Consider the following 57,671-nt stretch of genomic DNA (forward strand, 5'->3'; position numbering starts at 1 on the left):
CAACCACTTCAGAAAATGCAAACACCGCATATTCTATATTGCCATCGTGGAATAAAATCCCTAATGCTGATTATTACGAAATATTATATAACAATATGGTATACAGTAATATAAAAGATACCTCTTTCTTGTTTGAAGGATTGGCTCCTGAAACGAAATATGATTTCAAATTAAGAGCTGTAAATAAAACCAATACTTCTGATTGGGTTTCTTTTTCGTCTGGAACCAATAAAAATCCTTACGAATTTGCAATTAAAGGCATAAAAGCCACAGCCACAATTCCAAGTCAGGAAGGAGAAGAGATAGAAAATCTTTTTGATCAGGATGTGAGCACGGGCTGGCATTCGGACTATGAAAAAAGCAAAGTCCCTTTTGAAATAATTTTAGATTTAGGCTCTATTAATACCATAAGCAAATTGGAATATATTCCTAGAAACAGTGGCTACAACGGAATATTTATGAATGGTAAAATTTCGTATAGTGATAATAAAAAAGATTGGACAGAACTTGGCTCTTTTACGTGGGATAGAAATAATAAAAGTAAATCTTTAGATTTCACCAAACATCCTACTACACGATTTATGAAGATTGAAGTCAGCAATGCTTTCAAAAACTTTGGCAGTGGAAATGAATTATATGTATTCAAAGTTCCAGGGTCTTCAAGTTTGCTTCCAGGCGATATCAACAATGATCAGAAGATTGATATGAATGACTTTACTTCATATATGAATTATACAGGTTTGAGAAAAGGAGATTCTGATTTTGAAGGGTATATTAGCAATGGAGATATAAATAAAAACGGTTTCATTGATGCATTGGATATTTCTAACGTAGCTGTAAAGATAGATGGAGGAGTAAGCGATGAAGAATTGAAACCACTGCAAGGCAGCATTACAGTCTCTGCTTCAAAAAAGCAATATGCTAAGAATGATATTGTTGAAGTAGTAGTAAAAGGTAGTAATCTGCAATCGGTAAATGCATTGAGTTTTGCTATTCCATATAATCAAGAAGAATTGGAATATATAGGAATTACCCCATTAAATATCGGACAAATGGAAAACCTGACTTATGATAGACTGCATACCAACAAGGAGAAGATATTATATCCTACGCTGGTTAATGTAGGACAAAAACGTCCTTTAGAAGGCACAGCGGATTTATTTATTATCAAATTTAAAGCAAAACGAAACGGATCATTTAATATAAAAGCTACTAACGGATTGCTGGTTGATAAAACACTGAATTCTATTGACTTTTAATGACAAAGTTGTTTAAAAGCAAAAAGAAAGAATTTACATTTTTTTGACATTAATCTCACGAAATGAGTAAGTTAAAAAATCAAGGCTTGGATTTTATAATCTGAGCCTTTTTTCAAAAATAAATGTAAGCTGGTTGAGAATACATCTGTTTTTTAGCTTTTGTTTGTGTTTTTATGAAATAATTTTTGATAAAAAACTTAATTCAAATCAATTATAAGGAATTCCTGATAATTAAATCAGAAGCATTTTCGATTCTTTCTTGTTTGGCATTAAGAATCATCTCTGCCAAGATCTTTCCCATTTGCCAAAAATCCGTAGAAATCGTAGTAATGCCATTTTCTACAATCCCTTTAAGAGGCGTTTCGTTGTAGGAGATAATTCCGAAATCCTTTTTAATCTTTAGCTTCTGCTTTTTAGATTGCTTAATAACGTTTACCAAGTGTTTATCATCAGGAATTATGAATACGTCTCCATTCAGTATTTCCTCATCGGTAAAATTACTGATAATGATATGTTTCTTTTTATACTGCTCACAAAAACTGGTAAATCCTTCTACCATACCTATTGGTTCTTTTTTTCCCGGGAAAATAAGAATCAATCTTTGGTAGGCTTCAAGCAAAGTTTTTGCTTTTGATAAACCATTATACATGTCTTTTGCGAAATTCTGGTGTACTGATGAATATTCTCTTAAATGTAAACTGGTTTGGTCTAATATATAAACGTCCTTCTTTGGAAGCTTCTTAATAATGCAAGCTGTATCATTCATATTACCTGGCATTATTATGTATTTTGTGTAGTTTCCATTATTTTCTTCAATTAACTTTTTGAAGACATCTATATTGAAATAGTGGAAAAAAACATGGATATTAGATCTTTGTTGCAGCTCTTCCAAAAATGAATTATAAAGGGTTTCCTTGAAAGCATTCAGCTCATCAAATAATAGAAAAATTCGCTCTTCAAAATCCCAATCGGTACTTTTTATATAATATCCCTTACCCAAAATGGCATTTACAATTCCTCTTTTTTTCAGTGTTTCGTAGGCATATAGGACAGTGTCTCTGGAAATACCAAACTCCATACACACCTTATTGATGGAAGGTAGTTTGTCATTTTTTTTTAACAGTTGCTGAGCAAGAGCTTGTTCAATGGAATTAATAATCTGCTGGTATTTAGGAACAACCGAATCGGGGATTATTTTTATAAGCTTCATAATATTTCCAATTTTTTAAAACTAGTAGTAAATATACAAAAACTGGTAGGAACAAGTATGGAAGTGTTTGTTAAATTTATACATTTGATAATATAAGGTTTCTTTTTGTGTTATTTTGTTGCGAAAAATTCGATTTTGTTCTAAATGATCTATCGGAAGTGATAAACTATTGAATACTCTAGAGTGCATAAAAATGCTAAAAAGTATAGAAATCTATGAAAAATTTACTATAAAAATTTTTAAGCGTGGGAAAACTATCGACATTTGATTTGGCTATATTTCTAATTTATTTTTTGGTTGTAACAGGATACGGCTTATGGATATACAAGCGAAAAAAATCAAAAACTACAGGAAGTAAAGATTATTTCCTTGCAGAAGGCTCACTTACATGGTGGGCAATTGGAGCGAGTTTGATTGCATCTAATATTTCGGCAGAACAATTCATTGGGATGAGTGGGGAAGGTTTCTTCATAGGAGTAGCTGTTGCCGTGTACGAATGGCTGGCTGCAATTGCACTTATCATTATTGCAGTGTGGTTTATTCCTATTTATCTCAAAAATAAGATTTATACGATGCCCCAGTTTTTGGAAACACGATATAATAAGTCTGTTTCTCTTATTATGGCTGTTTTTTGGCTATTTTTATATGTAATTGTTAATCTTACTTCCATTCTTTATTTAGGAGCTGTAGCTATTGATTCATTGCTTGGTGGAGGTCATCTGCATATCATTATGATTGCACTTTTACTAATGGCTTTGTTTATTGGATTGGGAGGAATGAAAGTCATTGGCTACACGGATGTTATTCAGGTAACAGTTCTTATTATTGGTGGTTTTGCTACAGTTTATATGGCATTACAGGTTGTGGATCAAAGGATTAACGGTGCTGCTGTTGGAAATGCCTTAACGGGTTTAAATACCCTTTTGAAAGAAGCTCCGGGACATTTCAAACTCATTCTGGATAAACCACAAATTACAACAACTTCTTTATCAATGCCAGAAAATTTAGCAGTACAGAAATATGTCGTTTTGCCAGGTTTAGCAATGTATTTTGCTGGACAATGGATTGTACAGCTTAATTATTGGGGATGTAACCAATACATTACTCAAAGAGCATTAGGAGCAGACTTGAAAACAGCAAGAACAGGAATTTTATTTGCTGGATTTTTAAAACTTTTTATGCCTGTAATTGTTGTGCTTCCTGGGATTGCAGCTTACGTACTCTATACAAAAGGTCATTTGTCAAATTTTAATGGGGTAAAAGATAGTGCCTATTCTGCAATGCTGGGGTTGCTTCCATCTGGACTTAAAGGTCTTGCAGTTGCTGCTTTAACAGCTGCAATTGTAGCATCACTTGCTGGAAAAGTAAATAGTATATCCACAATTTTTACTTTAGATATTTATAAAAAATATTTAAAAACCAACACCTCTGAAATACAAATGGTAAGAACAGGACGTTGGGCAATTATAGTGGCGATGTTGATTGCTTTGGTATTTACATGGACAGATATTTTGGGAATCGGTGGAGAAGGTGGTTTCACATTTATACAAAAATATACGGGTTTTATTAGTCCGGGTGTATTTGCTATGTTTATTTTAGGGATGTTTTGGAAAAGAACTACCGGAACTGCTGCTATAGTTGGAGTTATTCTTGGTTTTTTATTATCTATATTTTTTAACAGCTTTGCCGTTGAGCTATTTGGAAAAGAAACATGGATTTATACAGCATTCACTTATGAAAAATTAGAAAACGGTGTGGTGAAAACGATTACAGAGATTCCTTTCCTTATCAATATGGGGTGGTCATTTTTCATTACTGCAGCTGTAATGGTTCTCTTAAGTGTTTTAGAACCAAAAGTAAATCCAAAAGCTTTTATTGCAGACAAACATATGTTCAATGTGGACAATAGAACATTATTCCTGATCGTCATTATTGTATTACTTCTAACTGCTATTTATGTTCGTTTCTGGTAATAGAAATAATTTTGAGTGTTGCATTTGAGAAAAATGAGAAATGGTGTTTTTTTACAAAAATTTATTCCATACACCCATTATTTGTGGAAGCTTGTTTGTTATTTTTTTTAGCAGTTGTTGGGTAAGAGCTTATTAAAATATTTCCAAATTTTTAAACTGGTGGTAAATCTATAAAAACCGGTAGGAACTAGTGTGATAGTATCGAGTAATTTTATAAATTTATTTTACTAACTAAACTAGATTTATAATACATACTATGAAGCTTATTAAAAATATAACTTTAGCCTTGTGCTTAGTAGGGGTAAATTTGATAAATGCGCAGCAGAAACCTATTAAATATGAATCTTTCAAAATCGAAAAAGGAGAATTTAAATTTAACGGACAGGCAGTTAAATTGCATTCAGGTGAGATTCATTATGCTAGGATTCCTCATGAGTATTGGAGACATCGCTTAAAAATGGTTAAAGCGATGGGACTAAATACAATAGCTACTTATGTATTTTGGAATTATCACGAAATAGCTCCTGGAAAATGGGATTTTCAAACCGGGAACCGAAACTTACCTGAATTCTTAAAAATAGCAAAAGAAGAAGGCTTAATGGTCATTCTTCGTCCGGGACCTTATGTATGCGCAGAATGGGAATTCGGTGGTTATCCTTGGTTTTTGCAAAACGATAAGGATATGAAAATCAGAGAATACAATACTCCTTTTTTAAATTCAACAAAAGCATATTTCACAGAGCTTTACAAAGTGGTAAAACCTTATCTGATTGTTAATGGAGGCCCTATTGTTATGGTGCAGGGAGAAAATGAATTTGGATCTTTTGTTGCTCAACGAGAAGACATTAAGCTGGAAGATCATAAAAAATACAGTTCATCCGTATTTGATCAATTAAAAGAAGTTGGTTTCAAAGGAATGGAGTTTTTTACTTCAGATGGAGACTGGTTATTTGAAGGAGGCGCTTTGCCTGGCGCTTTGCCAACTGCAAATGGAGACGAAGATCCAGAAAATATTAAGAAAGAAGTCAAGAAATTTCATAATGATGAAGGTCCTTTTATGGTAGCAGAATACTATCCAGGGTGGTTAGATCATTGGGCAGAACCTTTCCCTCGTAAAGCTGCGGAAAGAGTAAAAAGCCACATTGAAAAATTCATGAATAATGATATTTCTTTTAATATTTACATGGTGCATGGAGGAACTAACTTTGGGTTTACCTCTGGAGCTAATTATGATAAAACTCATGATATACAGCCGAGTATGACCAGTTATGATTATGATGCTCCCATTACTGAAGCAGGTTGGGAAACCGAAAAGTATTTGAAATTAAGAGAATTATTAAAAACTTCCTCTACACCTCCTATTCCTGCAAAAATTCCAGTCATTCAAATTCAGGGTATTAAATTGTCTCAGGCAATTGATTTAGAAAATGTAAAAAATAATGTAAAACCTGTAATTAATGACAATCCTTTAACTTTTGAGCAATTAAATCAAGGGCATGGCTATGTTTGGTACAGCAAAAACTTTAATCAGCCAATTAAAGGAACTTTAAAACTTGATGGATTAAGAGATTATGCGATTGTTTATGTGAATGGAGAAAAAGTTGGAGAGCTTAATCGTTACTATAAAAAATATGAATGTGAAGTTAATATACCCTTCAATGGAAAATTAGACATTCTGGTAGAAAACATGGGAAGAATTAACTATGGAGCTGCTATTAATAAGAATACAAAAGGAATTATTTCTCCTGTATTTATTAATGACCGAAAAATCACTGGAGATTGGGAAATGTATGGGCTTCCTTTTGAAAAGGCTCCAGTAATTGATGCAAAACAAAAATCTGATTTAAAAGAGAACAGACCAACCATATACAAAGGAAGTTTTAATGTATCCAAAGTGGGAGATACTTTCTTAGATATGCGACCTTTTGGGAAGGGAATTGTATTTGTTAACGGTATTAATTTAGGAAGATATTGGTCAGTAGGGCCGCAACAGACATTATATTTACCAGGGTGTTATTTAAAAAAGGATAATAATGAGATTATTATTTTTGAACAGAAAAATAATAAAATTAATAAAGAATTAAACACATTATCCGAACCTATTTTGGACAAATTAATCCCTGAAAACGGGTCAAACTGATATAAATAATAAACTCAATATGAGTAATTCATTTAACAGCAAAGATCATCCACATAGAAGATATAATCCTTTATTGGATGAATGGGTTTTAGTATCACCGCAAAGAGCAAAACGGCCATGGCAAGGACAACAGGAAGAACCATTACCAAGCGTTCAAAATCAATATGACCCCGAATGCTATTTATGCCCGGGAAATTCAAGAATTAACGGAGTCCAAAACCCTCAGTATGAAGGTGTATATGTATTCGATAATGATTTTGGATCTTTATTAAGCGAAGGAGTATCCTTCAATGAAACCGAGGATGAATTATTTAAAATTGAACCTGAAAGAGGAATTAACCGGGTAATTTGCTTTTCACACGACCATTCATTGACTCTTCCTGAGATGACTGTGGAGGCAATTACAAACGTGGTGTCTACTTGGAAAGAAGAATATCAGAATCTGGGAGAACTGGATTACATTAATCATGTTCAGATTTTTGAAAATAAAGGAGCAATTATGGGATGTAGTAATCCTCATCCTCATGGGCAGATTTGGGCGCAGTCATCCATTCCTTCTCAGGTAGCTAGGACCCAGCAAAATTTGAAGAACTATCATGACAAAAACGGAACAACGCTTCTGTCTGATTATCTTCAAAGAGAAATAGAAATTAATGAGCGGATTATATTAGAAAATAAGGCTTTTATGGCTTTGGTTCCATTCTGGGCAACCTGGCCATTTGAAACAATAATTATAAGTAAAAAGCCTTTAAAAAGCCTATTGGATTTTTCACATGAAGATCAGGCTTTATTGGCCCAGATGTTGAAAGATTTAACTACGAAATACGATAATATTTTCTCCACTTCTTTTCCTTATTCTGCAGGAATACATCAGGCTCCTACAGATTCAGAGTCCCACGAAGAATGGCATTTTCATATGCATTTTTATCCCCCTTTGCTTCGCTCAGCTAGCGTGAAAAAATTTATGGTGGGATACGAAATGTTAGCAGAAGCCCAAAGAGATATTACTCCGGAACAAAGCGCAGAAATTCTTAAAAAAAGTTCAACAATTCATTATAATAATAAATAAAATAGCTCTTAATAAAAATAGGCTGTTTTATAAATTAGATACAAATAAATGTCAAATATTAAATATATTGATTCTTTAATTAAAGAGGGTGAAGTCCCTTTTTTTAGAGAATTATATGGACGAAATTCAGAATTATTACATCAGCAGGCAATCCGATATACCAAAACATTAACTCGTTTCAAAGAAGTTTTTGGTGATAAAGAGGTTTCTGTATTCAGCTCACCGGGACGAACCGAAATAGGGGGCAATCATACAGACCATAATCATGGTCGCGTATTAGCGGGCGCAGTAAATTTAGATAATATTGCCATTGCTGCTAAAAATAATTCAAATATAATTCGCATTAAATCGTCAGGTTATCAAACATTTGAAGTAGATTTAACTCATCTTATACCCAATGAAAATGAATTTTCAACTCCAAACGCTCTTGTCCGTGGGATTAATGCCCGATTAAATGAATTGGGATATGAAATAGGAGGATTTGATGCCGTAATTGACGGATGCGTTCCTAAAGGTTCTGGATTAAGTTCGTCAGCATCATTTGAAGTATTAATAGGAGTAATCGTTAGTCATTTATTTAATGAAGGTAAATTAGATCCTATATTAAATGCTCGTATAGGACAATATGCAGAAAATGTTTTCTTTGGAAAACCTTGTGGATTAATGGATCAGGTAGCTTGTTCGGTAGGAGGATTGGTAAGCATTGATTTTGCTGATGTAGAGAATCCTATTGTTAAGAAAGTAGATTTTGATTTTGAATCTACTGGTTTTTCTTTAGTCATTACAGATACTAGAGGGGATCATACCAATTTGAATCATGAATATGCTGTTTTACCTAAAGAGATGAAAGACGTTGCTGCCCATTTAGGATGTAACGTACTGAGAGAAACTACTTTGGAAAAAGTAATGGATGTTGCACCTTCTATTCGTCAGAAAGTGGGAGATCGGGCTATTTTAAGAGCAATTCATTTTGAATGCGAAAATGACCGGGTAGTAGATGAAGTATCGGCATTAGAGAAGAAGGATTTTAAAAAATTTTTGCAATTGGTAATAGATTCAGGACACAGTTCGTATATGTATAATCAAAATGTTTATGTATCAAGTAACATAAAAGAACAAGCAGTTTCATTGGGATTGGCGTATAGCGAAGTCATATTAAAAGGTGCTGGAGCCTGGCGTGTGCATGGGGGAGGATTTGCAGGAACGATACAAGCCTTTGTTCCTGAGGATTTGCTTGAAAGATATATTACAACTTTAAATCATTTATTTGGTGCAGGTTCTTGTCATGCTTTATTTATTCGACAAAAAGGAGCTGTTAAATTAGACTTTTAAAATAATGGGTGTCATCAATGAAGTGGCTTTTAATACAGTTCACAACAATCAAAAAGTGCAATTATTTACTTTGAAAAATAAGAATGGGATGATTGTACAAATCACTAATTATGGTGCAATCATAGTTAGTATTAATGTTAAAGATAAAGATGGGAAATTGGCAGATGTGGTGCAGGGGTATGATACAGCACAAGAATATATTGATAATAATGAGTCTTATCAAGGAGCTATTTGTGGTAGATATGCTAATCGTATTAAAAAAGGAAAATTTACATTAAACAGAAAAGAATACGCATTAACAGTTAATGATGGAGGCAATCATTTGCATGGTGGTTCGATTGGTTTTGATAAAAAAATATGGGATGTTAAAGAGTCTTCTGCCTCGAAAGTGACTTTTCAATACACTTCTCCTGACGGGGAAGAGGGGTATCCGGGTACAGTAACTGTAACAGTAACCTATTCTATTAGTGAAAAGAATGAATTGCGATTAGATTGTTCAGGGACAACAGATCAGGAAACTATACTCAATCTGGTGAACCATTCTTATTTTAATTTGGCAGGAGAAGGTAGTGGAACAATATATAATCATCAATTGCAGATGGAGGCTGATTTTTATACGCCTCTTACAAAAACTAATGAACCTACAGGTGAGATTTTAACTGTAAAAAATACCCCGTTTGATTTTACTTCCTTAATAGGTATTGGAGATAGAATTGATTCTGGTCACGATCAGCTTGCTATTGGGAATGGATATGATCATAATTTTGTTTTAAAACACCGTATGCATAGTTTAGAGTTAGCCGCTACCGCTATAGAGCCGCAATCGGGTAGAAAAATGGAAGTATTTACCACTATGCCGGGCTTACAATTTTATACTGCCAATTGGATAAATAATGAAAAAGGAAAAGAGAATCACATATACCAGGAAAGAGAGGCATTTTGTTTAGAAACGCAAAATTTCCCCGATGCAATTAATCAATCTCATTTTCCATCACCAATCCTAACTCCTAAAAATGTATATGAACATTCAACTATTTACAAATTCTCAATTATTGACAGTAAAATTAGATTTGATAGTCAAAAATAATTGGTTAAATTTTGAGGAACTTATTAGCTTCATACAGACACTTTCCTTTGACATATGATCAAAAAAATAACCCTTCAAATTGTAAAATTTGAAGGGTTTGTTAGAAATTGTTTAATTTCTAGTGGTTTCTCCAGGAATCGAACCAGGGACACATGGATTTTCAATCCATTGCTCTACCAACTGAGCTAAGAAACCATTTATGTTTTCGTTTATTACTTCGTTGTTTTAAAGTGATGCAAAAGTATAACATTTTATAATACCGCGCAAGTTTTTTCATTTATTTTTTTGAAAGAATATGTTGGTATAGCTTGTTTTTGGTTTCAATGATCTGTTCATCAGTATTTTGATGGGTCTTAATTTTTTTTTCATTTTTTCCAGAATATTATTTTTAGCAGTTTCCTGTCAGTGTATTTTCAATGCTGAAATTGTTTTTTGTTCTGATAGTACTGTCCTTATCTGTTCTTGAAAGAAAATAATTTCCCATTATTTCTCTGTTTTATAGAATATTAAACAAGTAATTAAATTACTTTGAATATAAATAGCTGTAAATGTCAAACACTTGATTTATAGTGTATAAATTGCCTAACAAGCGTTAGTCGTACTATTACGACATTTTTTAAAATTTAATCATAAATTAAATTTGTTTTTTATAAATACATCTATATTTGGTGATATAGAAAACAAAAATCACAAAAATAATAACGATCAAAATTTACAATCATGGCAGAAAGAAATTCAAGAGGAATTTTAAAATTCAACAACGGTGAAGGGCAAAAGCTATTAAAACTGAACTACAGCGTATCAAGAGCTACTGACGTATCAGGACGTGTAGCATCAGATCCTTCTAATGCTCTTATCAAAATCACGGTGGAAGCTACTGATAAATCAGATATCCTGGAAAGTTTACTGAACGGAAAGTACAAGCCTACAGTAGGAGAGATTACTTTCAATAAATCTCACGAAGAAGGAACCTTGACAACATTGAAATGGACAAACGGTTACGTAATTCAGCACGAAGTAGATTTCGATGCAGTAGATGAAAATAGCATGTACATCAGCTTTGTGGTAAGTGCAGAACAGATTGACCTGGGGAATTCTTCTTATTTCGGAGCATGGCCTTCTTAAATCTATTCAGAATTTAAATATCAGGCAGAATGGTACACCCGGTTCAAGGGCTGCTGTTCTGCCTTTTTTAACCTTATAGCACAACTGTTTATTTATAATAAAGTTCTGAAAAAAAACACCTAATCACTATGAAAAAAAGCACCTCGAATTCCGATAAGATTTCTGAGAATCATATTCCCGGGATCAACCGTGTGGTAAAACTGGATATTGTGATTGAAGGTAAAATCATCAAACACTTCAAGCATTTTCGTCTGCAGCAAAGTGTAAGACGTCATCATAATTTTGAACTTATTCTGGCCCATGATTCACTTGGGGAAGCTCAAAACCATACCCTGGAACAAGCCCGCCAGTTTTTGGGGAAAAGAATTACCATCGTTTTCAAATACAAAGATTACGAAAGCGAAAGCCCGGAAAGAACCTTTGTAGGGGTTATCACCAAAGCCGCATTCAGCCAGGAAAAAATGAGTCTTGGAAATATTGTACTTCGGGGGCAGAGCCCAACCATCCTGATGGATGCAGCTCCCCATACCCAGAGTTTTGGTGGAGATCAGGCTGTGAATACCGGAATCATTGCCAACAAAATATTTAAAGAAGCGCTGGGATCAGAGAAATTTGATTTCAGAGTAGATACTCAGAATAAAAGCTATATCAATTATAGTTCACAATATAACGAAACCCATTACAACTATCTTGCAAGAACTGCAGAAGCTTATGGAGAACAGTTTTATTACGATGGTGAAGTTCTTCATTTCGGGAAACTTCCCCCTTCAGAAAAACCAATTCGCCTCGTATACGGAAACAATGCCAGCGATGTACAGGTAGAACTGAATGCGGTACATACCAATCCTCAGTTTTTTGGGTATAACAGCAGCAGCCATACTAAAATGGAAGGCTCTGAAAATAATATCAGACATTTGGGAGAAATACCCTCAAAAGCATATGAACTCAACAACAGTATCTTTAAAACGCCATCTCTGTCGCCCGTACCCATCAATGCCAATATGTTTATGGATGTAAGCGATTCCCAGAAAAGTGCTGCCGGAAGCGCTGCCGTGGAAGTATTTACTGTTGCTGGAAATACGACAGTTCCGTTTCTATATCCCGGATGCCTTGCTGACATTGAAATGCGTAAGCCGGATACCAGTCAAACGTCCTACTTTACAAAACTCACCATCACTGAAGTGAATCACGAAGTCAATGCCAGAGGATATTACAACGGTAGTTTTGAAGCCATTGCTGAAGGAACAGGCTTTATGCCGAAACCAGATTTTATATTACCTAAAGCCGAACCGCAGGTTGCCACCGTTATTTCCAATACAGATCCGCTTAATCAGGGAAGAATACAGGTAAGATTCGATTGGCAGAAAAATCCGGATACCACTCATTTTATCAGAATGATGAGCCCCGATGCCGGAGGAACAGATATGATCACTCAAAACAGAGGTTTTGTAGCAGTACCGGAAGTAGGAGATCAGGTAATGGTCGGTTTTGAATATCATCACCCGGATTTTCCATTTGCCATGGGAGGAATGTTTCACGGACAGGTTGCATTGGGAGGCAGTATTAATAATCATCTTAAATCTATTCAGACAAGAAGCGGAAACAAAGTAATCTTTAACGATCAGGAAGGAAGTATTTTCATTGAAGATCCAAGTGGTAATACTTACCTCATGGATGGAAAAGGCAATATTGTAGTGAATGCTCCCAAAAATATCACCTTTACTGCAGGAGAAAATGTACAGATCAGCGCAGGGAAAAATATCATCGCTTCTGCTCAGAGGAATGTAAATATCATGGCTGGGGAAGATATCACGGAAACAGCCAATGATGATTATAACCTTACAGCAAGCAATATTATTGAAACGGCTGAAGCCGGCAGAAAATCTACAGCTAAAAATATTACGGAAAATATGGAAGCTGGCTCTTACATCAGTACAAAAGATGCCATTAATGTAGAAAGTGCCAAGGAAGTCCTTATCAATAGTGGTAAACAGGTAAAAATGCAGTAATATGGCGGGCGAAGGCGGAAATATCGTACGGAATGTCTTTGGGAAATCCTACAAAGAGGCAGAACAGATCATGAAAGATGCTTCCAAGGGTACTTTGGATTTTAAATCTCCACAGGAAAATACCTTTTATGGAAAAAAGGGAGGGAAGAAATTTGATGAATATCAGGCGAAAAAAGAAACTCTTCCAGTGAGAGTTTTAAAAGTAAAATGTTATGAAGATTTTGCATGTACAAAAGAAGTAACGGTTATAGAAAAAGAAAGAAAATATTTTTATAAAGTAACCCAATATAATAGAACTCCTACTAAAGCAGAAGTGAAAAATCTTAAATGGGCAATACAATATGATGATGGAAGTATTTCGAATGCTATGCAAGTAACTGGAGAAGAGAAGATTTCTTTTTTTGTTTCTGATAATAGTCAGGTAATGAGAGTTCGTGTATTTGCCTTTTTTAAAACACCAAATAAAAACGCAAGTATAGAAGTATTTACAAAACATATAGAATTAGAAATTACAGATAAATCAGTTGGGTATTCCATAATGAGATTGTTTGATGTAGCAGATGACTTTACAACGACAATGTTAAAAGATAAGTTTCCTGCTTGTATTGTTAATGTTTATAGTGTAACAATAAAATACTATGAGGGAAATGAAGTTGTAGAACATGGGAGTTTTGGTGTTACCAGGGATGGATGGCAAAAAATTGATGAGAAAGATGGAAAATATTTTATGATAAACAGAGCCTTTGAACCTAAAGAAAGTAATCAAAACACTTATAAAGTTGCTCATAGTTTTGTTCCATCTCAATATAAAGGATTAATGAAAATAGATGCTTTTGAATTACATTCTTTTGCAGGAAAAGCAAATTTACCTGCAGAACCAATTTATACAAATTATAAATTGGATAATAAAACACCTATTACTCATAGTAGAAATAAAATAGATGAGGTTACGAATGTAAATATTCATATTGGAGGACATTATACTAGAGGGCGGACAATGAAAAGGCCAGTAGAAGTTCAATATTCTTCTCCTACAACAGGAATACCTACAGGAACAAGTTATAAGATCGAGGAGGTCGGAATCCATTGGCTTGGAGGGTCATTGGGATGTTTTGCTTTTGTTGAACCAGAAGATATAAAACCCGATATAAAATCGGCATTTGCAGCTCATAATAATAATGAATATAGTAAGCACACATCAAATCGACCTTGGCAAAATATAGTTGATAAAATACATAAATTAGAAGCTGAATATAAAGCTCAGATAATAGTTAAAGTTGTTAAGCGAAGTAATTATAAAAAAGTAATTCCTGATTTCGATCCAAAAAGCATTTTATGGGAATAATAAATAATAAATCTAAAATAGCTATAGGTATAATAATATCTTTAGGAGTTGTTTTTCTAATAAGGGCATATGTTATCTATTCCTTTTACAAAAATGATGAATTGTACGGAGATGGTATTCCTGATAGTACTAAGTATGACAGAGAATTTTTGTCAACAGTGTTATATTCTGTTTTGATAATGATTTTTCTGTCTGGTATTAGTATTCTGATATTTAGAAGAAAACAGAAATGAATTCAATTTAAGTATTGGATAATTATTAGATGAATAAAAAATCTCATATTGCTTATCAATAAAACCATAGTATGAGGCCTTCTACATTAATTTTTATAACTATAACCTTAATAATCTGCAATAAAAGTGACAATTTGGGTGGTTATAGAGAAAATTATAGATAAGCATTTTGATTTCTAAAAGTAGGTAACAGTAAAATTAATGAAGAAATATTTTATTCCAAAATGAAGAAAAGAATCATAAATGCAGGAGGATTTATAGGAATATTATTCTCAATATGGGACTCAATGGTTGATAATGCTGATACAGCTTCATTAGAAGACCATTTAAGTGTTGGATTTGTTTTCAGCTCGGTTTTTAGTTTGAAAACATTGATTTATTTGTCGATTGGTATGTTCTCCGGATGGATAATCAATTTTATGATCAATAAAATCAGCGAACTGCATAGAGAGTGGAATGACTTTTAAATTACAGAAAATAATAAAACCAATATGGTAGAAACGAGAGTAAAACCTTTTCAGAGATATACATCAGGAATCCACCATTATCAGGTGGAAAATGCTCTTGAAATACAGTTTGGAGAAGCAAAAGGGTTTTATTCATCTTTTAAAATTGTGCTGCAGGAAAAAGTAAATGAAGATCACACCAAAAACTGGCTGATAGAAAAGGCAGAAGATTCCTCTTTTCCATCTGAAAATAAATTCATGGAAATTCTGCATGTGTTGGAACAAAGCTCTTATCCGCTGGAAATAAAAGTGGATGAAAAAGGAAGCTTTCTAAGTGCTGCAGATCATCAGAAAAATATAGAAAACTGGAAGCTCAAAACAGCAGGACTTCAGGAAAAATACCAGAATGTGGATGTTTTCAGAAATCAATATCTGTCAGCATATGAAGATGAAGCTGGTTTTTATAAAAATAAACTTAAAGAACCCTTTTGGAATCTTTTGCTCTTTGCTCCGTATTATGTTGATAACGGTGGAAAAAATGAAGAATCCATCATGTGGAATATCAAAGGAATCGGAGATGTAGAATGCTTAGGAATTATCATTGCAGAACAGAGAGAATATGGTTTTGATGCCCTTTTTACTTCTGAAATTAAAGTTCCGGAAATAATACAAAAGGAATTAGATAAAAAATATCTGTATCAGGCGGGACAGTATAAGGTAAAATTACAAATAGAAATGGAATACAACTCCCATAAAAAGCAGTATTCCAAAAAGAAAGCTGACTTTATATTGTCAGATGGAGAAAAAACAGTATACCGGGAAACGATTACAATGACTTAATCTTTATGAACAAATGACATGGCGGATAAAGGATACATCATTATAGAAGGAGCTACAGCATACTGCAGCAGCTCTGTAACCAACAATTCCAATGGAACAGCCGTTCCGATGGAAGTGAAAAGCCAGAAAAAAAAGCTGGGCAAAAACAAATATTTTGCACAGAATAAACCTGTAGCAACATATCTTGATGACAAAGCTGAAAGCTTCGGAGGAGGAAACGGATTCGGAAACTGTAAAGGTTCAGATGGCAAAACTTATCCTTGCAAAGGCAAATGCAATATCAAATATAGAGACTATTATGAAAACGTAGAATTCAACAAGAGTATGAAAATCCTGTTGGATGCTTCTACCGGAAACTGCCCTGGATATGGTGTTCCTGGAACCATTGCTTTTGCAACGACGGGCCAGGCTAATAATGTTTCGCAAATAGAAGTGAAAGAAGCCGACGAGTTTTCCGTAGCCAACATTTCTCCGCAATGGCCCTCATCTTCTGCTTCTGAGGCAAATATAGCAGTGTCATCAATTTCAATGGTAAGACCAATACCAACAGATAAACTAAGTAGCACTTACTATTATATTAAAGGAATGAATGGCCCGCTTCTTCCTATTATGAACCCTTTTGGCGGGGATAATCTGGATTTGAAAGCTCAGTTCAAAGGGGATGAGAAAAAGATTATCTGGGCACTTTTCAAAGGAGAAGGAACGAAAGATAAAATAAAAACATTTATTGGATTGGGGAGCAATTTCAGCCAGTCCATGAGTAAAATATTCGACGGGCTTACTGAAGGAAAGTACAGACTGGAAGCTTATGGTAAAAAAGCTGGTGATGCCAAATGTTCTATTAACGTAGAGGTCATACAGGATTTTGTCAAGAAAATTGTCAGTCCCGGTTCTTCAACGTTGATCAATATTCCTTTACCCTTATCTATTGAGCGTAAACTCAACAGTACGACGGATCAGACAAAAATACTGAACAGAGGATTCTTTATGCCTGTAAATACCGTTCACTGGATCGTAAAACAAGGAACGGCAGTCTTGTATAACAGTTCTTCCGGAGCCTCATCTTCTCATCTTGTTTCTGTAACAGGCGCAGGCGATCGTGTGATTCTTATTTTTAAAAATGCAGGTAAATATACTGTAGAAGCTTTTACAGATCCTACAGATCCCAAACCGCAGTCTGTAGAAATTCAAATCGAAAACAGTCTTGGAGTAATGGGGGTTAAGGGAGAACCCGGTCTGGTGAGATTCAGTGATACCATTAAAGTGCAGGCTTCAAAGTTTAATGTCAATTATATGCCTTCCGGTACTTCCGTGTACTGGTATCTTAAAAAAGAAGGTATTGGAAGAGTGGCTTTATTTGAAAATTCACCTTCCTTCAGGACAGGGATAATCAATAAAAAAGTTGCTGAATTGCTTTATAATGATGCAAAATTAGCCAGTAATCAGTATTTCGGTAAATATATACTTGAAGCCTACGCTAATCCGCTGGGAACTGGAAAACAGCCTGGCTTTTCCGGATCAGATTGCTTTAACTTTGAAGTCATTCAAAATATCATTGATAAATTTACCCTTCCGGCTGCCAATATTCCGAAAGGAACAAAAATAAAATATACAGCAACAGCAAGAATCGCTGCATTGGCAGGCAATGAAGCTATAAAAATAGAAGTTCCGGATAAAGTGACCAATAACGGAGACGGAACCATTACATTTAATGATCTCGGAGAATACACGATTTCCGTATATTTAACAGGTGATTATACCGACGGGAAGAAAATAGAAGCTAAAGTAAAAGTCTCAGAACCTGCCGTAAAAAGAGCACTTTGGGCTTATGGAACCGGAGTAAAACGTACCGAAACCGGATTTGGAGAAGAAACCTACGGATTTATTGAAATTGATGGACTTCAGAATCAGGCTTTAAAAGTAAAAGTATGGGTAAAAGGAGAAGGCGATGATTTCTATAAAGAGAAAGACAAATACATGCTGGAGGAGAAAACAGTCACGTTGAACAATGAAGGCAAAGCGTCCTTCCTTATTACTACCAATGACGATTACAAGAAAAAATTACTGGCTGCTATTCCAAAAACAACAGAGAATCCTAATCCGTCCTACCGTATTGTGTTTACAGTAGAGCTTCAGGCAAGCTCATCTGGAGATATCGTACTTCCGGGGAATATTACCATTCAGGGAACGCGTCCTGTAGTTGTAGACAATACCACAACTTGTCTTGAAGTTTTAGATGCTAATGAAGAATTGGTGATCACTTCCGAACAGAAAATTGTCTCCATTATGTTTTCTACCGAAGATGGTAAAGACATTCAGCGGATGCAGACCTTCTATGGTAAAACTCATAAACTTTGGGTACATACCGTGAATATGACAGAGGAAGTTTTGAAGATTGACGTTCTTAAGGAGATCCCTAAAGAAGGACTGAACGAACAAGATCATATCACGTATACCCACGAAAGCAAACAGAGCTACAACGAAGAAAAAACAGGAAAAGACGGCTTACTTGAAGTTTCGTTTACAGCAAAGGAAGAATGGAAAAACCCACCGAAAAACTTTGATTACTATATAGCACAGGTTTCCCGTCAGGTTCAGGATCCTGCTGATCCCAAAAAGAAAGTCTGGAAAATAGAAAAAAGCCAGTTGACCATCAACAATACACTTCCTGCCGATCTTGTCAGAACAGAAGATATGGAGAAATTGGGGATTAAAGCTTATAAAAAAGACGGAACTCCCTTCACAAAAGAAGAAATGCTGGAACTTAGAAAGCAATTTATCTTCTATGAAAGTGGCTGCCTGAAAGTATCTCAAAAAGAAACACCCGAAGCTATTGATAATGATGTAATGCCTGTTGTTGTGGAAATGGCGGAGGTGAAGAGGGATGGAGGTGAATGTCCACGATGCAAAGCAGAGATTACTTTGGAAGAATTAAAGCAAGTTTTTTTTAATGGAAATAAATCTTTAATAGAAAAATGTCTGCCTTATATTAATACGTATTTTGAGAAATTTAATATAAATACTTGCAGACGTAAGGCTCATTTCTTTTCACAAGTGAGGACAGAAACAGATTTAGTAAATTTAACTGAAGATTTGCGTTATAGTTATAATACATTATTTAATAGTGATTTAGCATATTATAAAGGTAATACTGAAAGATGTAAACAAGATGCTTTAAATGATAGATCAATAGGAATTAATGCATATGGAACTAGATTGGGAAACAGAGTAGGAACGGATGATGGATTTGATTTAAGAGGAAGAGGGTTTATAATGGTAACAGGGAGAGATAATTATAAAGGATTTCAAAGATTTTACAATGCACATAGGGCTAGCCTTGGATTATCTGAAATAAAATTTGTAACATTAGACACAGATTTTACAGAGGAACATCCTGAAAAGTTAGCGGAAGAGCAATATGCTGTTTTATCAGGAATTAGTTTCTGGATTACCAAAGGACTTAATGAAATTGTAAGTAATGGGACTGATGAATTAAAAACCATAAATGATCTTGTAGATGTTATCAATAGTAAAACAAGTTCACGCGATAAAAGAAGAGCTTCTTATCAGGGAGGAAAATATATTTATAAAAAGAAAGAGGGTAATTACATTACCGGAACAAAAGCTATTTTTAAAGTAGATCAATGTGGCAAAAGAAAAGATACAGGAATGGCTCTTGCTGGTAAGGCTCCGTGGATGCCTTTTGCTTTCCCAGAAATTGGGCAGAAAGCTATTGCTGGTTCAGAAAATAACCCTAGAATTAGTGAGTACTTTAATGAATCTTCTAATGGAAAAGGTCTTAATGAGGGAACCAATTGGTGTGGTGCTTTTGTAAGTTGGGTTTTTGCACAGTCAGGATATTCTCCACCTCCTTTGTCTTGTAGAGCTGCTATGTGGCAGTTCTGGAAACAACTAGATAAGAGTAAACCTATTTATGGGGCGGCAGCCGTAATTGATTGGGGTGAAAATGAATCAGCAAGTGCTGATGGGAAAAATGTAGGAGGAGATGGGCATATTACTTTTGTAATAGGAAAAACAGAAGATGGTAAACACTATTATTGTTTAGGTGGAAATCAAGGAGGAGTAAAAGGAGCGAGAACTGTAAAAATATCAAAATATTCAGTTGATGATATTGATTGGTTTGTTATCCCTCCAACTTATATCCCAACAGAAGATGAATATAATTTAAAGGTTATGACTAGTGAAGCAGATGTTGATTCTCAGTCAAGCACAAGAAGTAATTAAATATTAATATATTATGAAAAATATTCTATTAATAGGGATTGTATTAATGATGAATAAATGTAACTCTCAGAAACCAACTAATAATATGTCAAATACACATTATATAAAGCAAGATTCAGATTCTTATATTCCTGTATTAAAATCACAATTAGCAGCTGGTGCAAGTGGAGAGAAAAATGAAACTGATTATCCCACATATAAGTTTACATTGAAAGATTTAGAAAGTACAGAATCTATTATAGCAAAAGAATTAGAAGATAATGGGTATAAAAAACCAGGTACAGAAGAATTCATCAATAAAATTAATACGATCTTCAAAAGGGTAATTGATCCTAAATCAGAATCTAAGTACTTACATATCAATTTTGAAGATAAATGTTCTAAAGACTTAAAACTGTATAAAAATTCAAACAGTATTGATGTAAATCCATACAGTACTTATGTTTTTAAGAATGGGCTTTTCATTTCAGATTTATACAGTATTCCTGAAATAATGGATTATACTAAAAATTCTGAATTATCTCAGTTTGAAAATGATGCTGAGAATAATAATCATATAAAAGATATAAAAATATATTATTGGAAAGATATAGCTGAGTTAAAAAATATAAGAAAACAAAATATTAAGACAATTGTTGCCAGAAATATGTATTTCTTCAATAATAATAAATCCTACATAACATGGTTAGTACAAAATGATCAAATTTTTATTAAAAATCTTATTAAATTTTTTGGATATGATGGAGAATCAAAATTTAATGAATATGTTATTAATAATCTGAATTTAAATTCCTTAAATAATGGACATGAACTTTTGAGTTATATTGTTTCTAAAGATTGTGAAGGGCAATTAGATATAAGAACCTCATTTCTTAATTCCTATGAATCTATTTATAATAATTCGAAAAATGTAAATGATATATTGATATTAAAATATGTAAGCTCAAAACTTATAAATAATGAATCTAAAAATAGTTTTAATGATAAAGAGAGAATGAAGATTTTGGCGGCTATAGCCAATATTTTTGATCCAATATTTAAAAAGTCTCATCACGATGGCCAAAACTGGGGAGAAGTGACAATATTAGCTGATTACAGAGATTTTATAGGTGAAGAAGACTGGAATAAAGTTAAAAATGAATATAAAATAAATAATTATTATAATTTACCGAATTTAAAATCAATGATCGAATATGCAGATTTATTTGATAGTGTTGGCGCTCCGGATTAAATTCATAATTAAAAAGAAGTATATCTCAAAATATGCTTCTTTTTATTTCTTAAACACAAATTTAATGTGATGAAAATTTTAAATGTTTTGATGGCGTCTCTACTATTCACGAGTGTTAATAATAAGGGGCAAGAAAAAAAAGATATTTATTCTATTATTGACAGAAAATATCAGAGTGATAGTATTGTAGAAAGTGTCTTAAAAAAACAACTTAAACAAGGATCAACTTACACTATTGATGAGGCTGGTGCTGGATTGCAAAAAATCCAATTTGAAACTAAGGAGTTGGAAGCTGCAGCAATTGTGGCTGGTGAATTGTTAATGTCAAATGGCTTTAACACTTTGGGCGCTGAAGATTTTAATAAAAAAATCAAAAATATTTTTGGAAGAATTATCGACTCACATTCTCAATCAAATTTTTTATATGTCAATTTTTTTGATAAATGTGACAGAAAACCAGCCATGTATCATAATAATGAAATAGATTATGAAGGACTGTTCATAGATAAGCAAAGAAAAATAATTACAGACTTCTATTATATACCTGAACTTGTTAATCATCAAAAAGAGTATTCTCAATTAAATGATGTGGAAAATATCATTATAATAAGAAAATCAAGTATAGACAATTTAGATATTGAAATACCACATTGGAAAGATATTGCCAATTTAAATGAAACTCGGAAAAAGAATATTCAGACAATTATAGCCAGAAACATGTATTTATTCAATGATAATAAACTTTACGCAGAATGGCTGGTAGACAATGATAAAAGATTTGTCCAGTTGCTAGTGAAAAATTTTGGTTTTACTAAGGAATTGAAGTTCAATGATCTTACGATGAATGAGTATCTGAACAATTATCAAACCTCTTCCGACATCGGTGATATTATTTTTGTTAAAAACTGTAAAGGAGAATTAGGAATAAGAACCGAACTTTTAAAGTATATAAAAGAGCATACAAAATCAGATGAAAACAGACTTCTGAATGCTTTAGAAAACTTTGGGTATGCATTGAAGGATAATACCAATTTTACAGCAGATGAAAAATATAAAATACTTGCATACATAGGCAATACAGTTGATCCTTTTTATTTGAATTTTGCTGGGGTTAATTCAGGAAACGCGGTATGGAATGCTGAAAGTATACTTTATAATAGCATTGTAAATGATAAAAATATTATTTCGGTATTTAAACAAAATAATTATTATGGACTTCCTGATTTAAAAGATAGTTTGGCAAGAGTTCAGGCAATTATGGAACATGATTCAGAATAATAAAAAGCCAGCTATTAAGTAAAGTAGCTGGCTTTTATTTTAAATCATAATTTTATGGAAGTGTTGAAAAATTGATGTTCGGTGCCTGTGCAGGAGCTGTAACAGTAAACTGTGACCCGGGAGCAACAGTTGTATTAAAGAATCCACCATTCTGCAAAAAGAAAGCATTGCCATTTGACCCTCCCATAGCATCTATTCTTTGTTTTGCATTATAAGTGTTATCTACGCTGAACTTTGCGCCGGAAATAGCTGCCCAGTTCCCGTCTGAAGTTCTTACCCATTGATTTTTGAATTCTGCTTTTCTGCCCTGATATCCATTTTCCGGATTAAAGCTTTCAACGAAACTATAAAAGCTTTTAAGGTAGGTGCTGGTCTGAGGTCTTTTCCAGCTGGCTATCAATTTCCATGTTGTAGTATCCGGAGATAAAAACCAGGCTGTAAAATCTGTTTTTCCGGTTCCATCAGGTTCACCTTTTAACAAGAATTTATAGGTTTGTCCTGCGACCCAGTTGTATTTATAATAGCTTTGTCCACCGGAACCCTCATTGCCGAATTCGCCGATTGTTACTCCGGAACCTGCTCTGTTCAGAACAATTTTATGATCGGGAGGAATATTATTCGGATCATCTGTTTCAAATGGGCTCCATACAGAGAACAAAATTCTTCTTTCCGTAGCAGAGTTTACCTGCATTCCAAAATAACCCGCACTAAAACCATTGGCCATAAAATAAGACCCAATCTTATCTTCTCCCGCTGGAACTGTTACTTCGTTGTAATAATAGCTGACATTACTCGTCGTTGGAATTACATAGTTCAGGTGACAGGAAGGTCCTCTGCGTGCCCAATAATAGTAGGAAGGATCATTACTGTACACATTGGTTCCGGTAGAAGCAGCTCCGCTAAATGTCACATCACTTACATCAGCAAAATATCCACCGGTTTTTGAGACGCCCTGAAGATCAACTTTTACATAACCAGGAGAGGAAATCGTAAAATCCCCAACGGTATAATCCTTAGAAGTAGACCCGGTTAAAGTAACATTTTTGGATGTCCCGCCTACAGTTACTTTTACAACACTCGTGCCTGAAGGAACGGAAGCTTTTAATCCAATGTTTAACGTTCCTGTGTTGCTCACTCTGAAATATGTGCTGATAACAGTACTGGAGTTTGTCCAGTTACCTAAATTGGAGGAAGTGATAACCTCGCTGGCACCCGAAGGTTTTACCGTTAAAAAAGAATTTCCGGCAACCGGAACACTGAAAGACGATGCATTCCTTAAAGCTGAGGTGTTTTTTTGTGTAGCAGCAGTGTCTTCTGCTGTCAGAGTGGTTTCTGCACATGATTGGAAAATGAGCAGAGCAGCGATACCCAGAAAAGTATCGGCTAATAATTTTATTCTCATAATAGTATTTGTAATTTGGTTTTACTGTACTAAATTAAGTTTTACCTGTCAAATAAAAAATTAATTCCCATTATTTTGATTAATTTTTTTATCCTTAGATAAATATACTCATGAAAATAGGGTGTATTTTATATTAATCCTGAATATTTCAGGAAGGAACAGAATGTGGGGAAAGAACCCAAATATAAAAAACAAAAAAACCTCTAAACTAAATTAGAGGTTTTAAAGTGGTTTCTCCAGGAATCGAACCAGGGACACATGGATTTTCAATCCATTGCTCTACCAACTGAGCTAAGAAACCATTGTATTTTTGTTTGACTTACTTCGTTGTTTTAAAGTGATGCAAAAGTAGTAAGATTTAGTATACAAAGCAAGTATTCATCGTACTTTTTTTGAATAAAGTTAAAAACTTACTGATTATCAGCCGGATTATTTTCCTGCTCCTTTCTGATCTGTTCGCTCATCTCTTCCAATACAGGTTTTATCGTGTTTTCAGGAAGATCACTGATTCGGATATACATCAATCCGTCAATCGCATCATTGAAGTTTGGATCCACGTTGAAAGCGATTACTTTAGCGTTTTGCTTGATGTATTTTTTGATCAGAACAGGAAGTCTCAATTCAGGTTCAAGGTCATCAATGATCTTGTCCAGCTTGTTAAGGTCAGATTCCATTTCCTCAAAGAAAATATTCTTATCCCTGTCACGAAGCTTTACCTTGTATTCGTTCCTTGGAGTGATATATTGAGCTACGGCAGAATCAAAATAATTCGAACGCATAAATTCAATCATCAGCGATTTTGAGAATTCCGAGAATTTGTTGGAAATACTCACGCCACCCATAAGGAATTTATGATCAGGATTTCTCAGACATACATGCACAATTCCCCTCCATAAAAGGAAAAGTGGAAGCGGTTTTTGCTGATATTCCTGACAGATATAGGCACGGCCCATTTCAATCACTTTTTTAAAGAAAGGATGAATGTCCTGCTCAAACTCAAATAAAGAGCTTGTATAGAAACCTTTGATGCCGTACTTCTTCATTACCTCTCTACCCAGTGCCATTCTGTAAGCACCAGCCAGTTTTTTCTCACCGTTATCCCAAAGAAACAGGTGGTGGTAATGCTTATCATATTCATCAAGGTCAAACGGAAGATTACTTCCTTCACCTACTGCACGGAAAGTAAGCTCTCTCTGACGTCCGATTTCCCTCATAATAGAAGGAATTTCTTCATAAGTCGTAAAGTAGATCTCATAATTCCCGTTGCTGAACAGCATTTTATCAGTTCCTCTCAGTTTGTCAACATCTTTTATAATGTCTTCTACAGGAGTTTCGTCGATGATGTTCTGAACAATATTTTCTTCCTTAAGCAAAGGAAATTTTACTGATAAATTCTGAAGATTGATGCTTTGAGCAAGGGATTTTCTCTTTTCATAGTAAGATTTCATCATATATACCTTACGTTTCAGAAATTCTCCCAATTCCTCAATTGTTTCCATTTCATCCATTGCCTTTACCGTAATAGAACGCCCGATTCTGATTCTGATAGGTTTTTCTCTATCATTCATCATTTCTGCGGGAAGCATCAGTGTCTGTAAATTCGGATGAAGCTTAGCCACCTGATAAAAAAGTCGGCTGTTCTTCGCATGGAAATACATAGGAACTACCGGCACTTTAGCCATTCTGATAAGCTTAAGTGCCGTTTTTTCCCATTCTTTATCTAAAATTTCTCCGTAAGGATTGTTTTTGTTAGAAACTTCTCCCGCAGGAAAAATACCTACACAGCCTCCGTTTTGCAAATGCTTGAGGGTTTCACGCATTCCTGAAGAGCTGCTGTAAGCTTCTTTTCTGTTTTCAAAAGGGTTTACAGCGATTACATACGGTTCCATTGGTTTGATTTTTTCCAAAAGGAAATTCCCCATCACCTTGAAATCCGGACGAACCTCTGATAAGACCTTGCACATAAGAATTCCGTCAATAGCACCCAACGGGTGATTGGAAACCAGAATAAACGGTCCCGTTTTCGGAATCTTTGCCAGATCCTCTTCAAAAGCTACATAGCTTAGGTTTCTTTCTCTCACAAATGAGTCGAAAAAGTCTTTGCCTTCCTTGTCTTTTAGTTTGTCGTATAATCTATTTACTTCGTTTATTTTAGCAATGCTCATCACAGCAGATGCTACCGGGTTCTTGAGAAACCCAAGTTTACTTAAGCCGGAAGCTTTGATCAGATCGTTTTTCGAAATTAAACTCATGTGTGTTTAGTCGCAATTAATATTATTGTGTTACCATTTGAAGCGTATTCTTAGAAATTTGTTCTAACAATACATTCTTTTCATGGTAAAATTTATCAATGTGATCCATCTTCGCATTTCTTACTGTGAATAAAGATACATTTTTAATTGCTTCGGTTTTAAAAATTTTTTGAAGCTCTTCGTTGAGCTCATCAATATGATTAAACTTATCCTCAAGGCACAGTGCCAGGGAGATCGCAGAATTCTGCATCAGGGAAACTTTGATCTTATATTTAGATAAAAATCCGAAAATTAAGCTCATATGATCTTCTGCAATAAAAGAGAAGTCTCTTGTTGAGATTTTCAAAAGATCCTGATTTTCTTTTAAAATATAAGATTCTTCCTGTTGGTTTTTGTCGGAAGCACCTACTTTTGTTCCTTCTTTAGTAGGATCCACGAAAGATTTTACATAAAAAGGAATATTTTTTTGTTGTAGCGGCTGCAATGTTTTCGGGTGAATAACGCTGGCTCCGTAATACGCCATTTCAATTGCTTCTTCATAAGAAATATTGGAAAGAAGAGATACGTCATTGAACTTTCTTGGATCTCCGGTCATTACTCCAGGTACATCTTTCCAGATTGTCATTGCTTCAGCATTTAAGCAGTAAGCAAAAATAGCAGCAGAGTAGTCAGAACCCTCTCTTCCTAACGTTACCGTAAAATTATTGTCGTCCGAACCTATGAATCCCTGAGTTACGTAGCAGATTTCAGGATTAAGATTGGAGATGAATTCTTCCGTTCTTGCCCAGTCTACAGCACCTTCTCTGTATGAATTATCTGTTTTTACATAATCTCTTGCATCCAGCCATTGATTGGTAAATTGAATTTCATTCAGGTATTCACTCAAAATTTTAGTAGAAATCATTTCTCCGCAGCTTACCACCTGATCATAAACAAAGTTGTAGTTGGGAGACTTATTTCTTCTTAAAAAAGAATCAATATCATCAAAAAATAGATTGATTTCAGAAAAAACTGCATGATTTTCAGGAAAAAGTCCTTCCGCAATCTCAATGTGTTTTCGTTTTATCTTTTCAATCTCAGTTTGATAGTTATCCTTTTTGAAATAAAGTTCTACAACTTTTTCCAACTCATTCGTCGTCTTGCCCATTGCTGAAATTACCAGCAAGCATTTGGCAAATCCCTGGCTTTTTAGAACCATAGACACGTTTTTCACACTTTCAGCATCTTTTACTGATGCTCCTCCAAACTTGAAAATTTTCATTAAATTGTTAAAAATAAAATTGTTAGATAAAAAATTACATGAGTTTTTTACGGACGTCAAAATTATAAATTTACAACGAGATATGAAATAGCCCAGCGAAGAGATAGAATTAAGATTTCCTTAAAATCAACAAATATTGAAATAATCTGGATTTTTCATCAGTCTGATGTAACAAATTCGGAGGCATAATTTTCAATAACAATCTTGTATTATGTTGTTTTTTGATTGTATTGTATTGAAATACAGTGGTTAATCTCTTTTGTAATTAAATTTTCTTAATGCGATAAATTTTCCGAAATTTGGGCAAAACGTAAAAAGAAAAATATGTCAAATCAACCATTACAGACTTTAGGAGAATTTCTTATAGATAAGCAGGACGATTTTCAGTATTCTACAGGTGAATTTTCTCGTCTTCTAAGTGCAATAAGATTGGCTTCGAAAGTGGTAAACAGAGAAGTAAATAAAGCCGGAATTGTAGATATTACAGGTGCTGCAGGAAACCAAAATGTGCAAGGTGAAGAACAGCAGAAATTGGATGTAATCGCTAATGAAATTTTTATTACGGCTTTGTCTCAAAGAGAGGTTGTTTGTGGTATTGCTTCTGAGGAAAATGATGATTTTATCGATATTAAATGTGGTGAAAATGGTCATTTAAGCAAATACGTAGTATTGATCGATCCTTTGGACGGATCTTCCAATATTGATGTCAATGTTTCCGTAGGAACTATTTTCTCAATTTACAGAAGAGTTACTGAACCAGGAACCCCGGTACAGCTGGAAGACTTTTTACAAAAAGGAATCAATCAGATTGCAGCAGGATATGTTATTTATGGTTCTTCTACCATGATTGTGTATACTACCGGAAATGGAGTAAACGGATTTACACTGGATCCTTCTTTAGGGACGTATTATCTTTCTCATCCGAATATGACTTTCCCAAAAACGGGTAAAATCTATTCTATCAACGAAGGAAATTATATCAAATTCCCTCAGGGAGTTAAAAATTATCTTAAATACTGCCAGATGGAAGAAGGAGACCGTCCTTATACATCAAGATATATCGGTTCTCTGGTAGCAGATTTCCACAGAAATATGCTGAAAGGAGGAATTTATATCTATCCTTCTTACTCTCAGGCTCCGAATGGTAAATTAAGACTTTTATACGAATGTAATCCAATGGCATTTCTTGCGGAACAGGCAGGAGGAAAAGCAACAGACGGATTCAGAAGAATTCTTGAAGTAGAACCTACAGAACTTCACCAGAGAATTCCATTCTTCTGTGGAAGTATTGATATGGTGGAAAAAGCTGAAGAATTTATGCGTATCGACAGCGTAAAATAATGGAAGCAAGTTATTTACAATATTTGTTACAATTTAAGCGCCCGAGTGGAACATCTCGCGGCGTTTTGCTTGATAAAGAGACCTATATTCTGACCATTTCTGAAAATGGGAAAAAAGGAATAGGAGAATGTGCCATTTTCAGAGGACTGAGCTTTGATGACAGACCTGATTATGAAAGTAAATTAAAATGGCTTTGTGAAAATATCAATCAGGATTCAGCTTTTTTGAAAGAAGAACTGAAAGAATTTCCGTCAATCTGGTTTGGATATGAACAGGCTGTTCAAAATCTGAAATATGGTGACAGTATTTATTTTCCAAGTGAGTTTACCGAAGGAAAATCTGCCATTACCATCAACGGTCTGATATGGATGGGTGATGCAGGATATATGGAAGAACAGATTCAGGAGAAACTGGAAAAAGGATTCCATTGCATTAAGTTAAAAATTGGAGTTGATTGGAAATCCGAACATATTATTCTCCAGAAATTGAGAGAAAAATTTTCAAAAGATCAGCTTGAGCTTCGTGTAGATGCCAACGGAGGATTCAGTAAAGAGGAAGCGGTTACTGTTTTGCAACAGTTAGCAGATCTTCATATACATTCTATCGAACAGCCTATCAAAGCCGGAAACTGGACAGGTATGGCTGAGTTATGCGCCGAAACACCCACTCCGATTGCTTTGGATGAAGAACTGATCGGAATTATTGATCCTGAAAAAAAGAAACAGCTTTTAGAAGTCATTAAGCCTCAATATATTATTTTAAAACCGGCTTTAGTAGGTGGTTTTTCAGGTTCGGATGAATGGATTTCTCTGGCAGAAAATCAGGATATAGGCTGGTGGATTACGTCAGCGCTGGAAAGCAATATAGGATTGAATGCCATTGCTCAGTATACATTTACCAAAAAAAATCCAATGCCTCAAGGTTTAGGCACTGGAGCTTTATTTGTCAATAATTTTGAATCCGATTTAGAACTCAGAAATGAGCTGCTTTGGTTCAAAAAAAAATGATTAAAAGTTAATTAGCATAATGGTGGTGGTGAATCCGGACATGTAGTCTGGCCACAGTAGTCTGGTCCCCATGATCTGCAGCACATAGCCACCGGATTCCAGCTATTACATCCAAGAGGTGGTCTTCCTCCTTTGATCGTTTTTAATTCTCCTCTGTTGATTTTTTTTAGATTTTTCATGTTATTAATTTTATTTGATTGTCAAGTAAATGTCGAAAACTTTTTTCAATTATACAACATGTTGGGAATTATTTTTATAATATTTAACTTAGTTGTGAAAATTTTATATTATGATATGAAATGATGGAAACAGTTTTCTGATGAGATAGTGGTATCACATTAGCTGCAATCATTCAATTACTTTTTTTGAAGCTATATACTTATAAGCTTTTTCCATTTTCACCTGTATAAGAGATTACTTTGGTTCCTAAATAATCGCAATCATATTATTGATTAATCTCTCTTTTTTTAATGTCCAGAATAGTGATTACTAATTCCTATTGTGCCTTATATTAAAAAAATATTAGAGACATATTAAAATTCGCTTAGAATTGGATTAGAATTTTGCAACAAAGTTGCATTTTAATAAGAAGCAATTTAAATTTACTGGACAAATTAAAAAAAATATTAAAAAATGAACAACAAAGTCAAGATTAGAAATACTCTTAAAACAATTAGCGCAGGATTTCTCATTGCATTTTATGTCTCGTCTTGTACGGAAAATGACAACATCGATGAGACAAAACCAATTTCAGCATCAGAGGATATTGGAGCAGGATTAAAAAGTTCTAAAATTAGTGAAGCAGATTTGTTAAAAGCCGGCTGGACAGTTGTTAAAGATATTAAATCTTCTTTTTCGGCAAATAATGAAGATGCTTACTCTAAGAATGCAACAACTTCTGAAGAGCAAAAGTTTAAATTAACTGCTCAACACCTAAGTCAATTAGGTTACGATGTAAATAACCCTAAAGTCATTTTAGAAAAATTCATTTTTAGGGATATACGTCCGGATGGAGTTAATTTTAATTCGGAACTTAAGGTGGGTGATGTTTCTAACCAGGAAACGGGGGATGCTCATGTTCTTCTAGGGAAGCCTTCAATAGAGGTTGTAAGTGAAGATTTTCAAATGCCAGATGAAGCGTATGTGACTGAGGTAATAAACAATGGTGATAAGGAGACAACTCTGACCAAAAAATATACATATAAACAAGGATATAAAACCACTTGGCAACGTAAGGTAAATGGATCTCTTAAGGTAGGTGCAAAGCTTTCAATTGGAATTCCTACTGGCTTTTTTAAAGGTGAAGTATCAACGGAAGTAACAGTAGGCGGAGAAACTACTGATGGTACTGAGACGTCAACAGAAAAAACTATCGAAGATGCAATTCCAGTTCCAGTTCCAGCTCACTCAAAAGTGAAGGTTGCTATCATAACGAAAATAACAAAATCAACAGTAAAGTATTCTGTTCCTATGTCAATTATGGGAAGTGCCTGGACAAATTATTATACTAGAGTTGATAATCATTATTTCTGGGGACTCCCTGCCTCTGGAGTAGATAATAGTGGGTTTAGTAATTATGGTTTAACACATGGGAATTTAACATCTGAATCTGGCGAAGCTGCATCTATCGCTAGTGTAGAGACTAAAATTATCATTAGCAAAGCTGAACCATTATAATAAAAAAATATAATTTTAAAAAAAAGATTTTCATTGCCTTTAAATTTTTAAAATTAGAATCTTTTACGGTTATAGTTGAATAGCAATGTTAATTTACTCAAAGCTTCTAAAGAAAAGCCATAAAAAGAGGTTAAACATTAAATATTAAAGAATAGGCCCGATACGAAATCGGGCCTTATTTTCTTCCTATTATGAAGTAATCTGAAGTTTTGTTTTATTTATCATGATTCAGGTTTAAGTATTGGGTAACTTATGTCTCTTTGAATCAAATAAATGTAGGTTTTCTAAAGCTTCTTGAGTAATTAATTGAGATTATTCAACATATTTGTTAGACGATTACAAGTTATATATATGCTGTTATCATAAAATAGTAAAAAGATGAGACACTCGCATTGTAATGAGAATACAAGTTTAGGATACTTATCAAAAATAAATCAAATATTTAAACATGAAAATACATTCCTACATCAGATCTGTAGGAATAGTAATTATAATCGCTTTGTCTAAAGGATAAAGTAGTTGTTGGGTCGGATAGTTTTTTGTTTAAGGTTATTGACTCAGTTAAATCACATCTTTTACGAAGATGGCCTTCTTTATATAGTTTAAAATATAAGAAAACCTTTTTTTAATCTGTTCCATAATAAAAAATTGTAATTCCCTATAGATTGAATTGGCAATCTTTATGCCATACTATAAAAGTGAATTAATTTTAACGTATAGTTCATTTTTTAAGGATTATTTTAATTATTTGTTAAGAAATAATTGTGAAAATATTTTCGTTATCTTTTGATCTGTTGGAGATTAGGTTTCTGTCTATTCCGTTCAGATTCTGGAAGATATCATTTTGTACCTGCGAGCTGGAAAGGTATCCCCAATGATTCCCCACTTCATATTTAAGGCTGTTAAGCAGATCATCTTTTACAAAGGTACAGTCGATAATGGAGACAATATCTTTGAATTGGTCAATATTACTTGGCCCATTTTTACCAAGTCTTGGGGTGAGGATATTTTTCGTAAACTGAGAAGCTCCCAGAATGAGATCCTGCCTGTTCAGATAAATGGAAATTCGGTTGGCTAATAATGGCAGTTTATTGTATGAATCTTCAGAATCTTCAAATACTTTATAACTTACATCTGCATTCAATAATAAAACCTGGTCAATAACGCGCAGTATATTCTCTCTTTTAAGGCTGTAAAGCATGCTTTGAAGCACTCTGTTTCCCAAAGAATGAGCCATGATATGAATTCTTTGGTTGCAGGGTTTAAGATCCCGGTTGGAAAAAATATCTTTTAAAAATTGGGTATAGAAATAAAACATTCTCATCAGAGATGCCCCGGAATTAATGCTGGAAGCCTTATCATCAAAATAACTTAAAGGAATCATACTTCCTGAGGCTGGCCAGCTTACGAACAAAATATGTTCTACAGGGGATGCCGGATTGTCAATGAATATTTTCTTAAGATCAAGAATAGCCTTTAATTCATCATCAAAATCATACAGATATCCATGGATAAAGATCAGTACATCACTTCTGTCTTTAGTGGAAGACATATTTTTGTACAGTTCGTAAAACATTCTTTGGGTTCCGCCAAGATTATTAGCTGTAAGAGAAAATTTTTTGATTCCTTTTTCGCTCAGCAAAACATCTAAAACATCTTCATAACCCTGTTTTTCAGGTTCGGAGAAAAGCTTGTAATTTAAAATATTCCTGTTGGTGTAATCTTTCTTTTTTTTAGCCTGTGCAGTAGGTTCCTGATAATTGTCAAAATCACATTTGGCAATTCTGAAATTAGGAATTGAGTATTCATCATTGGAAAAAGAGTCTACTTTTTCACCTTTATGACGAATAATTTTCCGGTTGCTTAAGATATAAACGCCCATGATGGTAAATAGTTACAATGGTTTTAGCTTTCTCTAAATTAGTGAAAATTCCTGAAATACAAAGGATAAGGCTTTTAAATTATCACTTTTACAAACGCTTATTTTTCCGTAACTTTGTGAAACTTTTTTTGCTAAAAAATAAAAGCTACTTTAATGGAAGAAGAAAAAAAATCACTCAATTTTATTGAGCAAATTATTGAAGATGATCTGGCAAACGGTCTGAATAGAGATCAGATCCGTTTCCGTTTTCCACCTGAACCGAATGGTTACCTGCATGTAGGGCACACAAAAGCCATCTGCATCAACTTCGGTCTTGGTGAAAAATACAACGCTCCCGTAAACCTTCGTTTCGACGATACGAACCCTGAAAAAGAAGAACAGGAATTCGTAGATTCTATCATGAAAGATGTTGAATGGTTAGGTTTCAAATGGGATAAAGTCTTGTACGCATCCGATTACTTCCAGCAGCTTTACGATTGGGCAGTTCAGTTAATTAAAGAAGGAAAAGCTTATGTAGATGAGCAGCCATCTGAAGTAATTACTGAACAAAGAAAGAATCCTGCAGAACCGGGAATTGAATCTCCATACAGAAACCGTCCTGTTGAAGAGTCGTTAGATTTATTCGAAAGGATGAAAAACGGAGAATTTGAAAGTGGTTCAATGTCTCTTCGTGCAAAAATCGACATGGTTTCACCAAATATGAATATGCGAGACCCTGTTATGTACAGAATTTTGAATAAACCTCATCACAGAACAGGTACAGCGTGGAAAATTTATCCAATGTACGACTGGGCTCATGGTGAATCTGATTATATTGAACAAATTTCGCACTCGCTTTGTTCTTTGGAGTTTGAAAACCACAGACCTTTGTACAACTGGTATTTGGATCAGGTTTACGAAGACGGAAAGGTAAAAAACAAGCAGAGAGAATTTGCCAGAATGAATGTTTCCTATATGATTACTTCCAAAAGAAAGCTTCAGAGACTGGTAGCCGAAGGGGTAGTAACCGGATGGGATGACCCTAGAATGCCTACCATTTCTGGGATGAGAAGAAAAGGATATACTCCAACTTCTATCAGAAACTTTATTGATAAAGTAGGGGTAGCAAAAAGAGAAAACCTTATCGAAATCCAATTGCTTGACTTCTGTGTACGTGAAGACCTGAACAAGGTAGCTAAGCGTGTAATGGCAGTGGTAGATCCTGTAAAATTGGTAATTGAAAACTATCCAGAAGACAAAGAAGAATGGTTAGAGACTGAAAACAATCCTGAGCAGGAAAATGCAGGAACAAGAGAAGTACCATTCTCAAGAGAACTGTATATTGAACGTGAAGACTTCAAAGAGGAAGCTAACAATAAATTCTTCAGACTTAAATTAGGTGGCGAAGTTCGTTTAAAATCTGCTTATATCATCAAAGCTGAAAGAGTAGAGAAGGACGAAAATGGTGAAATAACTACCATCTACGCTACGTATGATGAGAAGAGTAAATCCGGAAGCGGAACAGAAGAAAGTTTAAGAAAGGTAAAAGGGACTTTACACTGGGTATCTGCAAAACATGCTCTTCCTGTAGAAGTGAGAACTTACAATCATTTGTTTACAGTAGAGCAGCCTGATGCAGAAAAAGATGTAGACTTCTTAAACTTCATCAACCCTGAGTCTATAGCAATTGTAAAAGGATTTGCTGAGCCAAGCCTGAAGGATGTAGCTGTTGGAGAGCCATTACAGTTCCAGAGAATTGGGTACTTTACAAAAGATCAGGATTCTACAGACGATGCATTGGTATTTAACCGTACAGTAACGTTAAAAGATTCTTTTAAACCTGAATAATTTTTCGGGAATATATAATACATAAAGCAGGACTTCATTTGGAGTCCTGCTTTTTATTTTAATAGTTTAAAATCTGAAGTTTATAATTCTATTTCAAAAAGTCTTTGTCAAGGTATGCAGGATTGGGATATTTATAAAATCCTTCACCCGTCAGTACTCCCAGTTTTCCTTTATCAATATAATCTTCTTTTAATTTTTGAACAGCTTTGATCTTTAATGGATCCTCAGTTTCTTCAGCTTCCATTTTATTAATATTGTAAGCTGTTGTAATTCCTACAACATCCAGAATACCGAATGGTCCTACAGGTGCACCTGTGGCTACCATCCATGTCTTATCAATCGTTTCAACATCGGACACTTCATCAATCCAAAGATTGACTGCCGCCCCAAGCAATGGAACCAATAAGGAGTTGACAATATATCCCGGCTGTTCTTTATGGATAGGGAGTGCTACCATTCCGATTGCTTTCGCAAATTTGATTACAGAATCAAATACTTCCTGAGAAGTTCCAGGATGACGCATTACTTCTCCGGTATTGTGTTTCCAGATTTCATTGGCGAAATGGAGCGCCACAAATTTTTCCGGTCTTCCCGTGTCTTCAGCAAACTGGCTTGGAAGCAGGGTAGAAGAGTTTGTTGCAAATACTGTTTTTTCAGGAGCTACCTTAGCCAGCTTATGATAGAATTCTATTTTAATGGCTGGATCTTCAGGAACAGCTTCTATCAGAAGATCGGCATCTTTCACTGCTTCGGCAAGGTCAGATGAATAGCTGATATTTTTAAATGTGACATCAAGTTGTGCCTGTGTTGCATTCAAATCCTTTTGGTAAGCTTCACTTAAAGCGGTGAATTTACCTTTGGCTTTTTCCAATACTTCATCGTTGATATCATAAACGGTAACGTTGAATCCGTGATAGGCAGTCTGGAAGGCGATCTGGTATCCTAACACGCCACTTCCTGCTATTGTAATATTTTTAAAATCCATGAGATTGATTTTTAGTCTTTTACTCCTTTTACCCATTCCTGAAATCTGCTCAAGAAAGATTCATGCTCTTCTTTTTCTTCAGGGCGGTTGACCAGAATATGTTCAAAATAAGTTCCTTTTAATATTTTTCTTAGAATTCCTTCTCCTAAGAAAGGTTTGTAGTCATTAAGTGCCTGAGTAGCTTTTAATAAATGTCGGATGTCATATTGCAGCGGATTGATGTCCGGAACCTGTTTGTTAAGGTTCAGAAGATTGTAAACGGCAATTCTTGCTGTTCTCACAGAGCTTTCCATCGTGAATACAACGTCATTATTGGTTTCTACAAACTGCCCAACAAGGCCTAGGTTGGTACATCCCTCGGGAACTACTCTTGGACGGTCTCCCATTGCTCTCGGCATGAACATAGACGTAATATAAGGCATGAATGCTGTACGTACAATGGTATTTTCTACAACGTTATCCAGTTGATCTGTCATTCCTAAATGGTAACATAATTCGGCAAGAATCTCATTTCCGGTACATTGAGGCATTGGCTTTTTAATGTAATTACCTTCTTTATCCATCAACAAGGCGTATACCCATACTACAAGGATATCATCCGGCTGAGTGGGGAAGTGAGGCTGTCTGTTGCAGGTAAAGCTCATCACCCAATTAGAGTCTGTAATGGTAATAATACCTCCTGTAGCTGTTCTTCCGGAATAAGGATCATTTACACACAGTTCTTTCAGTTTTTCTGTGAAAGCGGAAGGGCGGCAGGTTAATGTAGCAGATTCCCATGAAGATTTTTCAATGTGGCTACAGAACTTTTCCGGTTTCCCGAATACTTCAGATTTTGCTGCCAGATTTTTCCATAGTTTCCAACCTGCACTTTGTCCGGCACTGCTGTTGTCAATCGTAACTTCAGGAACAGAATTATTGTCTCCATAGAAAGTACTTTCGGTCATTGATCCGGTAGTTACAATAACGTAATCATCCTTACCGATCGGTATTCTTACTTCCTCTCCGTTTTGTTCTGTAATGATTCCTTCTACTGTTTTTCCTTCCGTATTGATATGGATATCAAGATCTTTTACCAATGTATTGAACTGGATCTGTACTCCTTTTTCTACCAGAAAGTTTTTTAATGGAGTTACATACGTGTCGTACTGATTGTATTTTGGGAATACGAGGCATGAGAAGTCTTTCATTCCGTCAATAGCATGGAGGAATCTGTGCATATACAGTTTCAGTTCCAGCAAGCTGTGCCAGTTTTCGAAGGCAAACATAGAACGCCAAAAGAACCAGAAATTACTGTCGAGGAAAGATTGAGAAAAATAATCTTCAATTGTAAGATCATCAAGCTCTTCTTTTTTCTTTAGCAGAAGTTTTACAATCGCCAGCTGATCTTTTTTCTCAAGACCGAATTTACTGAAATCCTGAATCTGTCCCTGATTATGGATCAGTCTTGCTTTAGAATAATTCGGGTCATTGTCATTAACGAGACGGTATTCATCCAATACACTGTATGGTGCAGGCAGTTCCAAAGCAGGAATATCCTGGAACATATCCCATAAATTTTCATAGGTCATATCCATTTCCCTTCCTCCACGGATAATATAACCGTCTTTTGCATTACCGGCTCCATCAAGAGATCCGCCTTCAACATTCAGCTGATCAAGGAAAATAATATTTTTGCCGGGAACACGGCCATCACGGATGAAATAATAAGCGGCAGACATTCCTGCAATTCCGCTTCCTACAATATAGATTTTACTGTTTTCGTAAGATTGTAAAGGAATTCCTTTATTACGTTGATAGTTTCCGATCTGATCGGAGAAAGGCATTGTTTTTTCAGGAGTGTTAATCTGAACTTCTTTACTTGAATCCGGTTCGTGGTTCACGTTTCCGAACTGGTCAGAGGCATTTAAAAATTTGTCGAATTTTGAATTGATCGTACTCATCTTGTATTGTTTTTAATTAACAATATAAAGGTACCTCTATTCACAAAGCGATATATATCCCCAAGTTCAGAATTATTATCCCCAAATTCTCATGATTGAATATTTTCTTTCATTCTGTATTCTGAAGGAGAAAGCGCAGTATGTTTTTTGAAAAAACGGCCAAATGCCGAGGCGGAATTAAACTGAAGTTCAAAAGCAATTTCCGAAATGGTGAGATCAGGATTTCCAAGCATGACATAAGCTTCTTTTAATAGAGCTTCGTCAATGACCTCATGAGGTGTTTTTCCGCTTGCTTTTTTAATGATTTCGATAAGATATTTATTGGAAACATGGAGCTGATCTGCATAAAACTGAACCGTTCGCTCCCGGGTAATATTTTCTCTGATCAGTTTACTGAATTTCAGATAAAGATCTTTTTTTCCTTCTTCTTTTACCGGATTTGTAGAATTTTGCTGTTCTATAATTTCAGCGGTTTCCAGCAACAAATGAAAAATAATGGTGCGGATAATTTCTTCTGTAAATTTTCCCTGCTTTTTGGATTTTTTATCAAGATCATCCAAAAGATTTTGCAGCACCGAAGAATTTTTTGCTGATGTTTTTACAATGCTGTAAGAACCCTTAGAGAAAATATTCATTTTCTCGATGATAAACGGATTGGAAATATTTTTAATCAGAAAATTTTTGTCAAAGAACAGCAGTTTCATTGTAAAATCATCACTGGTCTTTACAAACTTCACAATAGTAGAAGGGGCAGCCATCAAAAAACTGTGAGCATCCACTTTATATTTCTGGCGGTCTATCTCAATATTGATTTCTCCTGAAGTACAAATGCAAAGTGCATAATAATCCATTCTGAAAGGAGCCTTAGGAAATTTAAAAATGGGTTTTCCGGAAGAAATATAGTAGGATTGCCGACAGTCAATACTGTAAAAGGATAGCGTATCATGTAAATTTTCGTAGGTTACCATTCTTACGTGCTGGTTAAATTTTTATTGTGTTTGACTGTGTTTTTAGTCCGAAAACCCTTGTTGTTACTGCAATTTACGATTTTTATAAAAGTCTTTAGGTTTTAAATTGTAAAAAAATATTTTTTTTCAGGACACAGTTGATCGTCTGTTTTAATGGATGTTATTGATAAAAAAGGGTTTTAAATAAAGGCTTTTGGGTTATTTTTATCTAATTTTGCACTTTCAAATTCCCCCAAAATAGTATTGTGAGATTAATTAACGTATATACGAGTTCTTTCAAAGGACTCTCGCAGGAGAGTTGGATGCTGGCGTTGGTAATGCTCATCAACAGGGCTGGTTCTATGGTACTTCCGTTTCTGGGAGTTTATATGACAAATCATTTACACTTCAGTATTGAAAATTCAGGAATTGTACTGAGCTTTTTTGGAATAGGCTCGGTTCTTGGATCATGGCTGGGAGGCATGATCACTGATAAAATAGGGGAGTACAGGGTACAGAGCCTGAGCTTACTTCTCAGTGTTCCTTTATTCTGTCTGATCCCGCTTTTTACAACGGAAGCAGGTTTGGCCGGGATTATTTTAGCCCAAAGTATTGTAAGTGAAACTTTCCGTCCGGCCAACTCAGTAGCCATTACCAAATATGCAAGACCTGAAAATATTACGCGTGCCTTTTCACTGAACCGTATGGCCGTAAATCTTGGATTTTCTATCGGTCCGGCATTAGGGGGTATTTTATCTGCAATTTCTTATGAGTTTCTGTTTTTCAGCAATGCACTGGCTGCTTTGCTGGCAGGGCTGATGTATATCTGGTTTTTTAAGGATCGAGCAAGAGTGGCGAAAGAGAAAGCTAAAACAGTAAAAGAAGCGGTTGTAGTTAAGAAAGAAAGTTCTCCTTACCGCGATGGTAAGTTTTTAATTTATTGCGCATTCTGTATGCTGTTTGCGATATGTTTCTTCCAGTTATTCAGTACTCTGACGATATTTTATAAGGATACTGCACATCTGAGTCAGCAAAATATCGGATATATTCTGGGGTACAGCGGATTTCTGATTGTATTGCTGGAAATGGGATTGGTACAGGTAGCTGAGAAATATTTTACTTTAGCTTTTACAATGCTGTTCGGAACTTTTCTGTGCGGAATATCGTATGCCATGCTGGCTTTTGATTACAGTATGATTGCCCTTGTACTGTCCATGACATTACTGTGTGTAGGGGAAATATGGACACTTCCCTTTATGTCCACTATTACAGCATTACGTTCGGGTGAGAATAATAAAGGGGCTTACATGGGATTGAATGGAATTTCTTTTTCAATAGCATTCATCGTTACGCCTTACATAGGAACATTGATTGCTGAAAAATTAGGCTTCAGTATATTGTGGATCGGAACAGGAGTATTGGCAGTGGCTATTGCCATAGGTTTTTACTTTATCATTCCATGGATGCTTAAGGATAAAAATAAAGTTGAAGAAGAGGTAATATAAGAGATATCATGCTTTTGACTCATGAGTACAAAAAGTTTCGGGCAATTTCGTAGAAATTGCCCGAAACTTTTTTGATATATTAATGTTTAATATTAGGATTTGGAAAGAATGGTATCAATGATCATGTTTGCATGAATTCTCGAATTCTCAATGAACCAGAGGTGAGTATCTTTTCCTCCACATACCACTCCTGCAAGATAGAGATTAGAAATATTGGTTTCCATCGTTTCGATATTATAAAACGGATTCAGGCAGTCGCTATTAAGTTCAATCCCTGAATTTCTCAGGAAGTCAAAATCGGGAAGATATCCGGTCATGGCCAGTACAAAATCATTGTCAATTTCATGAATTTCTCCTTTCTCATCTTTAAAAACAATGGTATCTTCTTTGATTTCGATCATTTCTGCATTAAAATGAGTTCTAATACTGCCTTCGGCAATTCTGTTTTCAATATCAGGTTTTACCCAATATTTTACACTTTTGGAAATCTCAGAATGACGGACAATCATCGTTACTTCAGCCCCTTTTCTATAGGTTTCCAGGGCCGCATCTACAGCAGAATTGCTTGATCCTACAACCACTATTTTCTGCCTTGCGTAAGGATAAGGTTCGGTATAATAATGCTTGACCTTCGGAAGATGTTCACCCGGGATATTCATGAGATTTGGGATGTCGTAAAATCCGGTTGCAATCACTACATTCTTGGCCAAATAGTTTGCTTTTGTCGTTTTGATCTCAAATATTTCAGCATTTTTTGAAACATTCAATACTTTTTCATAGAGGTTGATATTTAGTTTTTTCTGTCGGGCAATTCCCTGATAATATTCCAGAGCTTCCTGTCTTCCCGGTTTGGGAGCCGCAGAAATAAAAGGAATTTCGTCAATTTCCAGTTTTTCAGCAGTAGAGAAAAAGCGCATGTATAAAGGATAATTGTACAGTGAGTTGACAATGGTTCCTTTTTCTATGATTAAATGAGTAAGGTTGTTTTTTTGAGCTTCAATAGCACAGTTTAGGCCGATAGGCCCGGCTCCGATAATGAGAATGTCCAAAATTTCCATAGAACAAAGGTACAACTGAAATTATAAATTATGAATGATAATCTATGAATTATCAATCACCAATCATCATTTATCATTTATGAATTATAGCTGTTGGCATCAGTTTTGGTACTCTTTTTATCCACCAAAAAAACTTATCATATGAAAAAAAAGATTATTCCTCTATTAGCTATGAGTACAGTATTAGTTCTCAGTGTTGCTACAGCCTGTAAAAAAGAGGCTGGCAAACCTGTTCCCAATCAAATTGATTCCATTGCACAGAATAAAGTTGACAGTGCTGGAACCGTTCAAAATAACGTTAATAAAGAAGCTGTTTTAAAACAGACCAATGATGAGGTTTTAAAAGCTTTAAAAGATAAAGATTATACCACTTTTGCCTCTTTGATTCACCCTGAAAAAGGAGTCCGCTTTTCCATGTACGCTTTTGTGGATGTAAAAGAAGATAAACATTTTTCTAAAGCAGATTTTGAGAAATATCAACCCACTAAAACACTGTTTACATGGGGTGCCCATGATGGTTCCGGAGATCCTTATAAAGCGACGATCAATGATTATCTAAGCAAGTGGGTATTTTCTAAAGATTTTACTACCTCACAATATTCAATGAATAAATTCATTGGTGGAGGTAATTCTCTGAATAATTTAAAGGAAATCTATCCTAAAGATGACTTCACTGAAAACTATATTAAAGGAACCGAAAAATATGGTAATATGGACTGGAAAACGGTTCGTTTTGTGTTTGAAGAATTTCAGGGTAAATATTATCTGGTTGCTGTTTTGAACGATCAGTGGACGATATAGAAGTTAAAGGCGGGCAGATCAGGAATAAATTTCCTGCTTCCAGCCTCTAACTTCCATTCTGCTTTATTTCAAAACCTCAGTTAGTTGACGGGTAAGGTTTCTTCTTGAAAACTGTTCAATATGCTGCGTGTTTTCGAGAAGGCTGCCGTTTTTCCAAAGTTCAAATTTTTCAAGAATAAACTTCTTTACCGTTTCTGTGTCCTGATAGTTAAAATGTTTGCCAGCCTGTGTTTCTTCTAGGATTTTTGCCACATCCGCTTTGTCCGGACCAAATGAAATAATCTGTTTTCCTGAAGCCAGGTATTCAAATATCTTTCCGGGGATAATTCCTTTTGATGATTCATTTGGGAAATTGGTGATTAGAAGTAGATCAGAATTCTGCATTTCCTCTACCGCCTTACCATGAGAGAGATATCCAAGGTTCAGGATATGATTTTTCAGCTTTGAATTTTCAATAGTCTGAAGGATTTTATCATCGATTCTTCCTACAAATTTCAATGAAAAATTGGCTGCGAAATCAGTGTTTTCTATGATCAGTTCATCAAGTGTTTTCCATAGATTTTCCGGATTTCTGAGTTGTTCCAAAACTCCGATATAACTAAGTGTAAATTTATTTTCAGCCTTTTGCCCTTTCACTTTTTCGTCCGAATCACTTTCATCAAACCCATTCGTAATGCAAACGGCATTAGCTCCTGCTTTTCTGAAGTTTTCAGCATCGGTATAACTTGTTGCCAGCGTGATGTCTGCTTTTTTAAATACAGCGCTTTCAAGCTGACGGTGTTTTTTATCCGAGCTTTTTGTTAATTTCAAGTGTTTGTAATAGGAAATCTCTGTCCATGGATCACGGAAATCGGCAATCCATTTCAGGTTCGGTATTTTATTTTTCAATCCTAAACCAATCAAATGGAGCGAGTGGGGCGGACCTGATGTTACAATGGTATTTATGTTATTTTCTTTCAGGTATTTTTCCAAAAATGTAACGGAAGGTTTTACCCAAAAGACTCTGGCATCCGGAATGAAAAAATTACCTCGCACCCAGATTGAAAGTTTGGATTTCCAGCTTTGATTTTTTCCTACATCAAATTGTCCGGCCTTAAATTTCTTATTGCTTTTATTCAGTTTTTCTGCCAGCTGATAAGGTTCCCATATTTTGGTTCTTACCATCTCAATATTTTCCGGAACATCTTTCATCAGCGTTTCATCCAGCAATGGATAGCTTGGATTTTCCGGAGTATAAATGATGGGTTTCCAGCCAAAATCTGGCAGATATTTTGCAAACTTCAGCCATCTTTGAACACCAGGACCTCCCGCAGGAGGCCAGTAATAGGTAATAATCAATATTTTCTTTTGTTCCATTTATTTACTTTTGTGTCATTCTGAACGAAGCGCAGCGCAGTGAAGAATCTCACTCTATCTCTTCATTGAGAAATCTCCAATCTGGATTGAATTCTTTAATTAAGTTTTCTTTTTTTTGTCTAGTCCAGCCTTTTATTTGCTTTTCCCTTGTTATTGCTATCTCAATTTCATTAAAATGTTCAAAATATATTAAATAAAAGCATTTATATTTTGTGGTGAAACTCTTTTCAGTAGCTTCTGGATTTTTATGCCAATATAATCTATTATTTAAATCGTTAGTAACTCCTGTATATAATACTGTTTTTGTCTTATTAGTCAGTATATAAACATAGTAATTATGTGTACCTAACGTTTTCATATTTAATTTTGAGATTCTTCATTACGCTATGCTTCATTCAGAATGACATACCGCAATAATTATTTTAAGCTTTTTGTTCAGCTGCAATCTCTTTTTTCTTGTTCTTATTCATCCAGAAAATTCCAAAGGCAGCTAACAGGATAAATAATCCGAATGAAAGAAGAGAAACCCATTTCCCTTTTTCAATCACCTCCGGTTCGAAAACCATTCTGATATGGTGATTTCCTGCCGGAACATGCACTGCACGAAGTAAATAATCTGCTTTAATGTATGGAACTTCTTTCTCATCTACCAGCACTTTCCATCCGTGAGGATAATACACTTCAGAGAATACCGCTAATTGAGGGGTCTTCGACTGAGATTTAAATTCAAGTTCGTTAGGCTGATATTTCGTAAGATTGATAAATGCTGTAGAATCTGCCTGAACTGGTTTACCATCAAAATACGATTTATCAGATGATGCGATAACCGCTGTTTTTTTATTATCAACAGTTCCGATAGATTTAATTTCCTGATTAGGGCTATCTACAAACTTCAAGTCGCTTACAAACCATGCGTTTCCATTGGCTTTTGGATTTGGAACAACCTGTGGCTGATCAGGACCTCCGAAAACCAGATATTTAGCATTTAATAAATTTAATACATTAGGTGTTTTTACACTGTCAACATTGTTGATATACTCATTCAATACATCATCATATCTTCTTAGTTTTACAGCGTGATAACCACCGATTGAAGCTTTAAAATAAGAAGTATTAGTCTCACTTGTTACTCCCAGTGTCTGATTGTAAATTCTGTAGTGAGTTTTATCTTTTTCAGCAATGGTTTCCAATGTTTTGTTGATGTTTACATTGGATAAAATAGATTCCAGATTTGGATTTCCCTGAACTTTTTCAGCCAAAAGATCTGAACTTTCTGTCTGGAAAGGATTTTCTGCAAATATTTTATCTACATAGTTTTCATCGTTTAAGTAACGTTTGTTTACAGTCCAAAGATCAAATAAACTCACGACTCCGATTACTACTAAAGCAATATTCTGATTAAGCTTTTTCTTTAAAGTTAAGAACAATGCTGCAGCGGTAATAGCTACATAAATGAAAGCTTTTATGGCGTCTATTCTGAATAATTTATATCTTTCATCTACAAGATAATCGAGTAGGAAAGGAGGGAAATAAGTCTTTTCACCTTCTGTTGAAAACCCTAATAATGATTTTCCAAAGACCAAAAGAATTAATAATAATCCTAAAGTTCCACCACCTACATAAAGAAGAATCTTTTGTTTGTATTCCTCAGTCAGTTTTTCGTCCGTGAAGAATCTGTATAACCCCAGAATGGCAATCAGAGGGAATAATAGCTCTATAACCACTAAGATGGAAGATGGTGCTCTGAATTTATTATAGAACGGCACATAATCAATAAAGAAATCGGATAAAGGCATGAAATTGCTTCCCCATGCCAGTAAAATAGTCAATATAGAAGCACCCAAAATCCAGTAACGGTATTTTTTCGAAGCAAAGAAAAATCCTAACACTGCAAGGAAACATACAATAGCTCCCTGATAGGCAGGTCCTGAAGTTCCCGGCTGATCTCCCCAATACGTCATTCCGCCGAAACCTTTGGAAATTCTGTCCATTTCTGCCTGCGAACCTACATTTTCCTGAACAAGTTCCTGAACTCTGTTCATCATCTCTTTCCCTTCCGGCTCCTGGCTTCCTCCACCCATTAATCTTGGGATGAAAAGGTTTAACGTTTCAAGCTGTCCGTAGCTCCACATCAGCATACTTTCTTTATCCATTCCGGATTTTCCTGAAGTATGGCTGTCGTTATCTAAAATTTGTTTTCCACGAACTGTTTCTTTTACATATTCGGAATTGGCCATGATTCTTTGCGAGTTCATTCCAACCCCGATAATACATGATGCAGCGATAATTCCCGATGAGATCAGGAAGTGCTTCATTGGTGTCTTTTTCTGGATAGCTCTGATCAATTCAGACAAGAATAAAAATCCTAGCGCAAGGAAAAGATAATACGTCATCTGCGGGTGATTGGCAGCAATCTGCAGTCCCATGAAAAGGGTTGTGACGATGAATCCCCAGATGTATTGTTTTCTGATATAAACGAGTAAAATTCCGGCTAGCAGCGGGGCAAAATATTCAATGGTATTTACTTTACCATTGTGTCCGGCTGCAATAATAATATAGAAATAGGTCGAAAGCCCGAAGAAAGTGGCTCCTAAGAGTGCGTATTTCCAGTTTCTGACCACTACCATTCCCAAAAGGAAGAAACCTGCAAAAAGCAGGAAGAGATAATTTACCGGCCTTGGCAGGAAATTCAGATTGCTGTCGATTTTTTTGATGATGTCACCTTTAAACTGGCTTCCCATCTGATAAGTCGGCATTCCTCCAAACATGGAGTCACTCCAATAGGTTTCATTTCCTGTGCTGGCTCTATAGTCGAGCAGTTCTTTTGCTCCTCCTCTGTATTGAACGATATCATGCTGAAAAAGCTGTTTTCCCGTAAATACAGGAGTGGAATATAAAAATGCTAAAACTATAAATACTACTAATGAAGCTGCAATATAAATTAAGTTTTTATTTTTTGCCATGCTGGTTATTATCTTTTATTTCTTGGAAATTTTACCTTTTGTCCTTACTCTCTTTCACCTCTTCATAGTCTACAGTTTCTGCATCCCATTTAAGGTTCTGTTTATTATTCTTATTCGAGTCGTGTATGTCCTGCTGCCCGTTGTTTTTATTATTGTTATTAAAACGGTAACTATAAAATGTCTTAAAGAAGATTCTTTTCAGAATATTCCAGACAAAGAAAATAATAATGGCAGAGAGTACTAACTCAAGAATGTACTTCATAATTTAAAAAATTTAAAGTTCAGGGTTTAAAACTTAAACCCTGAATGCATTTAATTCAGTTATTTTATTTAGCAGATGGGTTTACCATTACGGAAGAATTAGAAACGCTTTTCATAGACTGAGACTGTTTTCCGTCTGAAATAGATTCTATCTGTGTCGTTTTTACGGTAATATTCTGGTTGGTAATCCATCCTGTGCTTTCGTCAAACTTAATGGTTCCGTTCTGAACCAGTTCACTACTCAAGCTGTGAGTAATCGGTCCCTGAGCTTTCTTTTCAGTTTTCTTAGGAATACCTCCGGTTACTGCAATTTCTGCACTTCCGTTTCCTAAGCTTTTCATTACATAATTGGAAGTTACTTTTACGTTTCCGCTTGGATCAGCATTTTCAGAAGTTGACCATTTTTCACCAATTTTTACTCCTTTTTTAGGAATAATCATCAGGTTTTTATGGAACTGATCTTTTAATACTTTTTCGTTGAATGACTGCTTAAGGCTTGCTACTACGCTTGCCTTTTGATTGGCATCTTTGATAAGCGTCCCTACCGCAGTGCCCACTTTAGCATACACAGCATCAAACCCTGTGATGGAAATTACGTTACCTTTTGTATCCATTTTCATGGCAAGTTTGTTTCCGGTAAGCGCTTTGTTTACATTCCAGATCATTTTAAGATCATCTTCTTTAGGAATAGGTAGTTTTGTATCTACCACTACTGTTTTTCCCTGTGCAGACTGAGAATTTCTTTTCGCAACAAGATTAAGGGTCATTTCATATACATTTCCCTTAATATCATTCACTACGAAGTTCATTTCATCTGTAGACTCGCTGGTTGCAGTGATCGATTTTCCCTGAGGATCCGTCATTGTTTTTACATCTCTCTGATAGGTGGTAAGAGGGTAAGTCTTTCCTTTTTCAAGTTTGAAAGTTTGTGTAATAACGCCTGCAGAATCTTTGATTGCCGGGTTTTCTGCTACTTTCGCTACAGAATCAGCAGGTACTTCTACCGTTACTGTTTTTCCTGTTTTAGGATCTACTTTCGTTATTTTTGCTGTTTCTTTTTTACAAGATACAAGAGCTATTGATGATATAAGCGCAAGCGCTGCAATATTCTTCATTTGATTTTTTTAACTTTATTTTTTACTACTATTTCTTATTATATTTTCTGCAATATTATACAGTTTCCCCTGAGATTGTGCATCAGATTCATTAGATAGGACAATGACTCCCATATTTTTTGAAGGGTATATCTGAAGTGCACTTGAAAAACCAAATGTACCTCCGGTATGCCATATAGTCTTACTGCCATCTTCTGAAGTATTAATTTTCCAGAATAATCCGGCTCCCAGTCCTTCGCTTTTTGGCATCGGAGTATGAGATAACTGAACATATTTGTCATCTTTCCCCAGATGATACTCAATATATTTTACCATATCTCCTGTGGTAGAAAGAATTCCGCCTGCAGGAGCAAACACCGTGTTGATATTTCTGGGCATTACTTTGCCTTTTTCACTATAACCATTCAATAGCTTTGCAGAATTTGTACCAATAATGGTTTGATTCATCTTTAACGGTTTCGTGATATATTCAGCAAGTAGATTTTCATAGCTTTTATGATATACTTTTTCCAGGATATCGCCTGCAATCTGTGTTCCTACATTAGAGTATTTAAACTTTGTTCCCGGTATGAAATCAATTTTTACCTGATGAAGATCTTCATAAAACTTCTTTTTTGAATAGTTTTTATAAAAATCAGACAATGCTGTGGCAATAGAATCCATTGGCTTTTTGAAAGTTTCCGACTGATCCGGTAAAAATTGGGGCAGCCCCGATGAATTGTTTGTAAGATCAGCAATCGTTATCGGATGTTTTTCAAATTCAAGATTAGGATAATTTCCGTCTAAATATTTCCGGATATCGTCATCCATTTTAATTTTCCCATCTATTATGGCATGTGCCAGAAGAGTTCCGGTAAATGTTTTGGTGATGGATGCAATCTCGTATGGGCTTTTGGAAGTTGGAAGTTCAGACTTGCCGATTTCCGTGGTTCCATAATTATAAAAATAACTTTTACCATCTTTGAAAACGCCTATTGAAAGTCCTACGCATGCAGGATTCTGCATATAAACGAGAGCTTCTTTTTGAACCATCTTATCAAGTTCAGTGGTAAGGCGGTTGTCTGTAGCTGTATTTTTTGTCTGTGCATTCAAAGCGAATGGTGCAAAAAATAATGGTAAAAGTGATTTTATTTTCATGGTTTTAAGGATTTGGTAACACGGTCATTTTCTGTCTTACCGCTTCATACAAAATCGCCCCACATGCTACAGAAACATTCAGAGATTGAGTTTTTCCTTCAATAGGAAGTTTTATTTTTTCGTCAGCATGATGCAAAACTTCTTTAGAAATTCCGGTTTCTTCATTTCCCATTACAATAGCACATGGCTCTGTGAAGTTCACATCATAGATTAATTTCTGAGCTTTTTCACTGGCTGCATATACAGAAATTCCGCTTTGCTGAAGGAAATCTACAGTATGTGCCAGATTGTTTTCTTTACATATTTTGATGTTATAAATACCTCCTGCTGAAGTTTTTATCGCATCAGAATTGATAGGAGCAGCTCCTTTTTCCGGAATGATAACCGCATCAATTCCTACACATTCTGCCGTTCTGCAGATCGCTCCGAAGTTTCTTACATCAGTAAGCCTGTCCAAAATCAGAAGAAAAGGAGTTTTTCCCTGTTCGAATAACTGTGGAACAATATCCTCCACTTTATGAAACGGTACATCCGAGATAAAAGCGACCACACCCTGGTGGTTTTTTCTTGTAAAACGGTTCAGTTTTTCAACCGGAACATAATTGGGACGGATTTTATTTTTAGCTAAAATTGCTTTTAATTCAGCATAAATAGGACCCTGAAGTGCATTTTGCACAAAGATCTTGTCAATAGTTTTTCCTGCTTCAATTGCTTCAATCACGGGACGCAGCCCGAAAATAAAATCGTCTTTTTTATCTGTCATCTTATTATTTTAAATAGTGAGTTGTAAAATGTGAATTTTCTTTGTAAGTCGATGTAATGGATGTATATTCACATTTGATCATTGACTTGCATAGCAAAATTCACTATCTCCCTTTTTCCCCTAAAATTGCTCTTTTCTGTGCCAGCACATATCCGTAGTGAAGACTTTCGTGCATATTGTTGAAGATAATGGCATCCTGAATACTTTTCAGATCCATTCCGAAACTAGTAGTATATGGAGTATAGTCTGAAAAGAAATCACTGTCATAATCCTTCATTAAAATCTTAGAAGTTTCTGTCAGTAAAAATTCAAGATCTTCTACTTCAGATTTCTGAACATTTAAGTTGGGTAAAGTACCTTTTTTATAGGTTTCAATCCAGTATTTATCAATACGGAAAGGGTTTCCACTCAGGTAATAATGCAGAAGCTGCTGTGTAGCAACAGTATGTGCAATATTCCAGTAGATATTGTTGTTGAAACCATCCGGAATCAGAATCAGATCTTCATGGGATGTATTCTGAAGGACGTCTAAAAGGTTCTTTCTTACCTGTCTGTGCGCTTGAAAATGATAATTCATTTTGCAAAATTTTTAATCACCAAAAATAGTTTAATAAACTGGAAATGACAATTTTTGAGCGGGTGATTAAGGCAAAATTTATATATTTTTATGAAAAAATCGGATAATCCTGTTGAGTTTTAAGACTTCAGCAGTTCTTGACCTTGCATCAATACTGGAATATTTAACAAACTTTAACTCAAAAATAGCATTTATTGTGTTGATTAATGCAAGTATTTATCAGAAATTTACCACTTATTTTAAATCAAGCTATGTCAGAGATATATCAAGCTGAAGATATCCGCCAATTGACGGAAAAAGTAAAGGAAAAAAACTACTTATTTTCTCTTCTGAGACAGGAAATCAACAAAGTTATTATTGGGCAGGAATACATGATAGACCGACTTTTGGTGGGGCTTCTTGGGAATGGTCACGTTCTTTTGGAAGGAGTGCCTGGATTGGCCAAAACTCTTGCGATAAAGACACTGGCTGATGCTGTTCATGGTGAGTTTTCAAGAATCCAGTTCACACCGGATTTACTTCCTGCGGATGTAGTGGGAACCATGATTTTTAATATCAAAGACAATGATTTTTCCATAAAAAAAGGACCTGTATTTGCCAACTTTGTGCTAGCGGATGAGATTAACCGTGCACCGGCAAAAGTACAGTCGGCTCTTTTGGAGGTGATGCAGGAAAAACAGGTGACAATTGGTGATGAAACCATGAAACTTCCAAAACCGTTTCTGGTATTGGCAACGCAGAACCCGATTGATCAGGAAGGAACTTATCTGCTGCCCGAAGCGCAGAGTGACCGTTTCATGCTGAAGTGTACCATCGATTATCCGGCTTTCGAAGATGAAAGACAGGTGATGAGAATGGTTTCAACGTCACATCAGCCAACAGTGAAGCCCGTGATTGCCCTTCAGGATATTGTTGATGCAAAAGAATTGATCAACCAGATTTATCTGGATGAGAAAATTGAAAAATATATCCTGGATATGGTGTTTGCGACACGTTATCCGGAAAATTATGGTCTTTCTGAACTTAAGAACTACATCAGTTTCGGAGCTTCTCCAAGAGCTTCCATTAACCTTGCTATTGCTTCAAGAGCTTATGCGTTCCTGAAAGGAAGAGCTTTTGTGATTCCTGAAGATGTAAAAGCACTGGCGAAAGATGTATTAAGACACAGGATGGGCCTGACTTTCGAGGCTGAAGCTGAAGAAGTGACAACAGAAGAAATCATCAACAGAATTTTAGCAAAAATCCAGGCACCGTAATGAGTGATGTAATAATCAGAAAAGCAGTTCAGGAAGATTGTGCCCCAATGTTGGATCTAATCAGAGAACTGGCAGAATATGAAAAGGCACTGCATGAAGTAACGGTAACGCTGGATGATTTTACCCAGGATGGTTTTGGTGCTTCTCCTGTATGGGGAGCTTTTGTTGCGGAATATGAAGGCAAGATTGTAGGAATATCATTATATTATGACAGGTATTCAACATGGAAAGGAAGAAGACTGTATCTTGAAGATCTTGTAGTGACTGAAAACCTGAGAGGAAAGCAAATAGGAAAGAAGTTATTTGATGCTACGCTGGAATATGGTAAAACCAATGATTACAGCGGAATGGTCTTCCAGGTATTGAACTGGAATGAACCGGCAATCAATTTTTATAAAAAATACAGCACAAAGTTTGATAACGAGTGGTCGAATGTATCCATTGAGTTTAAAGATTAATCCGAAATATTAATCCTGCAACTCAAACATTAAACTTTGAATTTTAAACATTGAATCTTAAACTTGTCTATGCAGATAAAAGATATTGTAAAAAAAGTAAAGCAGATTGAAATCCGTACCAGAAAAAAGACGGAGGCTGCTTTGATGGGGCAATATCACAGTGCCTTTAAAGGGCAGGGGATGACTTTTTCAGAAGTCCGTCCGTATCAGTTTGGAGATGAAATCAGAAGAATCGACTGGAATAAAACCGCACGTTTCCGTGAGCCGTTTGTAAAAGTGATGGAAGAAGAAAGGGAGCTGACGATGATGATTCTTGTAGATATTTCCGCTTCCATGGATTATGGAACAAAAGTTCAGCTGAAAAGAGAATATGTAGCTGAAATTGCAGCCAGTTTAGGGTTTTCAGCAGCTGGAAATAATGATAAAGTAGGATTGATTCTATTTGCTGATAAAGTATATAAAGTAATCCCACCTCAGAAAGGAAGAAAACATATTCTTTCCATCATCAGTAATATTCTGACGGCAGATTATGTTCCTGCAGAATCTAAAATAGACAAAGCCATGGAATATATGATGGGGATTTTTAAAAGGAAATCTCTGGTTTTTCTGTTTTCAGATTTTGAAGATGAATATGATTCCAAAATGTTGAGAGTGGCTTCAAAGAAACATCAGCTGCTGGGAATGAGGATTTATGATGAAAAAGACAATGAAATTCCTGACGTAGGATATGCCCGTTTATATGATGTAGAAACTGGAAAGGAAATATGGGCCAATACTTCCAGTGCAAGATGGCGCTATACTTTTGCAGAAGCTCAAAAACAGAAACTGAGAGCTCTGGAAGAAGATTTTGCCAATAGTTCTGCAAGTTTTATGAATATCAATACCGGCTCGGATTATTCAAAATTATTGTATAATTATTTTCAGAAAAAATAAACATCGGACTCAGTTCGTAACTTAAAAACATCAGGCGTTTGCCTTTATTATTTTAACATTGAGAAAAATACTTTTAATATTATCTTTCCTGATCTGTGCGAATGCTTTTTCACAGATATTATCCTCTAACGTAGAAAAGAAAACCCTTGCTCTGGGAGAAATCAATCATCTTACCATCAAGATAGATAATCTTAATGAACAGCAGGTAACTTCAGCAGCCAAAAATGAACTGCTCCCATTTCATTTTGAAGAAACCAAAGACAGTATAGGACAAAATGCCAATTCTTACGAAAGAAAGATTGAATTTGCTGTTTTTGAGGAAGGAAAATTTACCATTCCGGAACTGGAATTCAAAGTGGGAGATAAAATACTTAAAACCATTCCTTACGAAATTGATGTCATTAATACTGCTCAAAAAGCAGATCAGATCAATGATATCATGAATAATAAGCAGGTGAAACTTGAAGCTAAAGATTACTGGGAGCTTTATAAGTTTTATATTCTTGCGGCATTGGCAGCCATTGCACTCATTATTGCTATTATTATGTTCATAAAATGGGGGAGAAAAGCGAAGGATGCTCCTGTAGTGGCTACCAATCAGACCTTAAAAGAACTGGATTCTCTTAAAAAGAAAAAATATATTGAAGGTGGAAACTTCCGTTCATTCTATGTAGAACTGATCGATATTTCCAGAACCTTCATTACAAAACAATACCGCCTTCCTGCAGATGTACTTCTTACAGATGACCTTATTGATGTTATGAAAAAGAATAATACGATCTCGCAGGATAACGAAAAAATAATTGAAGATGTATTCCTGAGAGGAGATTTGGTGAAATTTGCCAAAACATTCCCTGATCAGGAAACTATGGAAAGAGATTTTGCCAATATCAGAGACTTTGTGAAAAGATCATCCAAAGATTTAGAATTCGAAAACTTAAGAAAGGATGTTTAATTTTGAGTTTTACAGTCCGTGGTTCTTATTACTTTTTCTGCTGTTTATCCCACTTTTAATTAAAGATGCCGGGAGACGCAAAAGAAAAGGGATAAAAGTTCCTACCATAAAAAATATGGATCACAGCGGAGGAATTCAGGGGGTACTTTTTTTACTTAAAATCTCAAAGTATATCATTCTTTCAGCTTTGATTATTGCGATGGCCAGACCGAGAACATTTACGGTTTCGCAGGATAGAGATGATACAAAGGGAGTAGATATTATGCTATCTATTGACGTTTCTTTAAGTATGCTGGCGAAGGATTTGAATCCGGACAGAATTACCGCACTGAAAGATATTGCCGTAAAATTTGTTCAGAAACGTCCGAATGACAGAATAGGAGTCGTAGCGTATGCTGCAGAAGCTTTTACTAAAGTTCCTGTTACCTCAGACCATCAGGTTGTTATTGATGAAATTAAAAACCTGAACTCGGCAGGTCTTGAACCGGGAACGGCCATCGGAGAGGGGCTTTCCGTAGCAGTGAATCATTTGATTAAAAGTAAAGCCAAAAGTAAAGTAGTTATCCTTATGACGGATGGAGTAAGCAATATTCAGAATGCTATTCCTCCACAGCTTGCTGCCGAACTGGCAAAAAATAATAATATAAAGGTATATTCAATCGGAATCGGGACCAATGGTTATGCCCTGATGCCGACATCACAGGACATCTTTGGAGATCTTATCTTTACTGAAACGGAGGTTACTATTGATGAAAATACCTTACGGGAAATAGCACAGACTACAGGAGGAAAGTATTTCAGAGCGACCTCCAACAGCAGTCTGGAAGAAGTATATGATGAGATCAACCAACTGGAAAAATCTGATGTGAAGGTTTCCAAGCTGTACAATTATGAAGAATATTTCAAAATATTCCTTTGGATTGCATTAGCGATGTTGGTGTTGGATGCATTGTTGAGATGGGTGTTTTATAAAATTTTAAGCTGATGAGTTGGTCTTTAGGAAATTATTGGTATTTATTTTTACTGTTGCTTCTGCCGCTGTTAGCTGTCTTTTTGATCCGTTTTTTAAAGTGGAGAAACAAAAAAAGAGAAATTTTTGCAGGCAGTCAGTTTCACGATAATTTATTTGAAAAAAGTTCGGGATTTACAAAGTTTTTTCCTGCTTTATATTTATTAGGGACACTGTTTCTGATCTTTTCTATTATTGATCTTTTGAATGGTTCAGAAGAGGTGAAAAGTACTCAGAAACTGAACAATGTGATCTTCATGCTGGATGTATCCAATTCTATGAATGCCGAAGATATAGATCCAAGCCGTCTTACAGAGGCTAAAAATCTGATGCTGGCTACCATGAAGAAAATGAATAATGATAAAGTAGGTATCGTCATTTTTGCCGGGCATGCAATGTCTATTATGCCTCTTACAACCGATTATAATTCTGCGGAGACTTATATAAGCGGTCTTGAAACAAACTCTATGCAGATTCAGGGAACGGATTTCCTGAAGGGGATGCAGGCTGCTGCTGAGAAATTTAAAAATGTAAGCAAAGGGTCCAGAAAAGTCATCTTACTGAGTGATGGTGAAGATAATGAAGGAAATGATAATGCGACTATAAGATTAGCTAATAAAGAAGGAATAAGCATTACTTCTGTAGGAGTAGGCACAGATGAAGGAGCCCCGGTTCCGGAATATGTTTTCGGACAGCTGATGGGATATAAGACGGATGCGAATGGAGGTACAGTGATTTCTAAGAGACAGACGGAAGCTTTAAAGAAAATGGCAGAATCTACCGATGGAGCTTATATTGACGGAAATAACATCAATGAAGCTCCGGACAGAATTGCAGACGCAATAAATAAGAAGTCTGCAGGTGCTGAAACCATGGTGAAATCTCAGAATGCCAATCATTATTATCAATATTTTCTTGCAGTATCTATTCTGTTTTTCTTTTTAATTTATATTTTTAATCCTAAAAAAGATTTTAATGTATAGATTTCGCTTATTTATAGAAGAAATTCTACAAGTACTTTAACCGAATTTTAACAAATAAAACTCTGTTTCTTAACATATAAAGGAATAATTTTGCAAGTAATGAATACTAAAATCATATTTTTATCGTTTATTGTTGCCATCTCGTTCTCAGGCATCTTGTTTGGGCAGGAAAACTACAGAAATTTAGTTCACGAAGGCAATCAGAAATTTGACGGTAAAGATTATGACGGAGCCTCCTCAAAATATATGGAAGCGATAAAATCTAATGATAAAGATTTTACCGCTCATTATAATATGGGGAATGCTTTGTATAAAAGTAAAAAATACGAAGAGGCAAAGGCAGAGTTTGAAAAAGCTGAAAAACTTTCACAAACCCTTCCCGATAAAACAGCCGTTCTTCATAATTTAGGGAATGCTTACATGCAGATGAACCAGCCGGAAAAAGCCGCTGACTATTATAAAAAAGCACTGAAGCAGGATCCCCACAGTGAGGTAACCAGAAAAAATTATGAGATTGCCAAACTGAAAGAGAAAGAAAAAGAACAACAAAAGAACCAGCAGAATAACTCAGGTAAAGGCGGCGGTGGAAATGATCAGAACAAAGGTGATGATCAGAAAGGCGACAAAGACAAAAAACAGGATCAGGGAAATGGCCCGCAAAACGAAGGTAAAAGCGACCAGGGCGATAATCCTAAGCAGAATCAGAATAATGAAGGCAAAATGCCAAAGAATCTTGAAAATGCGATCTTAGATAAGATAAACGAAAAAGAAAAAGAAACCGCCAGAAGAATTTTAAACAAAAATTCTTATTCGATGCCTGAAAGCAACGAGAAAGATTGGTGATGCAGCACAAATTGATTTACATATTGCTTACCCTCGCATCCGTAATTACTTACGGACAGGTAAATCTTACTTTGGATGCTGATAAATCCGAGTATGCCGGGAAAGATATTGTAAATCTTACTATTGTTCTTGAACTGAACGGAACCGACCTTGTACAGCAGACAGGTTTCCAGCTTCCGGATCTTTCAAAATTTAATATTATAGGAAGTGGATCTGTTACCAACACCGTGATTGATCCCGCTACCAATACTTTAATTACCCAAAAAGTCTCCAGAATTGCCCTTGAACCTAAGAAAAAAGGGAAAATAAAAATTGGTTCAGTTCTGGTGACAGTTAACAATAAAATCTATAAAAC

The 57,671-nt window shown here is 35.2% G+C and carries 46 protein-coding genes and 2 tRNA genes (2 of these 48 cut by a window edge); 28 read left to right on the top strand and 20 right to left on the bottom strand.

The annotated features are described in order from the left end of the window. Window positions 1–1,259, top strand: partial view of a TIM-barrel domain-containing protein gene (locus LKL37_RS14105; RefSeq protein ID WP_431611170.1) — the end only. 2,554 nt of this gene lie to the left of the window's left edge; 1,259 of the gene's 3,813 nt are visible here — the last part of the coding sequence; its start codon lies beyond the left edge, outside the window; it ends in the stop codon at window positions 1,257–1,259. Between the two features lie 211 nt (window positions 1,260–1,470). On the opposite strand, the gene LKL37_RS14110 is transcribed toward LKL37_RS14105, so the two are convergent. Then, window positions 1,471–2,469: a GntR family transcriptional regulator gene (locus LKL37_RS14110; RefSeq protein ID WP_431611171.1), complete on the bottom strand. Its 999-nt coding sequence runs from the start codon at window positions 2,467–2,469 to the stop codon at window positions 1,471–1,473. 245 nt (window positions 2,470–2,714) lie between these two features. Between LKL37_RS14110 and LKL37_RS14115 the strand changes: the two genes are divergently transcribed. The 5 genes from LKL37_RS14115 to LKL37_RS14135 all read left to right on the top strand — a co-directional run bounded on the left by LKL37_RS14115 (window position 2,715) and on the right by LKL37_RS14135 (window position 10,070). Continuing rightward, window positions 2,715–4,442, top strand: a complete 1,728-nt coding sequence (locus LKL37_RS14115) for a sodium:solute symporter family transporter (RefSeq protein WP_431611172.1) — start codon at window positions 2,715–2,717, stop codon at window positions 4,440–4,442. Window positions 4,443–4,698: 256 nt separating this feature from the next. Further along, window positions 4,699–6,582 carry a beta-galactosidase gene (locus tag LKL37_RS14120; RefSeq protein ID WP_431611173.1) on the top strand — a complete coding sequence of 628 codons (1,884 nt, stop codon included), beginning with the start codon at window positions 4,699–4,701 and terminating at the stop codon, window positions 6,580–6,582. A 19-nt stretch (window positions 6,583–6,601) separates the two neighbouring features. Next, a complete protein-coding gene (locus tag LKL37_RS14125) occupies window positions 6,602–7,651 on the top strand; it encodes a UDP-glucose--hexose-1-phosphate uridylyltransferase (RefSeq protein ID WP_431611174.1) in 1,050 nt (349 codons plus the stop codon). Between the two features lie 48 nt (window positions 7,652–7,699). Further along, the gene (locus tag LKL37_RS14130) at window positions 7,700–8,983 is read left to right on the top strand and encodes a galactokinase (protein WP_431611175.1); all 1,284 of its coding nucleotides are present in this window, start codon (window positions 7,700–7,702) and stop codon (window positions 8,981–8,983) included. A 4-nt stretch (window positions 8,984–8,987) separates the two neighbouring features. After that, complete coding sequence (locus tag LKL37_RS14135) at window positions 8,988–10,070, top strand: aldose epimerase family protein (RefSeq protein ID WP_431611176.1); 1,083 nt, start codon at window positions 8,988–8,990, stop codon at window positions 10,068–10,070. Window positions 10,071–10,192: 122 nt separating this feature from the next. Here LKL37_RS14135 and LKL37_RS14140 read toward each other — a convergent pair. After that, window positions 10,193–10,265, bottom strand: a tRNA-Phe gene (locus LKL37_RS14140). Window positions 10,266–10,790: 525 nt separating this feature from the next. Between LKL37_RS14140 and tssD the strand changes: the two genes are divergently transcribed. From tssD to LKL37_RS14180, 8 genes are all read left to right on the top strand, one after another. After that, window positions 10,791–11,195 (top strand): type VI secretion system tube protein TssD, encoded by a 405-nt coding sequence (gene tssD / locus LKL37_RS14145; RefSeq protein ID WP_431611177.1) that lies wholly within the window; start codon window positions 10,791–10,793, stop codon window positions 11,193–11,195. Between the two features lie 128 nt (window positions 11,196–11,323). Beyond that, the gene (locus LKL37_RS14150; RefSeq protein WP_431611178.1) at window positions 11,324–13,204 is read left to right on the top strand and encodes a type VI secretion system Vgr family protein; all 1,881 of its coding nucleotides are present in this window, start codon (window positions 11,324–11,326) and stop codon (window positions 13,202–13,204) included. 1 nt (window position 13,205) lies between these two features. Beyond that, window positions 13,206–14,549, top strand: a complete 1,344-nt coding sequence (locus LKL37_RS14155) for a hypothetical protein (RefSeq protein ID WP_431611179.1) — start codon at window positions 13,206–13,208, stop codon at window positions 14,547–14,549. A gap of 457 nt (window positions 14,550–15,006) precedes the next feature. Then, window positions 15,007–15,249, top strand: coding sequence for a hypothetical protein (locus LKL37_RS14160; protein ID WP_431611180.1), 243 nt, complete (start codon window positions 15,007–15,009; stop codon window positions 15,247–15,249). A 24-nt stretch (window positions 15,250–15,273) separates the two neighbouring features. Further along, window positions 15,274–16,068 (top strand): hypothetical protein, encoded by a 795-nt coding sequence (locus tag LKL37_RS14165; RefSeq protein WP_431611181.1) that lies wholly within the window; start codon window positions 15,274–15,276, stop codon window positions 16,066–16,068. 18 nt (window positions 16,069–16,086) lie between these two features. Further along, window positions 16,087–20,313: a hypothetical protein gene (locus tag LKL37_RS14170; RefSeq protein ID WP_431611182.1), complete on the top strand. Its 4,227-nt coding sequence runs from the start codon at window positions 16,087–16,089 to the stop codon at window positions 20,311–20,313. 13 nt (window positions 20,314–20,326) lie between these two features. Next, complete coding sequence (locus LKL37_RS14175; RefSeq protein ID WP_431611183.1) at window positions 20,327–21,544, top strand: hypothetical protein; 1,218 nt, start codon at window positions 20,327–20,329, stop codon at window positions 21,542–21,544. Window positions 21,545–21,613: 69 nt separating this feature from the next. Then, complete coding sequence (locus tag LKL37_RS14180) at window positions 21,614–22,822, top strand: hypothetical protein (RefSeq protein ID WP_431611184.1); 1,209 nt, start codon at window positions 21,614–21,616, stop codon at window positions 22,820–22,822. Window positions 22,823–22,874: 52 nt separating this feature from the next. Here the strand turns inward: LKL37_RS14180 and LKL37_RS14185 are convergent, their stop codons facing one another. The 4 genes from LKL37_RS14185 to LKL37_RS14200 all read right to left on the bottom strand — a co-directional run bounded on the left by LKL37_RS14185 (window position 22,875) and on the right by LKL37_RS14200 (window position 27,737). Continuing rightward, complete coding sequence (locus tag LKL37_RS14185) at window positions 22,875–24,224, bottom strand: DUF3472 domain-containing protein (RefSeq protein ID WP_431611185.1); 1,350 nt, start codon at window positions 24,222–24,224, stop codon at window positions 22,875–22,877. A 228-nt stretch (window positions 24,225–24,452) separates the two neighbouring features. Further along, window positions 24,453–24,525 (bottom strand) — tRNA-Phe (locus LKL37_RS14190). 109 nt (window positions 24,526–24,634) lie between these two features. Then, window positions 24,635–26,476: a lysophospholipid acyltransferase family protein gene (locus LKL37_RS14195; RefSeq protein ID WP_431611186.1), complete on the bottom strand. Its 1,842-nt coding sequence runs from the start codon at window positions 26,474–26,476 to the stop codon at window positions 24,635–24,637. A 22-nt stretch (window positions 26,477–26,498) separates the two neighbouring features. Beyond that, on the bottom strand, window positions 26,499–27,737 hold the full coding sequence (locus tag LKL37_RS14200; protein ID WP_431611187.1) for an aspartate kinase: 1,239 nt from the start codon (window positions 27,735–27,737) through the stop codon (window positions 26,499–26,501). A gap of 324 nt (window positions 27,738–28,061) precedes the next feature. Between LKL37_RS14200 and fbp the strand changes: the two genes are divergently transcribed. Both fbp and LKL37_RS14210 read left to right on the top strand, forming a co-directional pair. Next, window positions 28,062–29,078, top strand: a complete 1,017-nt coding sequence (gene fbp / locus LKL37_RS14205; RefSeq protein WP_089690140.1) for a class 1 fructose-bisphosphatase — start codon at window positions 28,062–28,064, stop codon at window positions 29,076–29,078. Further along, window positions 29,078–30,085: an o-succinylbenzoate synthase gene (locus tag LKL37_RS14210; RefSeq protein ID WP_431611188.1), complete on the top strand. Its 1,008-nt coding sequence runs from the start codon at window positions 29,078–29,080 to the stop codon at window positions 30,083–30,085. Before fbp ends, LKL37_RS14210 begins: the two co-directional genes overlap by 1 nt. Before the next feature lie 11 nt (window positions 30,086–30,096). Here LKL37_RS14210 and LKL37_RS14215 read toward each other — a convergent pair whose 3' ends face one another. Continuing rightward, window positions 30,097–30,264: a bacteriocin-like protein gene (locus tag LKL37_RS14215; protein ID WP_164976724.1), complete on the bottom strand. Its 168-nt coding sequence runs from the start codon at window positions 30,262–30,264 to the stop codon at window positions 30,097–30,099. A gap of 454 nt (window positions 30,265–30,718) precedes the next feature. Here LKL37_RS14215 and LKL37_RS14220 point away from each other — a divergent pair, with 454 nt between their 5' ends. Beyond that, entirely contained in the window at window positions 30,719–31,762 is a 1,044-nt protein-coding gene (locus LKL37_RS14220) for an ETX/MTX2 family pore-forming toxin (RefSeq protein ID WP_431611189.1), read from the top strand. Window positions 31,763–32,513: 751 nt separating this feature from the next. Here LKL37_RS14220 and LKL37_RS14225 read toward each other — a convergent pair. After that, a complete protein-coding gene (locus tag LKL37_RS14225; protein ID WP_431611190.1) occupies window positions 32,514–33,644 on the bottom strand; it encodes an alpha/beta hydrolase in 1,131 nt (376 codons plus the stop codon). Window positions 33,645–33,797: 153 nt separating this feature from the next. Here LKL37_RS14225 and LKL37_RS14230 point away from each other — a divergent pair, with 153 nt between their 5' ends. Next, window positions 33,798–35,471: a glutamine--tRNA ligase/YqeY domain fusion protein gene (locus tag LKL37_RS14230; protein ID WP_431611191.1), complete on the top strand. Its 1,674-nt coding sequence runs from the start codon at window positions 33,798–33,800 to the stop codon at window positions 35,469–35,471. Window positions 35,472–35,559: 88 nt separating this feature from the next. Here the strand turns inward: LKL37_RS14230 and LKL37_RS14235 are convergent, their stop codons facing one another. The 3 genes from LKL37_RS14235 to LKL37_RS14245 all read right to left on the bottom strand — a co-directional run bounded on the left by LKL37_RS14235 (window position 35,560) and on the right by LKL37_RS14245 (window position 39,364). Beyond that, window positions 35,560–36,456, bottom strand: coding sequence for a 3-hydroxyacyl-CoA dehydrogenase (locus LKL37_RS14235; RefSeq protein ID WP_431611192.1), 897 nt, complete (start codon window positions 36,454–36,456; stop codon window positions 35,560–35,562). Between the two features lie 11 nt (window positions 36,457–36,467). Further along, window positions 36,468–38,396, bottom strand: coding sequence for an oleate hydratase (locus LKL37_RS14240; protein ID WP_431611193.1), 1,929 nt, complete (start codon window positions 38,394–38,396; stop codon window positions 36,468–36,470). Between the two features lie 89 nt (window positions 38,397–38,485). After that, entirely contained in the window at window positions 38,486–39,364 is an 879-nt protein-coding gene (locus LKL37_RS14245; RefSeq protein ID WP_431611194.1) for a helix-turn-helix domain-containing protein, read from the bottom strand. Between the two features lie 302 nt (window positions 39,365–39,666). Here LKL37_RS14245 and LKL37_RS14250 point away from each other — a divergent pair, with 302 nt between their 5' ends. Next, a complete protein-coding gene (locus LKL37_RS14250; RefSeq protein WP_431611216.1) occupies window positions 39,667–40,848 on the top strand; it encodes an MFS transporter in 1,182 nt (393 codons plus the stop codon). 92 nt (window positions 40,849–40,940) lie between these two features. Here LKL37_RS14250 and LKL37_RS14255 read toward each other — a convergent pair whose 3' ends face one another. Continuing rightward, window positions 40,941–41,906: a YpdA family putative bacillithiol disulfide reductase gene (locus LKL37_RS14255; protein ID WP_431611195.1), complete on the bottom strand. Its 966-nt coding sequence runs from the start codon at window positions 41,904–41,906 to the stop codon at window positions 40,941–40,943. 141 nt (window positions 41,907–42,047) lie between these two features. On the opposite strand from LKL37_RS14255, the gene LKL37_RS14260 reads away from it, so the two are divergent. Then, window positions 42,048–42,707 (top strand): hypothetical protein, encoded by a 660-nt coding sequence (locus LKL37_RS14260; protein ID WP_431611196.1) that lies wholly within the window; start codon window positions 42,048–42,050, stop codon window positions 42,705–42,707. A 63-nt stretch (window positions 42,708–42,770) separates the two neighbouring features. Here LKL37_RS14260 and LKL37_RS14265 read toward each other — a convergent pair whose 3' ends face one another. The 8 genes from LKL37_RS14265 to LKL37_RS14300 form a co-directional block, all read right to left on the bottom strand. Next, window positions 42,771–44,063 (bottom strand): glycosyl transferase family 1, encoded by a 1,293-nt coding sequence (locus LKL37_RS14265; protein WP_431611197.1) that lies wholly within the window; start codon window positions 44,061–44,063, stop codon window positions 42,771–42,773. A 49-nt stretch (window positions 44,064–44,112) separates the two neighbouring features. Then, window positions 44,113–44,421, bottom strand: a complete 309-nt coding sequence (locus LKL37_RS14270) for a GIY-YIG nuclease family protein (RefSeq protein WP_431611198.1) — start codon at window positions 44,419–44,421, stop codon at window positions 44,113–44,115. A gap of 64 nt (window positions 44,422–44,485) precedes the next feature. Then, complete coding sequence (locus tag LKL37_RS14275; RefSeq protein ID WP_431611199.1) at window positions 44,486–47,026, bottom strand: YfhO family protein; 2,541 nt, start codon at window positions 47,024–47,026, stop codon at window positions 44,486–44,488. 31 nt (window positions 47,027–47,057) lie between these two features. Beyond that, the gene (locus tag LKL37_RS14280; RefSeq protein ID WP_431611200.1) at window positions 47,058–47,288 is read right to left on the bottom strand and encodes a hypothetical protein; all 231 of its coding nucleotides are present in this window, start codon (window positions 47,286–47,288) and stop codon (window positions 47,058–47,060) included. Window positions 47,289–47,352: 64 nt separating this feature from the next. Next, window positions 47,353–48,402: a DUF6263 family protein gene (locus LKL37_RS14285; RefSeq protein WP_431611201.1), complete on the bottom strand. Its 1,050-nt coding sequence runs from the start codon at window positions 48,400–48,402 to the stop codon at window positions 47,353–47,355. A gap of 15 nt (window positions 48,403–48,417) precedes the next feature. Next, a complete protein-coding gene (locus LKL37_RS14290; protein ID WP_431611202.1) occupies window positions 48,418–49,539 on the bottom strand; it encodes a serine hydrolase domain-containing protein in 1,122 nt (373 codons plus the stop codon). A gap of 4 nt (window positions 49,540–49,543) precedes the next feature. Further along, the gene (rlmB, locus tag LKL37_RS14295) at window positions 49,544–50,302 is read right to left on the bottom strand and encodes a 23S rRNA (guanosine(2251)-2'-O)-methyltransferase RlmB (RefSeq protein ID WP_431611203.1); all 759 of its coding nucleotides are present in this window, start codon (window positions 50,300–50,302) and stop codon (window positions 49,544–49,546) included. A gap of 103 nt (window positions 50,303–50,405) precedes the next feature. Next, on the bottom strand, window positions 50,406–50,879 hold the full coding sequence (locus LKL37_RS14300; RefSeq protein ID WP_089690152.1) for a DinB family protein: 474 nt from the start codon (window positions 50,877–50,879) through the stop codon (window positions 50,406–50,408). Window positions 50,880–51,130: 251 nt separating this feature from the next. Here LKL37_RS14300 and LKL37_RS14305 point away from each other — a divergent pair, with 251 nt between their 5' ends. The 8 genes from LKL37_RS14305 to LKL37_RS14340 all read left to right on the top strand — a co-directional run. Beyond that, window positions 51,131–52,135, top strand: coding sequence for an AAA family ATPase (locus tag LKL37_RS14305; RefSeq protein WP_089690154.1), 1,005 nt, complete (start codon window positions 51,131–51,133; stop codon window positions 52,133–52,135). After that, entirely contained in the window at window positions 52,135–52,593 is a 459-nt protein-coding gene (locus LKL37_RS14310) for an N-acetyltransferase family protein (protein ID WP_431611204.1), read from the top strand. Before LKL37_RS14305 ends, LKL37_RS14310 begins: the two co-directional genes overlap by 1 nt. Window positions 52,594–52,662: 69 nt before the next feature. Beyond that, a complete protein-coding gene (locus tag LKL37_RS14315) occupies window positions 52,663–53,526 on the top strand; it encodes a DUF58 domain-containing protein (RefSeq protein ID WP_129039333.1) in 864 nt (287 codons plus the stop codon). A gap of 58 nt (window positions 53,527–53,584) precedes the next feature. After that, window positions 53,585–54,481: a BatD family protein gene (locus LKL37_RS14320; RefSeq protein ID WP_126651780.1), complete on the top strand. Its 897-nt coding sequence runs from the start codon at window positions 53,585–53,587 to the stop codon at window positions 54,479–54,481. Beyond that, complete coding sequence (locus tag LKL37_RS14325) at window positions 54,474–55,466, top strand: VWA domain-containing protein (protein WP_431611205.1); 993 nt, start codon at window positions 54,474–54,476, stop codon at window positions 55,464–55,466. Before LKL37_RS14320 ends, LKL37_RS14325 begins: the two co-directional genes overlap by 8 nt. Then, window positions 55,466–56,473: a vWA domain-containing protein gene (locus LKL37_RS14330; RefSeq protein ID WP_431611206.1), complete on the top strand. Its 1,008-nt coding sequence runs from the start codon at window positions 55,466–55,468 to the stop codon at window positions 56,471–56,473. Before LKL37_RS14325 ends, LKL37_RS14330 begins: the two co-directional genes overlap by 1 nt. Before the next feature lie 99 nt (window positions 56,474–56,572). Beyond that, entirely contained in the window at window positions 56,573–57,316 is a 744-nt protein-coding gene (locus LKL37_RS14335; protein WP_431611207.1) for a tetratricopeptide repeat protein, read from the top strand. Continuing rightward, window positions 57,316–57,671, top strand: the 5' portion of a protein-coding gene (locus LKL37_RS14340; RefSeq protein WP_431611208.1) for a BatD family protein. 1,384 nt of this gene lie beyond the right edge of the window; only the first 356 of its 1,740 coding nucleotides appear in the window; the start codon lies at window positions 57,316–57,318; the stop codon falls past the right edge of the window. Before LKL37_RS14335 ends, LKL37_RS14340 begins: the two co-directional genes overlap by 1 nt.

This window comes from Chryseobacterium sp. 'Rf worker isolate 10' (assembly GCF_050753305.1).
GTDB lineage: Bacteria > Bacteroidota > Bacteroidia > Flavobacteriales > Weeksellaceae > Chryseobacterium.

What these genes read in the sequence shown, in the direction of transcription:
- LKL37_RS14315 (WP_129039333.1), top strand. Translation starts at nt 52,663, where the DNA reads ATGCAGATAAAAGATATTGTAAAAAAAGTAAAGCAGATTGAAATCCGT.
- LKL37_RS14335 (WP_431611207.1), top strand. Translation starts at nt 56,573, where the DNA reads ATGAATACTAAAATCATATTTTTATCGTTTATTGTTGCCATCTCGTTC.
- LKL37_RS14290 (WP_431611202.1), bottom strand. Translation starts at nt 49,539, where the DNA reads ATGAAAATAAAATCACTTTTACCATTATTTTTTGCACCATTCGCTTTG.
- LKL37_RS14225 (WP_431611190.1), bottom strand. Translation starts at nt 33,644, where the DNA reads ATGGGCGTTTATATCTTAAGCAACCGGAAAATTATTCGTCATAAAGGT.
- LKL37_RS14130 (WP_431611175.1), top strand. Translation starts at nt 7,700, where the DNA reads ATGTCAAATATTAAATATATTGATTCTTTAATTAAAGAGGGTGAAGTC.
- LKL37_RS14180 (WP_431611184.1), top strand. Translation starts at nt 21,614, where the DNA reads ATGAAAATTTTAAATGTTTTGATGGCGTCTCTACTATTCACGAGTGTT.
- LKL37_RS14330 (WP_431611206.1), top strand. Translation starts at nt 55,466, where the DNA reads ATGAGTTGGTCTTTAGGAAATTATTGGTATTTATTTTTACTGTTGCTT.
- LKL37_RS14155 (WP_431611179.1), top strand. Translation starts at nt 13,206, where the DNA reads ATGGCGGGCGAAGGCGGAAATATCGTACGGAATGTCTTTGGGAAATCC.
- LKL37_RS14305 (WP_089690154.1), top strand. Translation starts at nt 51,131, where the DNA reads ATGTCAGAGATATATCAAGCTGAAGATATCCGCCAATTGACGGAAAAA.
- LKL37_RS14170 (WP_431611182.1), top strand. Translation starts at nt 16,087, where the DNA reads ATGGCGGATAAAGGATACATCATTATAGAAGGAGCTACAGCATACTGC.
- LKL37_RS14220 (WP_431611189.1), top strand. Translation starts at nt 30,719, where the DNA reads ATGAACAACAAAGTCAAGATTAGAAATACTCTTAAAACAATTAGCGCA.
- rlmB (WP_431611203.1), bottom strand. Translation starts at nt 50,302, where the DNA reads ATGACAGATAAAAAAGACGATTTTATTTTCGGGCTGCGTCCCGTGATT.
- LKL37_RS14215 (WP_164976724.1), bottom strand. Translation starts at nt 30,264, where the DNA reads ATGAAAAATCTAAAAAAAATCAACAGAGGAGAATTAAAAACGATCAAA.
- fbp (WP_089690140.1), top strand. Translation starts at nt 28,062, where the DNA reads ATGTCAAATCAACCATTACAGACTTTAGGAGAATTTCTTATAGATAAG.
- LKL37_RS14270 (WP_431611198.1), bottom strand. Translation starts at nt 44,421, where the DNA reads ATGAAAACGTTAGGTACACATAATTACTATGTTTATATACTGACTAAT.
- LKL37_RS14300 (WP_089690152.1), bottom strand. Translation starts at nt 50,879, where the DNA reads ATGAATTATCATTTTCAAGCGCACAGACAGGTAAGAAAGAACCTTTTA.
- LKL37_RS14265 (WP_431611197.1), bottom strand. Translation starts at nt 44,063, where the DNA reads ATGGAACAAAAGAAAATATTGATTATTACCTATTACTGGCCTCCTGCG.
- LKL37_RS14200 (WP_431611187.1), bottom strand. Translation starts at nt 27,737, where the DNA reads ATGAAAATTTTCAAGTTTGGAGGAGCATCAGTAAAAGATGCTGAAAGT.
- LKL37_RS14280 (WP_431611200.1), bottom strand. Translation starts at nt 47,288, where the DNA reads ATGAAGTACATTCTTGAGTTAGTACTCTCTGCCATTATTATTTTCTTT.
- LKL37_RS14175 (WP_431611183.1), top strand. Translation starts at nt 20,327, where the DNA reads ATGAAAAATATTCTATTAATAGGGATTGTATTAATGATGAATAAATGT.
- LKL37_RS14235 (WP_431611192.1), bottom strand. Translation starts at nt 36,456, where the DNA reads ATGGATTTTAAAAATATTACAATAGCAGGAAGTGGCGTGTTAGGATAC.
- LKL37_RS14275 (WP_431611199.1), bottom strand. Translation starts at nt 47,026, where the DNA reads ATGGCAAAAAATAAAAACTTAATTTATATTGCAGCTTCATTAGTAGTA.
- LKL37_RS14285 (WP_431611201.1), bottom strand. Translation starts at nt 48,402, where the DNA reads ATGAAGAATATTGCAGCGCTTGCGCTTATATCATCAATAGCTCTTGTA.
- LKL37_RS14210 (WP_431611188.1), top strand. Translation starts at nt 29,078, where the DNA reads ATGGAAGCAAGTTATTTACAATATTTGTTACAATTTAAGCGCCCGAGT.
- tssD (WP_431611177.1), top strand. Translation starts at nt 10,791, where the DNA reads ATGGCAGAAAGAAATTCAAGAGGAATTTTAAAATTCAACAACGGTGAA.
- LKL37_RS14325 (WP_431611205.1), top strand. Translation starts at nt 54,474, where the DNA reads ATGTTTAATTTTGAGTTTTACAGTCCGTGGTTCTTATTACTTTTTCTG.
- LKL37_RS14110 (WP_431611171.1), bottom strand. Translation starts at nt 2,469, where the DNA reads ATGAAGCTTATAAAAATAATCCCCGATTCGGTTGTTCCTAAATACCAG.
- LKL37_RS14240 (WP_431611193.1), bottom strand. Translation starts at nt 38,396, where the DNA reads ATGAGTACGATCAATTCAAAATTCGACAAATTTTTAAATGCCTCTGAC.
- LKL37_RS14125 (WP_431611174.1), top strand. Translation starts at nt 6,602, where the DNA reads ATGAGTAATTCATTTAACAGCAAAGATCATCCACATAGAAGATATAAT.
- LKL37_RS14160 (WP_431611180.1), top strand. Translation starts at nt 15,007, where the DNA reads ATGAAGAAAAGAATCATAAATGCAGGAGGATTTATAGGAATATTATTC.
- LKL37_RS14245 (WP_431611194.1), bottom strand. Translation starts at nt 39,364, where the DNA reads ATGGTAACCTACGAAAATTTACATGATACGCTATCCTTTTACAGTATT.
- LKL37_RS14120 (WP_431611173.1), top strand. Translation starts at nt 4,699, where the DNA reads ATGAAGCTTATTAAAAATATAACTTTAGCCTTGTGCTTAGTAGGGGTA.
- LKL37_RS14250 (WP_431611216.1), top strand. Translation starts at nt 39,667, where the DNA reads ATGCTGGCGTTGGTAATGCTCATCAACAGGGCTGGTTCTATGGTACTT.
- LKL37_RS14310 (WP_431611204.1), top strand. Translation starts at nt 52,135, where the DNA reads ATGAGTGATGTAATAATCAGAAAAGCAGTTCAGGAAGATTGTGCCCCA.
- LKL37_RS14255 (WP_431611195.1), bottom strand. Translation starts at nt 41,906, where the DNA reads ATGGAAATTTTGGACATTCTCATTATCGGAGCCGGGCCTATCGGCCTA.
- LKL37_RS14150 (WP_431611178.1), top strand. Translation starts at nt 11,324, where the DNA reads ATGAAAAAAAGCACCTCGAATTCCGATAAGATTTCTGAGAATCATATT.
- LKL37_RS14260 (WP_431611196.1), top strand. Translation starts at nt 42,048, where the DNA reads ATGAAAAAAAAGATTATTCCTCTATTAGCTATGAGTACAGTATTAGTT.
- LKL37_RS14135 (WP_431611176.1), top strand. Translation starts at nt 8,988, where the DNA reads ATGGGTGTCATCAATGAAGTGGCTTTTAATACAGTTCACAACAATCAA.
- LKL37_RS14230 (WP_431611191.1), top strand. Translation starts at nt 33,798, where the DNA reads ATGGAAGAAGAAAAAAAATCACTCAATTTTATTGAGCAAATTATTGAA.
- LKL37_RS14195 (WP_431611186.1), bottom strand. Translation starts at nt 26,476, where the DNA reads ATGAGTTTAATTTCGAAAAACGATCTGATCAAAGCTTCCGGCTTAAGT.
- LKL37_RS14165 (WP_431611181.1), top strand. Translation starts at nt 15,274, where the DNA reads ATGGTAGAAACGAGAGTAAAACCTTTTCAGAGATATACATCAGGAATC.
- LKL37_RS14185 (WP_431611185.1), bottom strand. Translation starts at nt 24,224, where the DNA reads ATGAGAATAAAATTATTAGCCGATACTTTTCTGGGTATCGCTGCTCTG.